The sequence below is a fragment of the Geodermatophilus sp. SYSU D01036 genome, from assembly GCF_054050435.1.
The window spans coordinates 1-56,089 of the sequence record NZ_JBJGZJ010000026.1; the positions used below are offsets into that span (position 1 = coordinate 1).

48 protein-coding genes and 1 pseudogene are annotated in these 56,089 nt (G+C 75.9%); 29 read left to right on the plus strand and 20 right to left on the minus strand.

Going from position 1 to position 56,089, the window contains the following annotated elements; genetic code table 11:
- Window positions 1–175: 175 nt before the first annotated feature.
- A complete protein-coding gene (locus ACI8AR_RS19860) occupies window positions 176–2,230 on the plus strand; it encodes a prolyl oligopeptidase family serine peptidase (protein ID WP_457052531.1) in 2,055 nt (684 codons plus the stop codon).
- A 1,851-nt stretch (window positions 2,231–4,081) separates the two neighbouring features.
- Here the strand turns inward: ACI8AR_RS19860 and ACI8AR_RS19865 are convergent.
- A complete protein-coding gene (locus ACI8AR_RS19865; RefSeq protein WP_457052532.1) occupies window positions 4,082–5,788 on the minus strand; it encodes an Hsp70 family protein in 1,707 nt (568 codons plus the stop codon).
- Window positions 5,789–5,884: 96 nt separating this feature from the next.
- Between ACI8AR_RS19865 and ACI8AR_RS19870 the strand changes: the two genes are divergently transcribed.
- Window positions 5,885–6,874, plus strand: a complete 990-nt coding sequence (locus ACI8AR_RS19870) for a TerD family protein (protein ID WP_457052533.1) — start codon at window positions 5,885–5,887, stop codon at window positions 6,872–6,874.
- 57 nt (window positions 6,875–6,931) lie between these two features.
- Here ACI8AR_RS19870 and ACI8AR_RS19875 read toward each other — a convergent pair whose 3' ends face one another.
- The gene (locus ACI8AR_RS19875) at window positions 6,932–7,174 is read right to left on the minus strand and encodes a hypothetical protein (RefSeq protein WP_456935036.1); all 243 of its coding nucleotides are present in this window, start codon (window positions 7,172–7,174) and stop codon (window positions 6,932–6,934) included.
- A gap of 317 nt (window positions 7,175–7,491) precedes the next feature.
- Here ACI8AR_RS19875 and ACI8AR_RS19880 point away from each other — a divergent pair, with 317 nt between their 5' ends.
- Window positions 7,492–8,115, plus strand: a complete 624-nt coding sequence (locus ACI8AR_RS19880) for a hypothetical protein (protein ID WP_457052534.1) — start codon at window positions 7,492–7,494, stop codon at window positions 8,113–8,115.
- Between the two features lie 19 nt (window positions 8,116–8,134).
- Here the strand turns inward: ACI8AR_RS19880 and ACI8AR_RS19885 are convergent, their stop codons facing one another.
- Window positions 8,135–8,794 (minus strand): MBL fold metallo-hydrolase, encoded by a 660-nt coding sequence (locus ACI8AR_RS19885; RefSeq protein WP_457052535.1) that lies wholly within the window; start codon window positions 8,792–8,794, stop codon window positions 8,135–8,137.
- 48 nt (window positions 8,795–8,842) lie between these two features.
- Between ACI8AR_RS19885 and ACI8AR_RS19890 the strand changes: the two genes are divergently transcribed.
- The 3 genes from ACI8AR_RS19890 to ACI8AR_RS19900 all read left to right on the plus strand — a co-directional run bounded on the left by ACI8AR_RS19890 (window position 8,843) and on the right by ACI8AR_RS19900 (window position 14,114).
- Window positions 8,843–10,264 carry an amidase gene (locus ACI8AR_RS19890; RefSeq protein ID WP_457052536.1) on the plus strand — a complete coding sequence of 474 codons (1,422 nt, stop codon included), beginning with the start codon at window positions 8,843–8,845 and terminating at the stop codon, window positions 10,262–10,264.
- Between the two features lie 135 nt (window positions 10,265–10,399).
- Window positions 10,400–13,297, plus strand: coding sequence for an excinuclease ABC subunit UvrA (gene uvrA / locus ACI8AR_RS19895; protein WP_457052537.1), 2,898 nt, complete (start codon window positions 10,400–10,402; stop codon window positions 13,295–13,297).
- 10 nt (window positions 13,298–13,307) lie between these two features.
- Window positions 13,308–14,114 (plus strand): MBL fold metallo-hydrolase, encoded by an 807-nt coding sequence (locus tag ACI8AR_RS19900; protein WP_457052538.1) that lies wholly within the window; start codon window positions 13,308–13,310, stop codon window positions 14,112–14,114.
- Window positions 14,115–14,132: 18 nt separating this feature from the next.
- Here ACI8AR_RS19900 and ACI8AR_RS19905 read toward each other — a convergent pair whose 3' ends face one another.
- The 3 genes from ACI8AR_RS19905 to ACI8AR_RS19915 form a co-directional block, all read right to left on the minus strand.
- A complete protein-coding gene (locus ACI8AR_RS19905) occupies window positions 14,133–14,702 on the minus strand; it encodes a copper resistance CopC family protein (protein ID WP_457052539.1) in 570 nt (189 codons plus the stop codon).
- An 18-nt stretch (window positions 14,703–14,720) separates the two neighbouring features.
- Window positions 14,721–15,608: an alpha/beta fold hydrolase gene (locus tag ACI8AR_RS19910; protein WP_457052540.1), complete on the minus strand. Its 888-nt coding sequence runs from the start codon at window positions 15,606–15,608 to the stop codon at window positions 14,721–14,723.
- 129 nt (window positions 15,609–15,737) lie between these two features.
- Window positions 15,738–16,889: a hypothetical protein gene (locus ACI8AR_RS19915; protein ID WP_457052541.1), complete on the minus strand. Its 1,152-nt coding sequence runs from the start codon at window positions 16,887–16,889 to the stop codon at window positions 15,738–15,740.
- 208 nt (window positions 16,890–17,097) lie between these two features.
- Between ACI8AR_RS19915 and ACI8AR_RS19920 the strand changes: the two genes are divergently transcribed.
- From ACI8AR_RS19920 to ACI8AR_RS19960, 9 genes are all read left to right on the plus strand, one after another.
- A complete protein-coding gene (locus tag ACI8AR_RS19920; RefSeq protein WP_457052542.1) occupies window positions 17,098–17,271 on the plus strand; it encodes a hypothetical protein in 174 nt (57 codons plus the stop codon).
- Window positions 17,272–17,373: 102 nt separating this feature from the next.
- Window positions 17,374–17,808, plus strand: coding sequence for a helix-turn-helix domain-containing protein (locus ACI8AR_RS19925; protein WP_387993011.1), 435 nt, complete (start codon window positions 17,374–17,376; stop codon window positions 17,806–17,808).
- 10 nt (window positions 17,809–17,818) lie between these two features.
- Window positions 17,819–18,241, plus strand: a complete 423-nt coding sequence (locus ACI8AR_RS19930; protein WP_387993008.1) for a VOC family protein — start codon at window positions 17,819–17,821, stop codon at window positions 18,239–18,241.
- A 150-nt stretch (window positions 18,242–18,391) separates the two neighbouring features.
- Entirely contained in the window at window positions 18,392–19,420 is a 1,029-nt protein-coding gene (locus ACI8AR_RS19935) for a Bug family tripartite tricarboxylate transporter substrate binding protein (RefSeq protein ID WP_457052543.1), read from the plus strand.
- Window positions 19,421–19,443: 23 nt separating this feature from the next.
- Window positions 19,444–20,004 (plus strand): tripartite tricarboxylate transporter TctB family protein, encoded by a 561-nt coding sequence (locus ACI8AR_RS19940; RefSeq protein WP_457052544.1) that lies wholly within the window; start codon window positions 19,444–19,446, stop codon window positions 20,002–20,004.
- A complete protein-coding gene (locus ACI8AR_RS19945) occupies window positions 20,004–21,572 on the plus strand; it encodes a tripartite tricarboxylate transporter permease (RefSeq protein WP_457052545.1) in 1,569 nt (522 codons plus the stop codon). Before ACI8AR_RS19940 ends, ACI8AR_RS19945 begins: the two co-directional genes overlap by 1 nt.
- Window positions 21,569–21,985, plus strand: coding sequence for a universal stress protein (locus ACI8AR_RS19950; RefSeq protein WP_457052546.1), 417 nt, complete (start codon window positions 21,569–21,571; stop codon window positions 21,983–21,985). The genes ACI8AR_RS19945 and ACI8AR_RS19950 overlap by 4 nt, the downstream gene beginning before the upstream one ends.
- A gap of 86 nt (window positions 21,986–22,071) precedes the next feature.
- The gene (locus ACI8AR_RS19955; RefSeq protein WP_457052547.1) at window positions 22,072–22,350 is read left to right on the plus strand and encodes a hypothetical protein; all 279 of its coding nucleotides are present in this window, start codon (window positions 22,072–22,074) and stop codon (window positions 22,348–22,350) included.
- Between the two features lie 70 nt (window positions 22,351–22,420).
- Entirely contained in the window at window positions 22,421–23,356 is a 936-nt protein-coding gene (locus tag ACI8AR_RS19960; protein ID WP_457052548.1) for an alpha/beta fold hydrolase, read from the plus strand.
- A gap of 3 nt (window positions 23,357–23,359) precedes the next feature.
- Here the strand turns inward: ACI8AR_RS19960 and ACI8AR_RS19965 are convergent, their stop codons facing one another.
- The 4 genes and pseudogenes from ACI8AR_RS19965 to ACI8AR_RS19980 all read right to left on the minus strand — a co-directional run bounded on the left by ACI8AR_RS19965 (window position 23,360) and on the right by ACI8AR_RS19980 (window position 25,527).
- Entirely contained in the window at window positions 23,360–23,593 is a 234-nt protein-coding gene (locus ACI8AR_RS19965; RefSeq protein WP_457052549.1) for an alpha/beta fold hydrolase, read from the minus strand.
- Between the two features lie 172 nt (window positions 23,594–23,765).
- Window positions 23,766–24,029: pseudogene (locus ACI8AR_RS19970) on the minus strand (alpha/beta fold hydrolase); the annotation flags it as partial.
- A 3-nt stretch (window positions 24,030–24,032) separates the two neighbouring features.
- Window positions 24,033–24,155: a hypothetical protein gene (locus ACI8AR_RS19975; protein ID WP_457052550.1), complete on the minus strand. Its 123-nt coding sequence runs from the start codon at window positions 24,153–24,155 to the stop codon at window positions 24,033–24,035.
- A gap of 31 nt (window positions 24,156–24,186) precedes the next feature.
- Entirely contained in the window at window positions 24,187–25,527 is a 1,341-nt protein-coding gene (locus tag ACI8AR_RS19980; protein WP_457052551.1) for a hypothetical protein, read from the minus strand.
- 165 nt (window positions 25,528–25,692) lie between these two features.
- Between ACI8AR_RS19980 and uvrC the strand changes: the two genes are divergently transcribed.
- The 11 genes from uvrC (at window position 25,693) to ACI8AR_RS20035 (ending at window position 38,467) form a co-directional block, all read left to right on the plus strand.
- The gene (gene uvrC / locus ACI8AR_RS19985) at window positions 25,693–27,789 is read left to right on the plus strand and encodes an excinuclease ABC subunit UvrC (RefSeq protein WP_457052552.1); all 2,097 of its coding nucleotides are present in this window, start codon (window positions 25,693–25,695) and stop codon (window positions 27,787–27,789) included.
- A 29-nt stretch (window positions 27,790–27,818) separates the two neighbouring features.
- On the plus strand, window positions 27,819–28,751 hold the full coding sequence (rapZ, locus tag ACI8AR_RS19990; protein WP_457052553.1) for an RNase adapter RapZ: 933 nt from the start codon (window positions 27,819–27,821) through the stop codon (window positions 28,749–28,751).
- The gene (locus ACI8AR_RS19995; protein ID WP_457052554.1) at window positions 28,751–29,716 is read left to right on the plus strand and encodes a gluconeogenesis factor YvcK family protein; all 966 of its coding nucleotides are present in this window, start codon (window positions 28,751–28,753) and stop codon (window positions 29,714–29,716) included. Before rapZ ends, ACI8AR_RS19995 begins: the two co-directional genes overlap by 1 nt.
- 112 nt (window positions 29,717–29,828) lie before the next feature.
- The gene (gene whiA, locus ACI8AR_RS20000) at window positions 29,829–30,803 is read left to right on the plus strand and encodes a DNA-binding protein WhiA (protein ID WP_204263308.1); all 975 of its coding nucleotides are present in this window, start codon (window positions 29,829–29,831) and stop codon (window positions 30,801–30,803) included.
- Window positions 30,804–31,029: 226 nt separating this feature from the next.
- Window positions 31,030–32,703 (plus strand): diguanylate cyclase, encoded by a 1,674-nt coding sequence (locus ACI8AR_RS20005; RefSeq protein WP_457052555.1) that lies wholly within the window; start codon window positions 31,030–31,032, stop codon window positions 32,701–32,703.
- A gap of 113 nt (window positions 32,704–32,816) precedes the next feature.
- Complete coding sequence (gene gap / locus ACI8AR_RS20010; RefSeq protein ID WP_457052556.1) at window positions 32,817–33,824, plus strand: type I glyceraldehyde-3-phosphate dehydrogenase; 1,008 nt, start codon at window positions 32,817–32,819, stop codon at window positions 33,822–33,824.
- Window positions 33,824–35,017, plus strand: coding sequence for a phosphoglycerate kinase (locus tag ACI8AR_RS20015; RefSeq protein WP_457052557.1), 1,194 nt, complete (start codon window positions 33,824–33,826; stop codon window positions 35,015–35,017). Before gap ends, ACI8AR_RS20015 begins: the two co-directional genes overlap by 1 nt.
- 12 nt (window positions 35,018–35,029) lie before the next feature.
- Window positions 35,030–35,839, plus strand: a complete 810-nt coding sequence (gene tpiA, locus ACI8AR_RS20020; RefSeq protein WP_457052558.1) for a triose-phosphate isomerase — start codon at window positions 35,030–35,032, stop codon at window positions 35,837–35,839.
- Between the two features lie 25 nt (window positions 35,840–35,864).
- On the plus strand, window positions 35,865–37,673 hold the full coding sequence (locus ACI8AR_RS20025; RefSeq protein ID WP_457052559.1) for an ABC transporter substrate-binding protein: 1,809 nt from the start codon (window positions 35,865–35,867) through the stop codon (window positions 37,671–37,673).
- A gap of 35 nt (window positions 37,674–37,708) precedes the next feature.
- Window positions 37,709–37,942, plus strand: coding sequence for a preprotein translocase subunit SecG (secG, locus tag ACI8AR_RS20030; RefSeq protein ID WP_387992967.1), 234 nt, complete (start codon window positions 37,709–37,711; stop codon window positions 37,940–37,942).
- Between the two features lie 183 nt (window positions 37,943–38,125).
- A complete protein-coding gene (locus tag ACI8AR_RS20035; protein WP_387993047.1) occupies window positions 38,126–38,467 on the plus strand; it encodes an RNA polymerase-binding protein RbpA in 342 nt (113 codons plus the stop codon).
- On the opposite strand, the gene ACI8AR_RS20040 is transcribed toward ACI8AR_RS20035, so the two are convergent.
- Genes ACI8AR_RS20040 through tkt form a run of 9 tightly spaced genes read right to left on the minus strand, consistent with a single transcriptional unit; the run spans window position 38,464 to window position 51,466 of the window.
- Complete coding sequence (locus ACI8AR_RS20040; protein WP_457052560.1) at window positions 38,464–38,886, minus strand: HIT family protein; 423 nt, start codon at window positions 38,884–38,886, stop codon at window positions 38,464–38,466. The two genes, ACI8AR_RS20035 and ACI8AR_RS20040, sit on opposite strands and share 4 nt — an antisense overlap.
- Window positions 38,887–38,926: 40 nt before the next feature.
- Window positions 38,927–39,778, minus strand: a complete 852-nt coding sequence (locus ACI8AR_RS20045) for a PIG-L deacetylase family protein (protein WP_457052561.1) — start codon at window positions 39,776–39,778, stop codon at window positions 38,927–38,929.
- A complete protein-coding gene (locus ACI8AR_RS20050) occupies window positions 39,775–42,867 on the minus strand; it encodes a BTAD domain-containing putative transcriptional regulator (protein WP_457052562.1) in 3,093 nt (1,030 codons plus the stop codon). The genes ACI8AR_RS20045 and ACI8AR_RS20050 overlap by 4 nt, the downstream gene beginning before the upstream one ends.
- A gap of 9 nt (window positions 42,868–42,876) precedes the next feature.
- Window positions 42,877–43,797: a 6-phosphogluconolactonase gene (gene pgl / locus ACI8AR_RS20055; RefSeq protein ID WP_457052563.1), complete on the minus strand. Its 921-nt coding sequence runs from the start codon at window positions 43,795–43,797 to the stop codon at window positions 42,877–42,879.
- Window positions 43,794–44,939, minus strand: a complete 1,146-nt coding sequence (locus ACI8AR_RS20060) for a glucose-6-phosphate dehydrogenase assembly protein OpcA (protein ID WP_457052564.1) — start codon at window positions 44,937–44,939, stop codon at window positions 43,794–43,796. The genes pgl and ACI8AR_RS20060 overlap by 4 nt, the downstream gene beginning before the upstream one ends.
- A 25-nt stretch (window positions 44,940–44,964) precedes the next feature.
- On the minus strand, window positions 44,965–46,482 hold the full coding sequence (zwf, locus tag ACI8AR_RS20065) for a glucose-6-phosphate dehydrogenase (protein ID WP_457052565.1): 1,518 nt from the start codon (window positions 46,480–46,482) through the stop codon (window positions 44,965–44,967).
- 23 nt (window positions 46,483–46,505) lie between these two features.
- A complete protein-coding gene (locus ACI8AR_RS20070; protein ID WP_457052566.1) occupies window positions 46,506–48,116 on the minus strand; it encodes a glucose-6-phosphate isomerase in 1,611 nt (536 codons plus the stop codon).
- Window positions 48,113–49,210, minus strand: coding sequence for a transaldolase (tal, locus tag ACI8AR_RS20075; protein ID WP_457052567.1), 1,098 nt, complete (start codon window positions 49,208–49,210; stop codon window positions 48,113–48,115). The genes ACI8AR_RS20070 and tal overlap by 4 nt, the downstream gene beginning before the upstream one ends.
- A 30-nt stretch (window positions 49,211–49,240) precedes the next feature.
- Complete coding sequence (gene tkt / locus ACI8AR_RS20080) at window positions 49,241–51,466, minus strand: transketolase (protein ID WP_457052568.1); 2,226 nt, start codon at window positions 51,464–51,466, stop codon at window positions 49,241–49,243.
- A gap of 328 nt (window positions 51,467–51,794) precedes the next feature.
- On the opposite strand from tkt, the gene ACI8AR_RS20085 reads away from it, so the two are divergent.
- On the plus strand, window positions 51,795–52,709 hold the full coding sequence (locus ACI8AR_RS20085) for a heme o synthase (protein ID WP_457052569.1): 915 nt from the start codon (window positions 51,795–51,797) through the stop codon (window positions 52,707–52,709).
- A 460-nt stretch (window positions 52,710–53,169) separates the two neighbouring features.
- Complete coding sequence (locus tag ACI8AR_RS20090; RefSeq protein WP_457052570.1) at window positions 53,170–54,168, plus strand: hypothetical protein; 999 nt, start codon at window positions 53,170–53,172, stop codon at window positions 54,166–54,168.
- A 48-nt stretch (window positions 54,169–54,216) separates the two neighbouring features.
- Here ACI8AR_RS20090 and ACI8AR_RS20095 read toward each other — a convergent pair whose 3' ends face one another.
- Window positions 54,217–55,161, minus strand: a complete 945-nt coding sequence (locus ACI8AR_RS20095) for a COX15/CtaA family protein (RefSeq protein WP_456935002.1) — start codon at window positions 55,159–55,161, stop codon at window positions 54,217–54,219.
- A gap of 210 nt (window positions 55,162–55,371) precedes the next feature.
- On the opposite strand from ACI8AR_RS20095, the gene ACI8AR_RS20100 reads away from it, so the two are divergent.
- Window positions 55,372–56,089: Clp protease N-terminal domain-containing protein (locus tag ACI8AR_RS20100; RefSeq protein ID WP_457052571.1), on the plus strand; the 718-nt coding region annotated here is incomplete at its 3' end.

Sequence of the window (56,089 nt, forward strand, 5' to 3'; positions counted from 1 at the left end):
CCCCCCCCCCCCCCCCCCCCCCCCCCCCCCCCCCCCCCCCCCCCCCCCCCCCCCCCCCCCCCCCCCCCCCCCCGCCCCCCCCCCCCCCCCCCCCCCCCCACCCCCCCCCCCCCCCCCCCCCCCCCCCCCCCCCCCCCCCCCCCGGGGGTGACGACTGCACTACGCTCGGTGGGCCATGCGGCCCGCCGACCTCGCCCTGCTGCGGACGCCGGGGACGCCGGCGGTCTCGCCGGACGGGCGCATGGCCGTGGTCGCGGTCAGCCGGCCCGACCTGGACGCCGACGCCTACCGCGCCCAGCTGTGGGCCGTCCCCACCGACGGCTCGGCCCCGGCCCGCCCGCTGACCTCCGGCGCCCGCGACTCCGCCCCGGCGTTCTCCCCGGACGGCCGCTGGCTGGCCTACCTGTCGGCCGCGCCCGGCGGGCACCCGCAGCTGCACCTGCTGCCCACCGCGGGCGGCGCGCCGCGCCGGCTCACCGACGCGCCGCTGGGCGCCGGCGCCCCGGTGTGGTCACCGGACTCCCGCCGGCTGGCCTGGGTGGCCCGCGTGCCCGAGGAGGGCCGCTACGGCACCGCAGAGGACGTGCCGCCGGAGGCCGAGCCGCCACGGCTGGTCACCCGGCTGCGGCACCGCGTCGACGACGTTGGCTACACCGCCGACCGCCCCAGCTGCGTGTTCGTCCTCGACCTGCCTCCGGACCCGCTCGACGACACCGGCGACCCGCCGGAGGCCCGGCAGCTCACCGACGGCCGCGGCGAGGACACCGACGTCGCCTGGTCGCCCGACGGCGGCACGCTGGCGTTCGTCTCCGCCCGGCACGCCCGCGCCGACCGCGACTGCGTCCGCGACGTGTGGCTGGTCCCGGTGACCGGCGGGGAGCCGCGCCGGGTGACCCGCGGCCGCGGCGAGTGCCGGCTGCCGGCGTTCGACCCGGCCGGGACGTGGATCCACGTGACCGCCCGCCCCGACCTCGGCCCCGACGGGCTCGACGTCGCCGGGCGCGGGCTGACGCTGTGCCGGGTGCCGGCCGCCGGCGGCCCGCTGGAGGCCGTGCTCGACCCGCGGGACACCCACCGCGGCGACGAGACGCCGGCGACGGTGCTCTGCGGCGGCGCGGCGCTGGTCGGCGTCGAGCGGCGGGGCTCGGTGGCGCTGCTGCGGGTGCCCCTCGACGGCGGCGCGCCCGAGGCGCTGGTCGAGGGGCCGTTCACCGTGCGCGGGGTCGCGGCCGGGGGCGGGGTCGTCGTCGCCACCGTCGCGCACGACCGGTCGGCGGGGGAGCTGATCGCGATCACCCCCGGCCGGCGGCGGCTGCTCACCGGCTTCGGCGCCGCGCTCGGCGCCACCGGCCGGCTGCACCGCGCCGCCGAGCGCACCGTGGTCGCCCCCGACGGCGCGGAGGTGCACGGCTGGGTCACCGTGCCCGACGGCCCCGGCCCGCACCCGGTGCTGCTGCTGGTGCACGGCGGGCCGTTCGCCCAGTACGGCTGGTCGCTGCTGGACGAGACGCAGGTGTACGTGTCGGCGGGCTACGCGGTGGTGCAGTGCAACCCGCGCGGCTCGTCCGGCTACGGGGAGGAGCACGCCCGCGCCGTCGTCGGGGCGTGGGGCGACCGGGACGCCGCCGACGTGCTGGCCTTCCTCGACGCCGCGCTGGCCGACCCGGCGCTGGACGCGGAGCGGGTCGGGGTCCACGGCGGCTCCTACGGCGGGTTCCTCACCGCGCTGCTGCTCACCCGCACCGACCGGTTCGCCGCCGCCGTCGTGGAGCGGGCGGTGACCGACCCGGCGTCGTTCGCCGGCTCCAGCGACATCGGCTGGTGGTACGCCGACGCGTACATGGGCACCGAGCCGGTGAGCCCGCTGGCGCAGGCGGCGTCGATCCGCACGCCGACCCTCGTCGTCCACTCCGAGCAGGACGAGCGCTGCCCGGTCGAGCAGGGCCGGCGGCTGTTCGTCGCGCTGCAGCGGCAGGGCGTGCCGAGCGCGCTGCTGCTGTTCCCCGGCGAGGGCCACGAGCTGTCCCGCTCCGGCCGGCCCCGGCACCGGCTGGCCCGGTTCGAGCACCTGCTCGCCTGGTGGGACCGCTGGCTGCCGGTGGGCGTTCAGGCCGGCCGCAGCCGCGCCCCCTCGGCGGACACCACCAGCCGGCCGTCCACCCGGGTGGCCGGGAACACCGCGACGTGGCCGGGCGCCGCCGGGACCGGCAGCCCGCCGTCGATCTCATAGCGCGCGTTGGTGACCTTGCGGCGGGTGCCGGCGGGGTCGTCGGGGCCCACCGGAGGCGCGTCCGGCCGCAGCACGACGACCACCTCGGTGCAGCCCGGGGGCCAGTCCCAGCGCAGCCGGTCGCCACGCAGCGTGACGCCGGTGAGCGGCGGCAGGGAGACGGCGGCCGGCCGCGGCCTGGCGTCCCCGCCGTGCGCCTCGGGCGCCGCGACGCCGAGGCGGGAGGCGACGACGACGTAGCCGGCGACCTCGCCGTACCCGCCGTCCTCGAGCGCCGTGACCGTGGTCGACCCGACCACCTGCCGGGTGCCGTCCGGGCGCACCCGCAGCACCCGGTACTCGACCGGGCCCGCCGACGCCGACGCCGTCCAGCGCACCGCGCGGGCGCCGCCGGGCGCCGGGGCGACGACGACGTCCGTGGCCGGCGCGACGGCCAGCGCGGTGAGCTCGGCCCGGGCGGCGGGGTGGTCGGTGACGGTGTCGAGGGCGGCCAGCAGCGCGTCCTCGCGGTCCCGGCCGGTGCTGGGCGGGGCGAGGACCGCGTCGGCCAGCGCCAGCGCCTCCCGTGACCGCCGGAGCAGCTCGGCGGCGTCCTCCCCGTCCGGGCCGGGGACGTCGGCGGCCGTGGCGACCAGCTGCTCGAGCGCGGCGGCGGCCGCCGCGTGGCGCCGGGCGGCGACGGCGGGGCCCACGCCGCGCCAGGCCGCCTCCGCCCGCGCGACCGCCTCCGCCGCCTCGTCCTGCACCGCGCGGACCGGCGGCTGCATGCCGCCGGCCGCGGCCAGCGCGGCGGCGGCGTGCCGGCGCGCGGCGACCGGCCGCCCGGCCCGCAGCGCCGCCCGGGCGGCGGACACCTCCGCCTGCCAGTCGCCCCGGCCGGGCACGGGCGGCGCCGGCGGGATCAGCTCGACCGCGGTGCCGGCCGCGGCGGCCAGCTCGGTGACGACGGCGGCGGCGCGCCGCGGGTCGAGCCCGGCGGCCCTCGCCTGCTGCACGAGGACGTGCGCGTCGGCGGGGGTGAGCCGGTCCTCGACGAGCACCGCGGCGGCCACCCGCGGGCGCAGCGCCTCGCGGACGTCGGCGGCCAGCGCGTCGAGGTAGCGGTCCGGGTCGCCGTCGACCAGCAGCGCGCCCACGGCGGCCAGCAGGTCGTCGACGAGCGCGCGGCGCCGGTCGGGGCGGCGCTGCCGGTTGAGGACGAGCAGCGCGTCGCGGCGGCGGCGCACGGTCTCCCGGTCCGCCGTCGGGGGCAGCTCCAGGAACGCGTGCAGGCCCGGCACCGGGACGCCCTCGATCCGGCCGAGCTCCTCCAGCCCGTCGCGGACCTGCCGCAGGACGGCCTCGTCGGCCGTCGGGGCGGCGCCCGGCTGCCGGTGGCGGCGCAGCCGGGCCTCGAACTCGGCGTCGCCGACACCCGCGGCGGCGGCCAGGGCGCGCAGTCCGTCGACCTTGTCCGCCGGCACGCCGCCGAAGCGCTCGGCCAGCCGCTCCAGGGCGGCGTCGAGCTCGGCGAACCGGGCCGCCTCCCGCCGCTCCCGCTCGGCGCAGGTCTGCCCGGCCAGCCACTGCCGCCCGCCGGGGGTGCGCAGCTGCGCGGCGAGGGCGTCGTGGGACCGCAGCAGCGCGGTCACCAGCCCGCGGTACTTGGGGTGGTCGCGCTGCTTCTGCCAGAACGCCCAGACCTCGTCGACCCGGCGGGCGACCTCGTCGTCGGTCAGCGACGCCGCGGCCTCCAGCGGGAGGTCGTAGACCTCGAAGGGGTCGGTGGAGTCGGGGCCGCCGCGGCGCTCGACCGCGGCGAGGACCCGCTTGCGGTAGCCGTTGCCGTCGAACGGCGGCAGCGTCATCGGCTCAGTCCTGCCGTCGGCGGACCCGGCCGACCTGCGCGCGCTCACGGGCGACGTCGGCCTGGCTCAGCGCCGCGCCGGTCTCCACCCGCACGGTCAGCGGGCGGTCGGCCAGCCCCTCGTGCAGCGCGGTCAGCTCGAGGATGCCGTCGAAGCCCATCCGCAGCACGACCTGGATCTCGGTGCCGGCGGGGTACCCGGGCGGGATGTCCTCGATGGAGGCCTCGGCGAGCAGCTTGGCGTCCTCGGGCCGGGCGGACTCGGCGCCGCCGCCCTGCTCGACCACCCGGATGGTGACCACCCGCTGGTCGTCGTGCACGGTGCCGAACGAGCGGCGGACGGCGACCGGCAGCCGGTCGTCGCGGTGCACCAGGAAGACCGCCGACGGCTCGCCGAACCGGTCCAGCGCCAGGACGCCGAAGCCGCGGGAGACGGTGTTGAGGACCTGGACCTCCACCGTGCGCCGCACCTGCGCCGCGGACAGGCCCACGGCGTCGCCGAGGCGGGCGCAGGCGGCGTCGACGTCGGCGGGGGCGGCGTAGTCCAGCGGCGTGCCGTCGCGCAGCTGCCCGCGGGTGACCAGGTCCGCGGTGAGCAACCGCTCCAGCTGCTTCTTGCGGCCGTAGACCGCGGCGCCCCTGGCGACGGCGAGGTCGGGGTCGTGCACCTCGGCCGGGACGCCGAGCTCGGCGGTCAGCCGCCGGGCGACGGCGGGCATCCGGGTCGAGCCGCCGACCAGCAGCACCCGGTCGATCCGGTCCACGCCGCGGGCGCGGGCCGCCGCGACCGCCGCGCGGGTCAGCTCCACCGTGCGGTCGAGCAGGCCCGCGGTGAGCCGCTCGAACTCGGCGCGGGTCACCGGCACGTCCACCCGGCGGCCGTCGTGCTCGACCGGCACGACGACGGACTCCCGGACGCTGAGCTCGCGCTTGGCCCGCTCGGCGGCGAGCACCAGCGCCTGGCCGCCGGCGCCGTCGTCGAGCGGGTCCTCGGCGTCGGGGTGGGCGGCGAGGAAGGCGTGCGAGAGGTGGACGGCGAGCTTCTCGTCCCAGTCGGCGCCGCCGAGCTCGTGGTCGCCGTCGGTGGCGACGACGGCCAGCCGCCGGTCGGCCAGCTCCACGACCGCGACGTCGACGGTGCCGCCGCCGAGGTCGTAGACCAGCGCGACCTCCTCGAGGTGCCCGGCCGGTCCGCCGCCGTCGAGGCGGGCGAAGCCGTAGGCCAGCGCGGCCGCCGTCGGCTCGTTGATGACGTCGAGGACGGTGAGGCCCGCGTACTCGCCGGCCAGCCGGGTGGCCCGCCGCTCCTCGTCGCCGAAGTAGGCGGGCACCGTGATGACGACGTCCTGCACCGGGCCCTGCGTGGAGAAGCTCGTCTCGCTGACCAGCGCCTTGAGCACCAGGCTGCTGACCGCGGGCGCCGACCAGGACCGGCCGTGGCTGACGAACCGCCACGTGCTGTCGCCCATGCGCCGCTTGACCAGCGTGCAGACGTCGTCGGGGCGGGCGCGGGCCAGGACGCGGGCGCGCTCGCCGGTGACGTAGTCGTCGGGGCCGACGAACAGGACGACGCTGGGCAGCGTCGGGGCGCCGTCGAGGAGGGGGACGACCCGCGCGGCGCCGTCGTCGTCGACCTGCGCCAGGCAGCTGTACGTGGTTCCCAGGTCGATCCCGTACACGGCAGGGGAGGGCCAGGGGGCACCGCGCGGCATGGGCCGGAGGGTAGCGGCGCCGCATAGGGTCAAGGGGACGTGTCCGCCGCTCAGAGCGCAGGTCGCCCCGGTCGGGCGACCTGCGGGGAGGCCCCCTTGGTCGACTACACGAAGCGCCCGAAGTCCCCGCCGCCGCAGCCGGAGACCCCTCCGGCCCCGCCGCAGCCACCGCCGGGGCAGCCCTACGGCCAGCGGCCGCACCAGGGGCAGCCGCCCTACCCGCCGCCGGGCCAGTACCCGCCGCCCGGGCAGCCGCCGTACCCGCCGCCGGGTCAGCCGTACGGGCAGCCGCCGTACCAGGGGCAGCCCCCGTACCCGCCGCAGGGCCAGCCGCCCTACCCGCCGCCGGGGCAGCCCCCCTACGGGCAGCCGCCGCAGCAGGACCCGTACGGCCAGCAGCAGTACGGCCAGCAGCCGCCGGCCCCGCCGCAGCAGGGCGGGGTGAACCTGGACAAGGTGTCGCTGACGAAGTCGGCACCGTCGGTCTCGCTGACGAAGACGGCCGGCACCACCGGCGTCCTGCGGGTCAACCTCAACTGGAACTCCCGTCCCGGGGGCGGTGGCGGGGGCGGCGGCTTCCTCAAGCGGCTGGCCGCGGCCGCCGGCGGCGGGGCGATCGACCTCGACCTCGGCTGCCTCTACGAGTACGCCGACGGCTCCAAGGGCGTCATCCAGGCGCTGGGCAACGCGTTCCGCGGGCAGCACACGCTGGGCAACGGCGGGTCGATCGTGTGGCTGGACGGCGACGACCGGTCGGGCGCCAACAGCGGCGGCGAGAACCTGATGATCGACCTGCAGCACACGCAGCTGATCCGCCGGATCCTCGTGTTCGCGCTCATCTACGAGGGCGTGCCGAACTGGGGCCAGGCCGACGCCGTCGTCACGATGTTCCCGGCGAACGGGCCGCAGATCGAGGTGCGCCTGGACGAGCACGACCCGCGCGCCCGCATCTGCGCCATCGCGATGATCGAGAACCAGGGCGGGCAGCTCGTCGTCAACCGCGAGGTGCGCTACGTGCACGGCGGCCAGGACGTGCTCGACCGCACCTACGGCTGGGGCATGGACTGGACCCCCGGCCGCAAGTGAGCCGGTAGGCCCGCGCGCCCGGGGTCCCGCGATCCCGGGCGCGCCGGCCGACGGCGCTCAGGCGGTGCGCGTCCGCGGAGGCGCACCGTCGTCCGCGGCCTTCCGCGGGGCGGGCGCCGTCCGGCGGGAGGGGGTCTCGGGCATCGGGCCGCCGGCGGTGAGCCGGTAGGCCTCCGCCAGCCGGCGCAGGAGCGCGGCCTTCTCGGCGGGCCGCATCGCGGACCGCATGTTCTTCTCGGCCTGGTCCCTGATCGCGGTGAACAGGGCTTCCTGCGCTTCTTGCTTCGCCTGAGAGTGCATCGGAGCCTCCTCGTGACCCGCCGCCGGCCGTCCTGGCCGACACGCCGGCTCCCCGACCTCCGGGAGCTGCCGACGGTCGCCGGCGCAAGGACAGATGGTCGCACCGGGCGACCCTCGGGGGCACCTGTGACCAGCCCCGCTACACAGGGTGAGGACGACCTCGCAGGAGGACGACAGCCGCGCGGCGACCGGTCGTCGAGGTGGCGCCCGGTGCTCCGGGACGTGGACGCCCGCCGCGGGGCTGGAGACCGTGCAGGCGCGAGTGACCGGCACCGTCCACCCGGTCGGCGCCGGACGTCGGGGAGGGGGATCCGATCATGCGCGTCATCCGCATCCTGCTGGCCGCGTTGGTGGCCGTCGTCGTCACCGCCCCGGCGGCGTCCGCGGCACCGGACCGTCAGCTGGGGACCCTGCTCGGGGAGCTCTGGGAGACGGCCCTCGAGACGCCCGTGCCCGAGAACCCGCTGGCCACAGGGGACCCCTGGTGCATCGACCTCGGCGGCCACGTGGTCGCACCGTTCACTCTCAATCCCGACGTCCCGCCGACGTGCACCGTGCCGACCGGCACCTGGATCTTCGTCCCGGCCATGACCATCGAGTGCAGCACCGTCGAACCACCCCCGTTCTCCGGCAGCAACGAGGCCGAGCTGCGGGACTGCGCGCGTGCGGTGGCCGTGGAGGGCAGCACGCTCACCGTCACCGTCGACGGGAGGCCCCTCCCACTGACTTTGGTGGAGACGCCGCTGCTGACGATCGACCTGCCGGAGGACAACGTCCTCGGGGTGCCACCTCGGCAGGCGCTCTCCGTCGGTGCCGGCTTCGTCGCTCTCGTGCACCCCCTGCCGCCGGGGACGCACCAGATCGTGATCACGGGTACGGGCACCTTCCTCGGCGACTTCACCAGCGTGACGACGATCGTGGTGGAGCCGGGCCTGCGCTGAGCACCGGCCCGGCCCCCGGTCACCAGCCGCGGGCGCGCCACTCCGGCAGAGAGGGGCGCTCGGCGCCCAGCGTCGTGTCCTTCCCGTGGCCGGGGTAGACCCACGTGTCGTCCGGGAGGACGGCGAACAGCCGCTGCTCGACGTCGTCGATCAGGCTGGCGAACCGCTCCGGGTCCTGCTGCGTGTTCCCGACGCCGCCGGGGAAGAGGCTGTCGCCGGTGAAGACGTGCGTGCCGGCGCCCTCCGGCCCCCGCCAGACCAGCGCGACGCTGCCCGGCGTGTGCCCGCGCAGGTGCACCACCTCCAGCACCTGCTCGCCGACGGCGACGGTGTCGCCGTGCGCCACCGTCCGGTCGACGGGGACGGGCAGGTCGCCGGCGTCGGCGGCGTGCGCCACCGTCTGCGCGCCCGTGGCGGCGACGACGTCGGGCAGCGCGCGGTGGTGGTCCCAGTGCCCGTGCGTGGTGACGACGGTGCGCAGGTCGGCGTCGCCGATGAGGGCGCGCAGCGTGTCGGGTTCGGCGGCCGCGTCGACGAGCAGTGCCTGCCCGGTCGCGGTGTCCCGCAGCAGGTAGGCGTTGTTCGCCATCTCGCTGACGGCGACCTTGCTGATCGTGAGCCCGGGCAGCTCCCGCACGTCGGCCGGGCCGCCCACCTCGACGTCGCCGGTGTAGGTCATCGGGCCTCCGTTCGAGAACTGTCGGCGACCGCGGTTACGGTCGCCCGCATGGACGCTAGCGGAGCTCCGGGCGGCGCCCGGCTCGTCGGCCTGCCCGCCTCCGTCCTCGCCGCGCGCGTGCGCGCGGGCGAGGTGTCCGCGGTCGAGGTGGTGCGCGCGCACCTGGCCCACCTCGCCGACGTCGAGCCCCGGATCGGCGCGTTCCGCGTGGTCCGCGCCGAGGCGGCGCTGGCCGAGGCGGCGGCGGTCGACGCCGACCCGCGGCGGGCCACGCTGCCGCTGGCCGGCGTCCCGGTGGCGGTGAAGGACAACGTCGGCGTCGCCGGGGAGACCGTGACCGACGGCTGCTCCGCGGCCTCCCTCGCCGACGCCGACCACGAGGTCGTCGCCCGGCTGCGCGCCGCGGGCGCCGTCGTCGTCGGGATCACCCGGGTCCCCGAGCTGTGCCTCTACGCCGCGACCGACGGGCCGGGCACGGTCACGCGGAACCCCTGGGACACCGCGCTGTCCCCGGCCGGGAGCTCCGGCGGCAGCGCCGCCGCGGTCGCCGCGGGCGCGGTCCCGCTGGCGCACGGCAACGACGGGATGGGCTCGCTGCGGCTGCCGGCCGCCGCGTGCGGCCTGGTCACCCTCAAGCCCGGGCGCGGCGTGCTGCCCGGCGGCATCGGCGCCGACGACTGGTCGGGCATGGCGGTCAACGGCGTGCTGGCGACCACCGTCGAGGACGTCGCGCTGGGCACCGCCGTCCTGGCGGGGGAGGACTCCGGCCCGGACCGGTCGGCGCCCGACCCGGGCCGGCCGCTGCGGATCGCCGTCGGCCGTCGCTCCCCGCTGCCGTGGGCCCGGCCGGACGCCGCGGCCCTGGGTGCGGTCGAGCGGACGGCGCGGCTGCTGCGCGGTGCCGGGCACGTCGTCGTCGAGCGCGCCCCGGTGGTCCCGTGGGGAGCCGTCTTCGGGACCACCGCCCGCTGGCTGGCCGGCGCGGAGGACGACGCCGCGGCGCTCGGGCTGGACCGGGCGGCGCTGCAGCCGCGCAGCCGCACCCACGCCCGGCTCGGCCGGCTGGCCCGCCGGGCCGGCCTCGTCCGGCCGGCGACCGCCGAGCGGTTCCGGGAGCGGACGGCGGCGTTCTTCGCCGGGAACGACCTCGACGTGCTGCTGACCCCGATCACCAACGGCCCGCCGCTGCCGGCGCGGCCGTGGCACGAGCGCGGGTTCCTGGCGAACTTCGACGCCAACAACCGGTGGGCCCCGTGGGCCTGGCCGTGGAACCTGGCGGGGGTCCCGGCGGTGGTGCTGCCCGTCGGGACGCGCGAGGAGGGAGTGCCGCTGGCGGTCCAGCTGGTCGGCCCCCCGGGCAGCGAGACGCGACTACTCTGGCTGGCCGGAGAGCTGGAGCGACGCGCGCCCTGGCGCCGTCACGCCCCGGTGTTCGACCCCGCCGGGGCGCCGTCCCCGGCTCCCGTCTGAGCACCCCACCGGCGGCAACGTCGCCGTCGTCACGGATTGCGCGCGGGCAGTGACGGCGTTGTCCGTATCGACATCTCGACACACCCTCCGCGGCCCGGCGAGACCGGCCGGCCCGGCTGACCGACAGGGATCACTTTGGACCGTCTCGTCGTCCGCGGCGCCCGTGAGCACAACCTCAAGGACGTCCACATCGACCTGCCCCGCGACGCCCTGATCGTCTTCACCGGGCTGTCCGGGTCGGGCAAGTCGAGCCTGGCCTTCGACACGATCTTCGCCGAGGGCCAGCGGCGCTACGTCGAGTCGCTGTCGGCCTACGCCCGCCAGTTCCTCGGCCAGATGGACAAGCCCGACGTCGACTTCATCGAGGGCCTGTCGCCCGCGGTGTCGATCGACCAGAAGTCGACCAACCGCAACCCGCGGTCGACCGTCGGCACCATCACCGAGGTCTACGACTACCTGCGGCTGCTCTACGCCCGCGCCGGCCAGCCGCACTGCCCCAACTGCGGCAAGCCGATCGCCCGGCAGACGCCCCAGCAGATCGTCGACCAGGTGCTCGCCATGGAGGAGGGCACCCGCTTCCAGGTGCTCGCCCCGGTCGTGCGCGCGCGCAAGGGCGAGTACGTCGACCTGTTCAGCTCGCTGCAGACGCAGGGCTTCTCCCGCGTCCGGGTCGACGGCGTGGTGCACCCGCTGACCGAGCCGCCGAAGCTCAAGAAGCAGGAGAAGCACACCATCGAGGTGATCGTCGACCGGCTGACGGTGAAGGAGAGCGCCAAGCGCCGCCTCACCGACTCGGTCGAGACCGCGCTCGGCCTCGCCGGCGGCCTCGTCGTCCTCGACTTCGTCGACCTGCCCGAGGACGACCCGGAGCGCGAGCGGACCTTCTCCGAGCACCTGGCCTGCGTCGACGACGGCCTGTCGTTCGAGGCGCTCGAGCCGCGCTCGTTCTCGTTCAACTCGCCGTTCGGCGCCTGCCCGGAGTGCACCGGCATCGGGACGCGCAAGGAGGTCGACCCCGACCTCGTCGTCCCCGACCCGGAGAAGAGCCTGGCGCAGGGCGCGATCGCCCCGTGGGCCGGCTCGATGAGCAACGAGTACTTCCAGCGGCTGCTGTCCGGGCTGGCCGACCAGCTCGGCTTCTCGATGGACACCCCGTGGGAGGAGCTCCCGGCCAAGGTGCAGAAGGCCGTCCTGCACGGCTCCCCGGACCAGGTGCACGTCCGCTACAGGAACCGCTACGGCCGCGAGCGCAGCTACTACGCCGCGTTCGAGGGCGTGCTGCCGTTCCTCGAGCGCCGGCACGAGGACACCGACAGCGACTACATGCGGGACAAGTACGAGGGCTACATGCGCGACGTGCCCTGTCCCGTCTGCCACGGCACCCGGCTCAAGCCGGAGATCCTCGCGGTCAAGCTCAACGGCCGCTCGATCGCCGAGGTGACCGGCCTGTCGATCGGCGAGGCCGCCGACTGGCTGGGTGCCCTGGAGCTGGGCGAGCGGGAGCGGGCGATCGCCGACCGCGTGCTCAAGGAGATCCAGGCGCGGTTGTCGTTCCTCGTCGACGTCGGCCTGGACTACCTGTCCCTCGACCGGCCGGCGGCGACGCTGGCCGGTGGCGAGGCGCAGCGGATCCGGCTGGCCACGCAGATCGGCTCCGGCCTGGTGGGCGTCCTGTACGTGCTCGACGAGCCGTCGATCGGGCTGCACCAGCGGGACAACACCCGGCTGATCGAGACGCTGGTCCGGCTGCGCGACATGGGCAACACGCTCATCGTCGTCGAGCACGACGAGGACACGATCAAGACCGCCGACTGGGTGGTCGACATCGGCCCGGGCGCCGGCGAGCACGGCGGCGAGGTGATCGTCAGCGGCACCGTCGAGGAGCTGCTCGCCAGCGAGAAGTCGCTGACCGGGCAGTACCTGTCGGGCCGCAAGGAGATCACCGTGCCGAAGGTGCGGCGGCAGCCGCAGCCCGGTCGCGAGCTGGTGGTCAAGGGCGCCCGGGAGCACAACCTCAAGGGCGTCGACGTCACGTTCCCGCTGGGCATGCTCGTGGGCGTCACCGGGGTGTCCGGCTCGGGCAAGTCCAGCCTGGTCAACGACATCCTCTACACGGTCCTGGCCAACGAGCTGAACCGGGCGCGGATGGTGCCGGGCCGGCACCGGACGGTCACCGGGCTCGAGCACCTGGACAAGGTGGTGCACGTCGACCAGTCGCCGATCGGGCGGACCCCGCGGTCCAACCCGGCCACGTACACCGGCGTGTGGGACCAGGTCCGCAAGCTGTTCGCGCAGACGTCGGAGGCGAAGATCCGCGGCTACCAGCCGGGGCGGTTCTCCTTCAACGTCAAGGGCGGGCGCTGCGAGGCGTGCTCCGGCGACGGCACCCTCAAGATCGAGATGAACTTCCTGCCGGACGTCTACGTCCCGTGCGAGGTGTGCAAGGGCGCCCGGTTCAACCGGGAGACGCTCGAGGTGCACTACAAGGGCAAGACGGTCGCCGAGGTCCTCGACATGCCGATCGAGGAGGCCGCGGACTTCTTCGCCGCGATCCCGTCGATCTCGCGGTACCTGCGCACGCTGACCGACGTCGGCCTGGGCTACGTGCGGCTCGGCCAGCCGGCGACGACGCTGTCCGGCGGCGAGGCGCAGCGGGTCAAGCTGGCCAGCGAGCTGCAGAAGCGGTCCAACGGCCGCAGCGTGTACGTCCTCGACGAGCCGACCACCGGCCTGCACTTCGAGGACATCCGCAAGCTGCTGCAGGTGCTGCAGGGCCTGGTCGAGAAGGGCAACTCGGTCATCGTCATCGAGCACAACCTCGACGTGATCAAGAGCGCCGACTGGCTGATCGACATGGGGCCCGAGGGCGGGTTCCGCGGCGGCACGGTCGTGGCCGAGGGGCCGCCGGAGTTCGTCGCGTCGGTGCCCGAGTCGCACACCGGCCGGTACCTGGTGCCGCTGCTGGACGCCGCCGCGATCGAGGCTGCGGCCGCCGGTCCGAAGAAGCGGGCCACGCGCAAGCGCGCGAGCTGAGCAGGACCGGGTGCGCGTCGGGGACGTGCGGGTCGACGCCGTCGCGGACGGGACGTTCGTCGCCCGCCGGAGCTACTTCGGCGGGCACGTCCCGCCCGGCGCGCACCCGGAGCTGTTCGACCGGGACGACGCGGCCTGGCTGCCGATCGGCTGCTTCGTCGTCCGCGCCGGCGGCCGGGTCGTCCTGGTCGACGCCGGGATGGGGCCGGAGGCACAGACGCTGCCGGACTGGATGCTGCTCGCCGGCGGGCAGCTGCCGACCGGCCTGCGGGCGCTCGGCGTGCACCCGGACGACGTGACCGACGTCGTGTGCACGCACCTGCACGCCGACCACGTCGGCTGGCTGTTCGGGCTCGACGGCGAGCCGGTGTTCCCCGGCGCGACGATCTGGTTCGGCGCCGCCGACGGCGCCCACTTCGTGGACGGGCCGGGGGAGATGGCCGCGCACGTCCGCACCGGCTTCCGCCGCTGGGCCGGGACGGCGCGGCTGCGTCCGCTGGCGGAGGACGCCACCGTGACGCCCGGGGTCGACGCCGTGCTGACGCCGGGGCACACGCCGGGGCACCTGGCCGTGTCGGTGACCTCCGGCGACGAGCGCCTGGTGCTGCTCGGCGACGCCATCACCTGCCCCGTGCAGCTGGCCGAACCGGGCTGGCGGTCGATGGGCGACGTCGACGCCGCCCTCGCCGACTGCACCCGCCGGCGGCTGTGGCGGGAGCTGGGAGAGCAGGGGACGTCCGGCGTGGGCGCCCACTTCCCGCAGCTGGCGCGTGGCCGGGTGACCCGCTCGGGCCGGCGGTGGGAGCAGGCCGACTGACGCCGGTCCCACCGCGCCTCAGCGGCGTCCGCGCCGTGCGAGGAGCCCGGCGGCCAGGACGGTCGTGAGTCCGGCGGCCACGAGGACGGCCAGTGCCCGGGCCGGCGCGCCGCCGTCGTCGGGGGTGGACGCCGTGCCGGTGCCGGTGGGTCCCCCGGCGGTGGGCACCGGGGTGCTCCCGGTCGGCCGCAGCGGGGACGGCGACGGCGCGGGTGCGTGGTAGAAGACGAAGGCGCCGCGCTGCCGGTGGCCGTCGCCGGAGACCGCCGACCAGGTGACGGCGTGCCGGCCGGCTGCGGTGAGGGCGACGGGTGCGGCCATCACGGCGCCGTCGAGCACCACCGGGCCGGCGCCGACGGACGCGCCGTCCGGCCCGGTGACCGTGACCTCGCCGCCCGCTGGCCGGGCCGCGAAGGTCAGGGCGACCGCCTGCGGGGTCGTCATCACGGTGCTGTCGGCCACCGGTTCGGTGGCGAGCAGCAGCGGGTGCGCCGAGGCGGTGCCGGGTGCGGCCAGCGCGAGGCCGAGGACCAGCAGCGCCGTGAGGAGCAGGTGCGGCGGTGTCGTGGGTCCGCGGACGGTCGGCACGAGGGCCTCGGGGCGTCGCTACGTCCAGCGTCGGATGAAGTCGATCGTGGCGCGGTCGACCTCGGCGGGGTGCGAGGCGCTCAGGAAGTGCCGGCCGCCGTCGACGACGCGCAGCTCGGCACCAGCGCTGTTCGTGAAGAGTGCGATCTCCTGCTCGGCGTTCGCGACGGAGTAGACCGGGTCCTCGGTGCCGTGCATCCACAGGACCGGGCACCGCACGTCGTCCAGGCGGCCGTGCAGGCCGTCGCGGTCGCGCAGGTTGATGCTGGAGAGCCGGAGACGGCGGCGGCCGTCGTCTCCGCTGTAGTGCCGCTGGTGCGTCTCGTGCCAGAACGAACGCTCGGCCGGTGACACGTCCTCGCCGAGCCCCTCGGCGAGGACGGCGTCGACCAGCTCCACCGGGATGACCCAGTCGTCGCCGACCTCCTCGGCGAGCGCGTCGATGGCCGGGGTGCAGAAGGCGACGCCGTCCCAGCAGCCCAGGTCGCGGCTGCGCGGGCTCTCGTGGTCCATCGAGGTGCCCAGGGGGACGATGCCCTTCACGACGCGTGGTGCCAGCACGGCCATCCGGGCCGCCACCCACCCGCCCTGTGACGTGCCCAGGACGAAGGCCTCGGGGATGCCGAGCGCGTCGAGGACCTGCAGGTCGGCGACGGCCGAGTCCCAGTAGGTGAACTGCTCGTACGAGGCGCGGGTGCGGCCGTGGCCGTAGGGCTCGAGCGCGAGCAGGTTGGCGGTGGCGGCGAGTTCCTCGTCGGCGAACTGGGGCCGGTAGAGGTCGGCGGACGTGCTGAAGGAGTTGACCAGGACCAGCGTCGGGAGCGAGGGGTCGTAGGGCCGGCCGAACCGGTAGCCGACGGTCGAGGTGCCGAGGTGGGGCACCGTGATCGTCTCCGTGTCCGCCATGGTCGCTCCCGTCGCTCGGGCCGGCGCACGGCAGGTCGGCCATGCTGGGCGTGCGCCGTCATCGTGTCCGCGGGGTCCGGGACCGGTCAACGCCCCGGGTCGCGTCCGCGCTTCGCCCCGGGTCCCGCCTCAGCAGGGCGGTGGGGTGGTCGTCGCGGTGAGGCCGGTGGGGGTGGTGACGGTGAAGGTGCCGTCGGGGGCCAGGCGGTGGTGCCAGCCGGTCAGCTCCTCGACCAGTACCCGGCGCACCGTGCCGGTCCACCACTGCACGAAGTCCGGATCGGGCGCCATCGTCCGGGGTGCCCTCGACCGGGATGTCGACGTCCGCGGTGCCGGCTGCAGCGGTGTCACCGGGCGCCGTGCCGGCGGGATCGCTGTCGACGGTGCTGACCGGCGGGTGCCGGTGAGCGCGGTGAGCAGGGCGCGGACCACCTCCGCGGGCACCACCTGCCCGTCGATCTCGCACGGCTGGTCCTCACCCAGCAGCGCACCCACCGGCGCCACGACGTCCAGGCGCACCCGCACCGGCGGCAGCCCGTCCTCGCCGGGGCGCAGGACCAGGTCCAGCAGGCAGTCGGCCGTCCTCTGCCCCCGCGTGCGGCCGTCGTCGGACAGCGCGTCGGCATACGCGCCGAGCGCCTTCACCAGCACCGCCGCCTCCGGGGGGTCAGCAGCGCGCACACCACGCTCATCCCGTCGGTGCGGTCCGGGCCGGGCGGACACGCACCGCTCGCGGACGGCCTCCGCCAGCCGGTCGGCGGCGGCGCGGACGCTCCGCTGGAGCACCTCCCGCCGTGCCTTCTCGCTCAGCTGCGCCGGCTGGTCACCCGTCCCGCCGCCCAGGTCAGCAGGTCCCGCTCCAGTGCGGAGCGCGCGCGTCGTCGGCGATCGGGCGACCACTGCACCCGGGCACCTGTGGCCGCTGCTGGCCTCCAGCGCGGCCAGTGTCAGCGGCAGCCGGTGCACCAGCGTGAGCGATCGCTCGAACAGTGCCTCGGCGGCCTGGCTGCTGATCGACAGGGCAACTGCAAGCTCCTGCGTCGCCCACTCACTGACCGGCCGCAGCACGTCCGGCCGCGCCGCCCGCCGCTCGGCCGACATCGCGCCCGGCGTGCCCTGCGGACGGTCCGCCGAGGACGGCCGGGTCGCCGTGAACGCCGCCACCGCCCGCGCCCGCAGGGCGGTCTGCCGGACGATCTCCCGGTCCGCGGCCTGCACCGCACCCAGCGGCCCGGACGACAGCCCGCCCGCCGACACCAGAGGCGCCGGAGCGGTCAGCACGTCGCCACGTGTTCGATCACACGCTCGACGAACGGGGGACGCAAGCCGCTGAGCTGCGGGAACGGCACCACGGTAACGAGACGGCATCGTCCGAGGCGCGCCCGGATGTGATCCGGAGCACGCTGGGGACGTGATTACTGACCGAACAGTCAGTGCGGCCGGCGCGAGCCTCCTGTGCGGCCGGCCGCGGTCCTGCTGGCCCCCGCGGATGAGCCCGGACGGGGAGACGGGGCTCAGCCACGCCGTCGAGGTGCACCGCAGCGCGGAGGAACTGACGGGGGAGAACGAGGTCGCGCTCTGCGGCGCGATCGTGCAGGTGCTGGACGCCCCCTGGCACGCGGCGGACGACCCGTGCCCACGGTGCCGCCGGCTCGCGGGGTGAACGGGTGGCCCGAGCCTCCCGGCGCCCGTTGACCGCCCTCCGCGGAGTGACGTCCCGCCGTCGTGGGTCAGGATCCCGTCGAGACCCTGGGATGCTGCCCGGGTGAGCCGGGCCAGTGAGGACTCCAACCGGCGCATGCTGCGGGCGCGGGACGAGATGGACCGCTCCTACGGGGAACCGCTGGACGTCCCGGCGCTCGCCCGCATCGCGCACGTCTCCGAGGCGCACTTCATCCGCACCTTCAAGGAGACCTTCGGCGAGACGCCGCACCGGTACCTGCAGCGCCGGCGGGTGGAGCGGGCGATGTTCCTGCTGCGCAGCACCGACCGCACGGTCACCGACATCTGCATGGCCGTCGGCTTCTCCAGCCTCGGCACGTTCAGCCGGGTGTTCGCCGAGGTCGTGGGGGAGCCGCCGAGCGTCTACCGGCGCCGCGGGCCGCTGGCACCGGTGCCCTCCTGCTTCGGCATGCGCTGGCTGCGGCCCAGCGAGAAGACAGCAGTTCCGGAGAAGCCCGCCGCCGACGCCCGCCCCTAGCGTCGTCGGCATGTTGACCTCCATCTCGATCACCTCCCTCTACGTCCTCGACCAGGACCAGGCGCTGGACTTCTACGTCGGCAAGCTGGGCTTCGAGGTCCAGACCGACCAGCAGTTCGGGCCGATGCGCTTCCTCACCGTCGTCCTGCCCAGCGACCCCGGCCACGCGGTGCTGCTGGAGCGGCCCGCCCCGCCGTCGGTGAGCCCGGAGATCGCCGACACGGTGCGCGACCTGGTCACCAAGGGCGCCGGCGGCGGCCACCTGTTCCTCACCACCGACGACGCGCACAAGACCCACGCCGCGCTCAAGGAGAAGGGCGTCGACCTGCCCGAGGAGCCGGTGGTGCAGCCGTACGGCATCGACTTCGGCTTCCGCGACCCGTTCGGCAACTCCGTCCGCATCGCCCAGATGACCCCGCCGCCCTCGGCGTGACCCCGCCGGCCGGGCCCGCCGGGACAGCGTCGAGGTCCCCGGGCCCGGCCGTCACGGAGCCGGCGGGGGTCGGCCGCGGAACCCGCACGTCCGGGTCCGCCGGCTCGACCGCGCGTTGGCCCGCGCCTCCGGTCGGGTCTAGCGTCCGGTGTGACCGACGTCACCACCGAGGGGAGGCCGTCGGTGCCACTGAGCCGGAGGTCGTTCCTCGCGGGGACGGTGGCCGGCCCGGCGCTGGCGGCCGTGGCGGGGGTGGTCACCGGGTGCGCCGGCACGGTCGTCCAGCCCGGGGACCTCTCCCGGCTGCGGCTCATGGCGCCGGCCAGCCCGGGCGGCGGCTGGGACACCACCGCGCGCGTCTTCCAGCGGGTCGTCCAGACCAGCGGCCTGGCCCGCAACGTGCAGGTCTTCAACGTCGAGGGCGCCGGCGGCACCATCGGCCTCGGCCAGCTCGCCCGGGAGACCGACGACGCGCTGCTGATGATGATGGGCCTGGTCATGGTCGGCGCCGTCGACACCAACGACTCCGCCACGCGGCTCTCCGACGTCACCCCCATCGCCCGGCTCATCGGCGAGACCGAGCTGATCGTCGCCCCGGCCGAGGCGCCGTACACCGACATCGCCGGCTTCGTGGAGGCGTGGGCCGCCGACCCCGCCGGTACCCCCATCGCCGGCGGCTCGGCCGGCGGCACCGACCAGATCCTCGCCGGGCTGCTCGCCGAGGCCGCCGGCATCGACCCCGCGCAGGTCAACTACATCCCCTACTCCGGCGGCGGGGAGTCGCTCGCCGCGCTGCTCGGCAACCAGGTCGCCGCCGGCATCTCCGGTCCCACCGACTACGGCGAGCAGGTCCGCACCGGCGACCTGATCGGCCTCGCGGTGTCCACGGCCGAGCGGTCCGAGCAGGTGCCCGACGTCCCGACCCTCGTCGAGTCCGGCTTCGACGTCGAGGTCTCCAACTGGCGCGGCCTCATGGCCCGGCCGGGGATGTCGCGGGAGGCGCGCGAGGACCTCACGCAGCTCGTCGTCGACGTCCACGACACCCCCGAGTGGGCCGAGGCGGTCGAGACCAACGGCTGGGACGACCTGCTGCTCGCCGGCGACGAGTACGGCGAATTCCTGGCCGACGAGGAGGAGCGGGTGCGCGCGATCCTCGAGCAGATCGGGCTCGTGCAGTGAGCGGCGCGTCGCCGGACCCGGACGTGTCCACCGCCGACGCGACCGGCACGCACGACGCCGCGGAGTCGCGGCACCCCGCCCCGCCACCGACGGGCGTCAGCCGCGGCGAGCTGGCGATGGTGGTGCTGCTCGGCGCGCTCGGCCTCTACCTCGTCCTCGACGCCGCGAACATCGCCGTCCCCGGCTCGGCGAACACCATCGGCCCGCGGTTCTTCCCCTACCTGGTCGGCGGGGTGGTGCTGGCCACCGCGCTGGCGCTGGGCTTCCGCGTGCTCAAGGGGGACCGCGGGCCCTCCGACGAGAGCGAGGACGTCGACCCCGACGCCCCGACGTCGTGGTCCGCGGTCGGGATCATCGCCGTCGCGTTCCTCGGCCACGCGCTGCTCATCAACGTCATCGGCTGGCCGCTGGCGGTCACGCTGATGTTCGCGCTCGTCGCCTGGGCCCTCGGCGCCCGCGGCATCGTGCGGCCGCTGCTGGCCGGCGGGGTGCTGTCGGTCGTCGTCTGGATCGTGTTCGTCAAGGGCCTCGGCGTCGCGCTGCCCGGCGGCACCCTCCTCGAGCTGGCGACGGGCTGGTTCTGATGGGCGCGCTGGCGGACCTGGCGAGCGGCTTCGCCGACGCGCTCACCCCGGTCAACCTGCTGTTCGCGCTGCTCGGCGTGCTGCTCGGCACCGCCGTCGGCGTGCTCCCGGGCATCGGCCCGGCGATGACGGTCGCGCTGCTGCTGCCGGTCACCTACGCGCTGGAGCCGACGACGGCGTTCATCATGTTCGCCGGCATCTACTACGGCGGCATGTACGGCGGGTCGACGACGTCGATCCTGCTCAACACCCCCGGCGAGTCCAGCTCGATCATGACCGCGCTCGAGGGCAACCGGATGGCCAAGGCCGGCCGCGGCGCCGCGGCGCTGGCCACCGCGGCGATCGGGTCGTTCGTCGCCGGCACGATCGCCACGCTGCTGCTGGCGCTGGTCGCGCCGACCGTCGTCGACCTGGCCATCGGCATCACCCCGGCCGACTACTTCGCCCTCGCCGTCCTGGCCTTCGTCGCGGTGGCCACCGTGCTCGGCGCCTCGCCGCTGCGCGGGCTGGCCTCCCTCGGCGTCGGCCTCTACCTCGGGCTGGTCGGCACCGACGTGCTCACCGGGCAGGAGCGGTTCACCCTCGGCGTCCCGCAGCTGGCCGACGGCATCGACGTCGTCGTGGTGGCGGTCGCGCTGTTCGCCGTCGGGGAGGCGTTGTACGTCGCCTCCCGGCTGCGCCGCGGGCCGGTGCAGGTGATGGCCGCCTCCGGGCCCTGGCTCACCCGCCGCGACCTGCGCCGCTCGGTCGGCCCGTGGCTGCGCGGGACGGCGCTGGGCTTCCCGCTCGGCGCGCTGCCGGCCGGCGGCGCGGAGATCCCGACGTTCCTGTCCTACGCCGCCGAGCGGAAGCTGACCAAGCACCCGGAGGAGTTCGGCCGCGGCGCGATCGAGGGCGTCGCCGGGCCGGAGGCGGCCAACAACGCCGCGGCCGCCGGCGTGCTCGTCCCGCTGCTCACCCTCGGCCTGCCCACCTCGGCCACCGCGGCGATCATCCTGGCCGCCTTCCAGGGCTACGGCATCCAGCCCGGACCGACGCTGCTGTCCACCGAGTCCTCGCTGGTCTGGACGCTGATCGCCGCGCTGCTCGTCGGCAACGTCATGCTGCTGGTGCTCAACCTGCCGCTGGCCCGGGTGTGGGTGCAACTGCTGCGCGTCCCGCGGCCCTACCTCTACGCCGGGATCCTGCTGTTCGCCTCGCTGGGCTGCTACGCGGTCAACGCCGACCCGCTGGACCTGGTCCTGCTGCTGGTCCTCGGCCTGCTGGGCTTCGCGATGCGCCGCTACGGCTGGCCGGTCGCGCCCGCGGTCATCGGGCTGATCCTCGGCCCGGTCGCCGAGACCAACCTCCGGCGCGCGCTGGCGATCAGCAGCGGCGACCTGGGCGTGCTGGTCGAGAGCTGGTTCAGCCGGGTCGTGCTGTTCCTGGCGCTGCTCGCGCTCGTGCTGCCGGTGGTGCTGCGGGCGGTGCGCGGCCGCCGGTCCACGCCGGAGGAGCTGCAGGCGGGGGAGGGGCTGCGGCACCACGAACCCGTGGGCGCCGGCCCGGACCGGGAGGAGGAGCGGTGAGCCGGCAACCGGTGGTCGTCGTCGGGCACGTGCCCACCCCGCGCGGGCAGGCCGCGCTCGAGCACGCGCTGGCCGAGGCGCACCGCCGCGGCGCCCGGCTGGTCGTGGTCAACAGCAGCCGCGGCGACGCGCTGGTCGACGAGGAGTACCTGCAGGGCGCCCCGCTGCGCCGGCTGCAGGACGAGCTCACCGTCTCCGGCCTGCCCGTCGAGCTGCGCCAGCCGATCGGGCGCGACGTCGCCGAGGAGCTCGCCGACGCCGTCTCCGAGACCGGCGCCGACCTGCTGGTCATCGGCCTGCGCCGGCGCAGCGCCGTCGGCAAGCTGCTCATGGGCAGCGCGGCGCAGCGGATCCTGCTCACCGTGGACTGCCCGATCCTCACCGTGAAGGGGCCGCCTGCGGCGACGGCTTGAACGCCGGGCGTCACTGCGCTTATCGTCTGTGTGACGGACGTCACGCCGTCGGACGGCGTGACGGGTCCCCGACCGAGGAGTCGCCCATGAGCGCGCTCACGCCCGACTGCGATCCCGACCTGGCGCACTGCGGTCAGCCCCGGCCCAGTGACGGGATCCGCTCCACGCTGGTGCTCGTCGCGCTCGTGACCGTCGCGGCCCTCGCCGTCACCGGCGAGGCCGTCCCGGGTGCGGTCGCGGTCGTCGCCGGCGGTGTCGGGCTGGTCGCGGCGCTCCTGCTGGGCACCCGCGCCGTCCGCCTGGGCCGGCGCGTCGTCGCGGCGGTGCACCTGCCCGCGCTGCACCGCTCCCGCCCGGCCGGCTGACCCCCCGCGCGGCCCGCCGCGCGGACCGGCAGGCTGACCTCCGACGACGACGTCCGAGGAGGCCAGTCCCATGACCCTGCCCGCCGACCCCACCTTCGTCCCCGCCGCCGACGGCACGCGGCTGGCCGAGCGCCGCTGGACCCCCGACGGCGCGGTGCGCGCGGTCGTGCAGGTCGTGCACGGGCTCTCCGAGCACGCCGGCCGCTACGCCCGCCTGGCCGCCGCGCTCACCGCCCGCGGGTTCGCCGTCGCCGCGCAGGACCAGCGCGGCCACGGCCGGACCGCGGAGTCCACCGGCCCCGGCCGGTTCGGCGACCCTGCCGCCGGACACGCTGCGGGCAGCGACGCCGTCCTCGACGACGTCCGCGAGCTGGGCCGCCGGCTGGCCGCCGACCACCCCGGCGTCCCCTACGTCCTGCTCGGCCACTCGCTCGGCTCGGCGGTGGCGCTGGCCTCGGCCGAGCGGGACGGCGACGGGCTGGCCGGGCTGGTGCTGTCCGGCCCGGTCGGCGTGGCGCCCCACCTCGCCGCGACGGCGCAGCAGCTCGAGGCCGCGGTGGCCGAAGGGGCGGGCGACCAGCCGATGGAGGCCCTCGCCGCCTTCAACGCGCCGTTCGAGCCCGCCCGCACGCCCTACGACTGGCTGACCCGCGACCCCGCCGAGGTCGACGCCTACCTCGCCGACCCGCTGTGCGGCGACGACGTCCCGCCCACCCACCGCTACGGCGCCGGCATGTTCGCCCTCGTCGCCCGCGCCGCGACCCCCGGGGCCGTCGCCGGGCTGCCGGACGGCCTGCCGGTGCTGCTCCTGTGCGGGCAGCGGGACCCCGTCGGCGGCGAGGACGCCGCCCAGGTGACCGCCCTCGCCGGCCTGCTGCGCGACCGCGGCCTGCCCGTGGAGCAGCACGTCTACCCCGACGCCCGCCACGAGGTGTTCAACGAGACCAACCGGGACGAGGTGACCGCCGACCTGCTCGCCTGGCTGGACGCCCGGATCGGCGGCTGACCCCTACCCGTCGCCGCCACCGGCCGAGCGGCCCCGCTCAGGACGGTGGTCGGCCGACGGTCCGGAGTCGTTCGTCCTCGGGCACCGCCCGGGAGCCCGGCGGGCGGCGGAGCGTGCCTCGACGTCCTGCCAGAAGGCGTCGACCCGGGCGTTCCACCGGTCCGGCACCTCCTGGAAGGGCTGGTGGGACTCCTCCTCCAGGACCTCGAAGACGGCGCCGGGGATCGCCTCGGCCACCGCCCGGCCCAGGTGTGGTCGGGCAGTGGGGTCCCTGCCTCCCGCCAGCACCAGCGTCGGCGCGGCGATGCGCGGCAGCCGCTCGGTGCCGTCGTTGTGGGCCCGCGGGGTGTGGATCCACAGGAAGAAGGACTCCAGGAACGACCGCTCGTCCGGGGCGGTGTCGACCAGCCACTCGACGAAGCGCCCCCCACGCGGCGAAGGACGGGTCGAGCGCGGCCCAGGTGCTCTGCAGCACCAGGCTGCGGACCACGTCGGGGTGCCGCAGCGCCAGCTCCTGGCCGATCAGGCTGCCACCCGAGAAACCCGCGACGTGCGCCGACCGGACACCGAGGGCGTGCAGGACACCGGCCGCGTCGTCGGCCATCGCCGCCACGGTCGCGCCCGCCTCCGGCATCGCCGTCCGGCCGGTGCCGCGGTTGTCGACGGCGGTCAGGTGTCAGCGGTCGGCCAGCCCGTCGAGCCGGAACCGCCAGGACTCGACGGTGTCGCCCAGGCCGCCGATCAGCAGGACGTCGGGACCGCGGCCGACCTGCTCGGTCCAGACGTCGAGCCTCCCCACGCGGACGTGCCTGCCCGTCGCCGCGCCCCTCTCAGGGGTGCCACCGCTGCAGGTGCTCGGCGTGCGTCCGCAGGTAGGAGCCGGGCCGGAAGAAGCGGTCGTAGAACTCCAGGTCGAGGTGGTGCGCCTGCACGTAGTTGAGGACGAACACCGTCGGCACGGTGCCGGGGAACTTGCCGAAGGTGTCCAGGACGTACTGGGCCTGCAGCGCCACGCACGCCTTGAACTCCGCGTCGTGGACCTGCGCGCTGCCCCGGAACCCGGGGCTGTCGGTCCACGGGCCCGGCGTGCGGGGGTGGAACGGGCCGCCCTCGCCGAACTTGCGCTCGGCGAACGCCTCGACCGCCGCGGCCATGTCCGCGTGGTGCGGCGGGCAGAACGCCTCGAAGACGCCCGGCAGCCCGGTCGGGTTGGGCACCGCCCAGCGCTCGTCCGAGTCGTAGCGGAAGCCCAGCCCGGGGACGTCGGGGTCCCCTGAGGCCCCGAGCACCGAGAACCGGTCGATCCCGTCGAACATCCACCCGCCCAGCCCCATCGCCTGCAGCACGAGCACCCCGGCGTAGCAGCTGGTGGCCAGCTCGGCGGTGGCCTCGGTCAGCGCGTACTGCTCGGTGAAGGTCAGCGGGAAGGGCGCGTCGACGTCCACCAGGTGGCGGAACCGCTCCAGCCCGGGGATCTCGCGCCCGTTGACGTCGTCGAAGACCGCGTACCCGTTCTGCGTGAAGAAGCAGAGGATCGCCAGCAGGTGCTGGGCGATGTCGGCGACCGGGACGACCAGGAGCGAGCCCGGCACGTTGACGCACCAGGTGTTGTGCCCCTCCAGGTGGGGCTCCTCGCGCGGCAGGTGCAGCCGCCGGTCGGAGAGCTGCCGCACCCGCCCCCGGTGCCGCTCCACCAGCAGCTCGGCGGTGACCTCCTCGGTGGCCGGGTCGACCAGCGCGCCGGCGTCGCGGGTCGGGAAGAAGTACACGCCGGAGTCGTCGGTGAAGAACAGCTCGGCCGTGTGGAAGCCGGCCGCCGACGGGAAGGTGCGTCCGGCCGCGCCACCGGCGTAGTTCGCCGGGTGGGGCGCGTAGCGGGCGTTGCGGGTGATCGAGTGGTGCCAGCCCGTGGTCCCGCCCATGGCGGCGAGCACCAGCATCCGCTCGAGCTCGGTCAGCGGCAGCGGCTCGTGCCGGGACCGGTAGGCGAGCGGGCCGTCCGGGATCTCGTCGCCCAGCGCGAACCGCCGGGAGCGCCGCCCGAACAGGGCCTCGACGAGGGGGAAGCTCGCGAGGTCGGCCAGCGGGTCGGTGAGGGCCGGCGGCACCGACCGGGGCTCCGGGACCGCCGCCGTGCCGGTCCGGGTCGTCGGGTCCTGCGTCGAGCTCATGGGCGCACCCCCCGAGGGGCGGACGACTGACCGCCCGAGGCTGACCCGGTCCCCGGGAGCGGGACAGAGGCGGAGGTCCCCCGGGATCCCACCGGTGTCGTTCCCATCGCCACGTCCACGCCCCGCGGACGGCGGATCGTCGGCCGCGCCACCTACTGTGGGTGCGTGCCCGACCCGTCCACGTACCGCCCGGCGGTCGGCTCCATCCCCGAGTCGCCGGGGGTCTACAAGTTCCGCGACCCCACGGGCCGCGTCGTCTACGTCGGCAAGGCCAAGAGCCTGCGCCAGCGGCTGAACAGCTACTTCGCCGACGTCGCGGGCCTGCACCCGCGCACCCGGCAGATGGTCACGACCGCGGCGAGCGTCGAGTGGACCGTCGTCGGCACCGAGGTCGAGGCCCTCCAGCTCGAGTACAACTGGATCAAGGAGTTCGACCCGCGGTTCAACGTCCGATACCGCGACGACAAGAGCTACCCGTCGCTGGCCGTGACGCTCAACGAGGAGTACCCGCGGCTGCAGGTGATGCGCGGACCGAAGAAGAAGGGCGTCCGCTACTTCGGCCCCTACGCGCACGCCTGGGCCATCCGCGAGACCCTCGACACGCTCACCCGCGTCTTCCCGGCCCGCACCTGCTCCAACGGCGTCTTCAAGCGCGCCGGGCAGATCGGCCGGCCCTGCCTGCTCGGCTACATCGGCAAGTGCGCCGCGCCCTGCGTGGGCCGGGTCAGCGCCGAGGAGCACCGGGCGATCGTCGACGACTTCTGCGACTTCATGGCCGGCCGCACCGACCTCATGGTCAAGCGCCTCGAGCGCGAGATGGCCGAGGCCGCCGAGGCGATGGAGTACGAGAAGGCCGCCCGGCTGCGCGACGACCTCGGCGCGCTGCGGCGGGCGATGGAGAAGCAGGCCGTCGTCCTCGGCGACGGCACCGACGCCGACGTCGTCGCGTTCGCGCAGGACGAGCTCGAGGCCGCCGTCCAGGTCTTCCACGTCCGCGGCGGCCGGGTGCGCGGCCAGCGCGGCTGGATCATCGACAAGGTCGAGGAGGTCACCACCGGCGAGCTGGTGGAGCAGTTCCTCCTGCAGGTCTACGGCGGCGTCGACGAGCAGACCGGGTCGTTCGAGGCGGGCGAGTCGGTGCCCAAGGAGGTGCTCGTCCCCGAGCTGCCCGACGACGCCGACGTCTACGAGGAGCTGCTCAGCGAGCTGCGCGGGTCGAGGGTGTCGCTGCGCGTGCCGCAGCGCGGCGACAAGCGCAGCCTGCTGGAGACCGTCGAGCGCAACGCCAAGGAGGCCTTCGCCCGGCACCGGGTCAAGCGCTCCAGCGACCTCACCGCCCGCTCCCTGGCGCTGGCGGAGCTGCAGGAGGCGCTCGAGCTGCCCGAGGCGCCGCTGCGCATCGAGTGCATCGACATCAGCCACGTGCAGCAGACGAACGTCGTCGCCTCGATGGTGGTGTTCGAGGACGGGCTCGCGAAGAAGTCCGACTACCGGCGCTTCGCCGTGCACGAGGGCACCGACGACACCGCGGCGATGGCCGAGGTGGTCCGCCGCCGCTTCGCCCGGCACCTCAAGGAGGAGGCCGACCGGCGCGACGAGCAGGGCGTCGCCGCGGAGGAGGGCCGGCCGCGCCGGTTCGCCTACCCGCCGAACCTGCTGGTCGTCGACGGTGGGGCCCCGCAGGTGGCCGCGGCGGCGCGGTCGCTGGACGAGCTGGGCATCGTCGACGTCGCCGTCTGCGGGCTGGCCAAGCGGATGGAGGAGGTGTGGCTGCCCGGGGAGAGCGACCCGGTGATCCTGCCGCGCACCTCCGAGGCGCTGTACCTGCTGCAGCGGGTGCGGGACGAGGCCCACCGGTTCGCCATCACCTACCACCGGCAGAAGCGTTCGGTCAGCATGCTGGTCTCCCTGTTGGACGACGTCCCCGGTCTCGGGGAGACGCGGCGGAAGGCGCTGATGAAGCAGTTCGGGTCCCTCAAGCGGTTGCGCGCGGCCACGGTGGAGGAGCTCACGGCCGTCCCCGGCATCGGCCGCCGGACGGCGGAGGCGGTCATGGCCGCCGTCGCCGAGCCCGCCGCCGACCGTCCCGCGGAGGAGGACGCGGCCACGGAGACCGGCACGGAGACCGGCACCGAGACCGTCGCGGAGACCGTCGCGGAGACCGTCGTGGAGAGCACCACGGCACCCAGCGGGCCGGCGGAGCGGGGCACCCCCCGCACCGGGGCCGGGGAGACCGCCGAGGTCGGCCGGGTCGCCTCGTGAGCGCCGGGCAGGACGCGGGGACGGCTCCGGTGCCGTCCCCGGAGGGCCAGCACGGGCCGCACGCCGACGTCCCCGCCGGGCTGGACCCGGCGAGCACCGAGACCCCGCCGGTCGAGGTCGTCGTCGTCACCGGGCTGTCCGGCGCGGGCAAGAACACCGCCGGGCGGGTGCTCGAGGACCTCGGCTGGTACGTCGTGGAGAACCTGCCGCCGGCGCTGCTGCTGCCGATGGTGGAGCTCGGCGCCCGCGGCGACGTGCGCCGCTTCGCCGCCGTCGTCGACGTCCGCAGCCGGGCCTTCTCCAGCGACCTGCAGGAGGCCATCCGGGTGCTCGCCGAGGCCGGCCACCGCCCCCGGGTGGTGTTCGTGCACGCCCGCGACGAGGTGCTGGTGCGCCGCTACGAGTCCAACCGGCGGGAGCACCCGCTGCAGGGCTCCGGGCGCCCCCTCGACGGCATCACCGCCGAGCGGACGCTGCTGACCGGCATCGCCGGCGAGGCCGACCTGTGGGTGGACACCAGCGACCTCAACGTGCACCAGCTGCGCGCCACGCTGGAGAACGCCTTCGCCCGCGAGGGCCGCACGCCGCCGCTGACGGCGACCGTGCTGAGCTTCGGCTTCAAGTACGGGCTGCCGCTGGACGCCGACCTCGTCGTCGACGCCCGGTTCCTGCCCAACCCGCACTGGCTGCCCGAGCTGCGCCCGCACACCGGGCAGGACGCCGACGTCCGCGACTACGTGCTCGGCCAGGCCGACGCCGGGCCGTTCCTCGACCGGTACACCGAGGTCCTGCGGCTGCTCATCCCCGGCTACCGCCGGGAGGGCAAGCGCTACCTGACGCTGGCGGTCGGCTGCACCGGCGGCAAACACCGCAGCGTCGCCATCGCCGAGGAGTTCGCCCGCCGGCTGCGCGCCGAGGGCACCGACGCGGTCGCGCGCCACCGCGACCTGGGCCGCGAGTAGTGGGCACCCCACCCCGGGGCGCCGCGCTGCGGGTCGTCGCCCTCGGCGGCGGCCACGGGCTGGCGGCGGCGCTCGGCGCCTGGCGGCGGATCACGTCCGACCTCACCGCCGTCGTCACGGTGGCCGACGACGGCGGCTCGTCCGGCCGCATCCGCCGGGAGATGCCGGTCCTGCCGCCCGGTGACCTGCGGATGGCGCTGGCCGCGCTGGCGGGTGAGGACCACGGCCGGCAGGAGATGGCCCGGCTGCTGCAGCACCGCCTCGGCGGCACCGGCGTGCTGGCCGGGCACCCCGTCGGCAACCTGCTGCTCACCGGGCTGGTCGAGCTGCACGGCGGCGACACCGTCCGCGCCCTCGACGCGGTCTGCGAGCTGGTCGGCGCGTGCGGCCGGGTGCTGCCGATGGCCGACGTGCCGCTGGACCTCGTCGCCCGGGTGGAGACGGTCGACCCCGACGACCCGGCGCGCACCCGCACCATCCGCGGGCAGGTCGCCATCGCGTCCACCCCGGGGCGGGTGCGCGACATCCTCGTCTCGCCGCCGGACCCGCCGGTGCACCCCGACGTCCTCGAGGCGATCGCCACGGCCGACGTCGTGTCGCTGGGCCCCGGCTCCTGGTACACGTCGGTGCTGCCGCACCTGCTGGTGCCGCGGCTGCGCGCCGCGCTGGCCGCCACCCGCGCGCGGGTGGTCGTCGTCCTCAACCTGGAGCCGCAGCCGGGGGAGACCGACGGCTTCTCGCCGGAGGAGCACCTCCGCGTGCTGCAGGCGCACCTGGGCGGTGTGGCGCTGCACACCGTGGTCGCGGATGCGGAATCGGTTGTTGACCGCTGTGGTCTCCTGTCAGCGGTGCGCGAGTGTGGCGCCGAGCTGGTCCTGGCTCCGGTCGCCGCGCCCGACGGATCACCGCGCCACGACCCCGCGCGGCTGGCGGCCGCGCTGAGCTCGGTGGTCGGGGCGCGGTGAGCGGGAACGGTCCCAGCCGGAGCACCGGGAGCGGGGGAGCCCGGACGGTACGAGGGGGAGAGGTGACGCCGAGGATGGCGCCGCAGCAGAGCAGGGAGTGGTCGTCGTGGCGATGACGGCCATGGTCAAGGACGAGCTGTCGCGGGTGGAGTGCACGCGCACCTCCGAGCGCAAGGCCGAGGTGACGGCGCTGCTGCGCTTCTCCGGCGGCCTGCACATCGTGGGCGGCCGGGTGGTCATCGAGGCCGAGCTGGACACCGGCTCGGTCGCGCGCCGGCTGCGCCGGGACATCAGCGAGGTCTACGGCTACACGAGCGGGGTCAGCGTGCTCGCCGGCGGCAACATCCGCCGCGGCGTGCGCTACCTCGTCCGGATCGCCAAGCACGGCGAGGGCCTGGCCCGCCAGACCGGGCTGGTCGACCAGCGCGGGCGCCCGGTGCGCGGCCTGCCGCCGTCGGTGGTCTCCGGCAGCATCAACGACGCCGAGGCCGCCTGGCGGGGCGCCTTCCTCGCGCACGGCTCGCTCACCGAGCCCGGCCGCTCCTCCTCGCTCGAGGTGACGTGCCCCGGGCCGGAGGCGGCCATGGCCCTGGTCGGCGCGGCCCGCCGGCTGGGCATCGCCGCCAAGGCCCGAGAGGTCCGCGGCGCCGACCGGGTCGTCGTCCGCGACGGCGACGCGATCAGCGCGCTGCTCACCCGCATGGGCGCCCACGACGCGGTCCTGGCCTGGGAGGAGCGGCGGATGCGCCGCGAGGTCCGGGCCACCGCCAACCGGCTGGCCAACTTCGACGACGCCAACCTGCGCCGCTCGGCCCGCGCCGCGGTCGCGGCCAGCGCGCGCGTCGAGCGGGCGCTGGAGATCCTCGCGGACGACGCTCCCGAGCACCTGCTCGTCGCCGGCCGGCTGCGCCTGGAGCACGGCCAGGCGTCGCTGGAGGAGCTCGGCCAGCGCGCCGACCCGCCGATGACCAAGGACGCCGTCGCCGGCCGCATACGGCGTCTCCTGGCGATGGCCGACAAGCGGGCCAAGGACCTCGGCATCCCCGACACGGAGTCGGTGGTCACCGAGGACATGCTGGCCCAGTAGAAGGACCACCCTTCCCCCCACGCCTCGCACGCTCGGCGCGGGACCCTGAAGGGCGGCCGTTCCAGCACGTCACCTGGGGCGCCCTCCGCGCACGCGGGGGGCGCCCCGTCGTCGTCACCCCCGGGGGTGAGTGCCCGGCCGGGCCGCTGTACCCCGCGCCCGGTGCCGCCGATGGCGCGGGGAGAGGCGGCCGTCCGGGCCCGCCCCGGTGCGGAGCGGAGGCGGCATGACCGCGGGGAGCTGGGCCGTCGTCTTCGGCTGTGCCGCGCTGGTCGCCGTCGGCACCGCCGTCCTGGCGTGGCAGCGGCGGCGGCGGACCCCCGCGGCCACCGCGCTCGCGGTCACGATGGCCGGCGTCGCCACCTGGTCGGCCGCCGACGGGGTGGTCTACCTGGCCGGCAGCGAGCCGGTGCAGCGCGTCTACGTCCCGCTGCTCATGGCCGCCGTCGGGCTGGTGGTCGTGGGCACCTGGGTGCTGGCCCGCACCGTCGCCGACCCCTCGTGGCGGCTCTCGCCGCGCGCCGCGGCGCTGCTGGCGGTCGAGCCCGTCCTGCTGGTCCTGACCGGGGCGCTGCCGGCCACCCGCGACCTGGTGATGACCGACATGGTCACCGGCACCGCCGGTGCCGAGTCCCGGGTGACGTTCGGGCCGCTGTTCCTGGCCCACACCGCCTACTCCTACGCGCTGATCGGTGTGGCCTACGCCGTCCTCGCCCGCCGCTGGCTGCGCGTCGCCGGCGTCTTCCGCCGCCAGATCGGCATCCTGCTCGGCTCGGCGTGCCTGTCCACGGTCGGCAACGTGGTCGCCGTCGGCTCCCAGCTCGACGGGCACGGCACCGACGTCACCCCCCTGTTCTTCCTGCTCACCGGGCTGCTCGACTGCTGGGCCATCTTCCGCGGCGGCCTGCTGCGGCTGGTGCCGGTCGCCCGCGAGCAGGTCGTGGAGACCGTCCCCGACGCCGTGCTGGTCGTCGACCCCGACGGGGTCCTCATCGACTGCAACCCCGCCGCCACCCGGATGCTGCGGGAGCTGCGCCCCGAGCTCGACGGCGACCTGGTCGGCCGGCCCCTCCACGACGTCGCCGGCCCCCGCGCGGTCGGCGTGCTGCTCAGCACCGAGCGCCGCGACGGCCACCGCGTCGCCGAGGTCCGGCCCGGCGTGTGGCTCGACGTGCGCGACTCCGCCGTCGCCGACCCCCGCGGCCGCGCGCTGGGCCGCATCCTCGTCGTCCGCGACGTGAGCGAGCAGCAGCGGCGGCAGCTCGCCGTCGAACGGCTCAACCGGCAGCTGGCCGAGCAGGTCGAGGTCATCGAGCGGCTGCGCGCGGTCCTCGCCGAGGAGGCCGTCCGCGACCCGCTCACCGGCCTGCACAACCGCCGGCACCTCGACCGCGCCCTGGAGGCCGACCTGGCCCGCCGGCCGCGCACCGGGCAGCTGTCGCTGCTCGTCGTCGACGTCGACCACTTCAAGGCCGTCAACGACCGCTTCGGCCACGCCTCCGGCGACCGGGTGCTCCTCGGCGTCGCCGGGACGCTCGCCGCCGCCGTCCGCGAGGGCGACACCGCCGCGCGGCTGGGCGGCGAGGAGTTCGTCGTGGTCCTGCCCGGGGCCGGGCGGGAGCAGGCGGTGGCCCGCGCCGAGCAGGTCCGCCGCGAGGTCGCCGCCACCCGCCACCTGCTCGACGGCGAGGACGTCGGCGTCACCGTGAGCGTCGGCGTCGCCGTGTGCCCGGCCGACGGCACCTCGGCGGTCGCGCTGCTCGAGGCCGCCGACCGCGCCCTGTACACCGCCAAGGCGACCGGCCGCGACCGCGTGGTCGCCGCCGAGCCGGCCGCCGGCCCGGTGCTGCCCGTGCCGGCCCCGCCCGGTGACCTCCCGGAGCTCGTGGCCGGGGCCTGACCTCACCCGGACGGGCCCCGCCCCGGTGCCGATAGGGTCGTCGCCGATCGAGGCCGCGCGCCGTGCGGCCGACCGGGGCGACGGGCGTCGCCGGGGACACATGGAGGTCAGTCGTGACCGTACGCGTGGGCATCAACGGGTTCGGCCGGATCGGGCGCAACTTCTGGCGCGCCGCCGCGGCCAGCGGCAAGGACATCGAGATCGTGGCGGTCAACGACCTGACCAGCCCCGAGGTCCTGGCCCACCTGCTCAAGTACGACAGCATCCTGGGGGTGCTGGGCGAGGACGTCGCCGCCTCCGACGGCGGCATCGACATCGCCGGCAAGACCATGCAGGTCCTGTCCGAGCGCGACCCGGCCGCGCTGCCGTGGGGCGACCTCGGCGTCGACGTCGTCGTCGAGTCCACCGGCTTCTTCACCAAGGCCGACGACGCGCGCAAGCACGTGGACAAGGGCGGCGCGAAGAAGGTCGTCATCTCGGCGCCGGCCACCGGCGACGACCTGACCATCGTCATGGGCGTCAACCACGACAAGTACGACGGCACCCAGACGATCATCAGCAACGCGTCCTGCACCACGAACTGCCTGGCCCCGCTGGCCAAGGTGCTCAACGACGCCTTCGGCATCGAGCGCGGCCTGATGACGACGATCCACGCCTACACCGCCGACCAGAACCTGCAGGACGGCCCGCACAAGGACCTGCGCCGCGCCCGCGCCGCCGCGCTCAACATGGTCCCCACCTCGACCGGCGCCGCCAAGGCGATCGGCCTGGTGCTGCCGGAGCTGCAGGGCAAGCTCGACGGCTACGCCGTCCGCGTCCCGGTGCCCACCGGCTCGGCCACCGACCTCACCGTCCAGCTGACCCGCGAGGCCTCGGCCGACGACATCGACGCCGCCTACCGCGAGGCCGCCGAGTCCGGGCCGCTGGCCGGGATCCTCAAGTACACGTCGGCGCCGATCGTCTCCTCCGACATCGTCACCGACCCGGCCTCGTGCATCTACGACGCCAAGCTGACCAAGGTCTTCGGCCCGATGGCCAAGGTCCTCGGCTGGTACGACAACGAGTGGGGCTACTCCAACCGGCTGGTCGACTCCGTCGAGCTCGTCGGCAACTCGCTCTGATGCGGTCCCTCGACGACCTGCTCGCCGAGGGGGTGTCGGGCCGGCGCGTGCTGCTGCGCGCCGACCTGAACGTCCCCCTCGACAAGCAGACCCGGGCCATCACCGACGACGGCCGGATCCGGGCGAGCCTGCCGACGATCGCGGCGCTGCGCGACGCCGGCGCCCGCGTCGTCGTCGCGGCGCACCTGGGCCGGCCCAAGGGCGCGCCCGACCCGCAGTACTCGCTGGCCCCGGTCGCCGCGCGGCTCGGTGAGCTGCTCGGCGCCGAGGTCCCGCTGGCCGCCGACGTCGCCGGCGACGACGCGCGCGCCAGGGCCGACGCGCTCGGCGACGGCGACGTCCTGCTGCTGGAAAACGTCCGCTTCGAGGCCGCCGAGACCAGCAAGGACGACGCCGAGCGTGGCGGGCTGGCCGACCGGCTCGCCGCGCTGGCCGACGTCTACGTCGACGACGCGTTCGGCGCCGTGCACCGCAAGCACGCGTCGGTGTACGACGTCGCGCAGCGGCTGCCGCACGTGGCCGGCCGGCTGGTGGCCACCGAGCTCGACGTGCTGCAGCGGCTGACCACCGACCCCGACCGGCCCTACGTCGTGGTGCTCGGCGGCTCGAAGGTCAGCGACAAGCTCGCCGTCATCGAGGCGCTGCTGCCCAAGGTGGACCGGCTGCTCGTCGGCGGCGGGATGTGCTTCACCTTCCTCGCCGCGCAGGGCCACGGCGTCGGGAAGTCCCTGCTCGAGGCCGACCAGGTCGACACCTGCCGCCGGCTGCTGGCCGAGGCGGGGGAGCGGATCGTGCTGCCGCTCGACGTCGTCGTCGCGCCGGAGTTCAGCGCCGACGTGGACACCGCCGTCGTCGCGGCCGAGCAGATCCCGGACGGGCAGATGGGCCTCGACGTCGGCCCGCGCACCGTCGAGGCGTTCGGCCGCGAGCTGGCCGGCGCCCGCACGGTGTTCTGGAACGGCCCGATGGGCGTGTTCGAGCTGGCGCCCTTCCAGGCCGGCACCCGCGGCGTGGCCGAGGCGGTGGCCGCCGTCGACGGGCTGTCGGTGGTCGGCGGCGGCGACTCCGCGGCCGCGGTCCGCCAGCTCGGCCTCGACGAGGCCGCCTACGGGCACGTCAGCACCGGCGGCGGCGCGTCGCTGGAGTACCTCGAGGGCCGGGAGCTGCCGGGCCTCGCGGTGCTCGCGGACTGAGAGGGGCCGGGGATGGCACGCACGCAGCCGCGCGCCCCGCGCGAGGGCCGCCGCCCGCTGATCGCGGGCAACTGGAAGATGCACATGACGCACCTGGAGGCCATCGGCCTGGTGCAGAAGCTGGTCTTCAGCCTCGAGGAGCGCGAGCTCGACGACGCCGAGGTCGTCGTGCTCCCGCCGTTCACCGCGCTGCGCAGCGTGCAGACGCTGGTCACCGGCGACAAACTGCCGGTCGGCTACGGCGCGCAGGACCTGTCGGCGCACGACTCCGGCGCCTACACCGGCGAGGTCAGCGGCGCGATGCTCGCCGCGCTGGCCTGCGGCTTCGTGGTCGTCGGCCACTCCGAGCGGCGCGCGCTGCACGGCGAGGACGACGCCACGGTGGCCGCCAAGGTGCAGGCCGCGCTGCGGCACGGCCTCACGCCGATCCTGTGCGTGGGCGAGGGCCTCGACGTCCGCCGCGCCGGGCAGCACGTCCCGCACTGCACCGACCAGCTCGACGCCGCGCTCGAGGGGCTCTTCGCCGACCAGGTGCGCGCGGTCGTGCTGGCCTACGAGCCGGTGTGGGCGATCGGCACCGGCGAGGTGGCCACCCCCGAGGACGCCCAGGAGGTGTGCGGCGCACTCCGGTCCCGCCTCGACGGGCGTTTCGGCCCGGAGACGGCCGCGGCGGTCCGTATCCTCTACGGCGGGTCGGTGAAGGCCGCGAACACGGCCGGGATCCTGGCCGGGCCGGACGTCGACGGTGCACTGGTCGGGGGCGCGAGCCTGGACGCCGACGAGTTCGCGCAGATCTGTCGGATCGCCGCAGGCGGCAGCTAGCCCGCGGCCGCACGGGAGCGGGTGGGTGGACAGCACGCTGCAGGGACCCGCCCGCTCCCGGGGCCGCCGCCTGCCCGAGTGGCTGCGCGGCACGCCCGGGCGCGTCCTCGGGCTCGCCCTCGTCGTCCTGCTCGTCGTCGCGGTGGCCGTCAGCTGCAGCGGCGGCAGGGACGGCGACAGCGGCGTCCCGGTGCTCGGCGACGGGCCCGACGCCGGCGTCGACGGCGTCCGCGCGCCCTCGGACGCGACCGGCGGCACGCTGCGCGTGGTCACCAGCGAGGTCGACAGCCTCGACCCGCAGCGCTCCTACCAGCCCGGCGTGTGGAACCTCATGCGGCTCTACACCCGCACGCTGGTCACCTACGCCAGCGAGCCCGGCCGCACCGGCGAGCTGGTCCCCGACCTCGCCACCGACCTCGGCACCACCCCCGACGGCGGCCTGAGCTGGACGTTCACCCTCAAGCAGGGCACCCGGTTCGAGAACGGCCGGGCGATCACCTCCCGCGACGTCAAGTACGGCATCGAGCGGTCCTTCGCCTCCGACGTCGTCGTCGGCGGGCCCACCTACGTCGTGGACCTGCTCGACGACCCCGAGAACCCCTACGCCGGGCCGTACCAGGACGAGACCCCGGGCAAGCTGGGGCTGGCCGCGATCGAGACGCCCGACGACGCCACGATCACCTTCCGGCTGCGCTCGGCCCAGCCCGACTTCCCCTACGTGCTGGCGCTGCCCTCCAGCAGCCCGGTGCCGATCGAGAACGACACCGGCGCCGGCTACGGCAGCGACCCGGTCTCCTCCGGCCCCTACGCGGTCACCACCGTCGACGCCGCGACCGGCATCGTCCTCGACCGCAACCCGCAGTGGGACCCGGCCACCGACGAGGTCCGGACGGCGCTGCCCGACCGCGTCGTCGTCCGCACCGGGCTGTCCACCCTGGAGCGCGACCAGGAGCTGCTCGCGGGCTCGGCCGACGTCGACGTCTCCGGCGCCGGCCTGCACGCGGCCACCGCCGCCCGGCTGGCCGAGGGCGCCGGGGGCGAGGTGCTGCTGACCGACCGGGTCGACGACCTGACCACCGGCGCGGTGCGGCTGCTCGCGCTGCCCACCGACGTCGCGCCGATGAACGACCCGAACTGCCGGGCCGCGGTGGCCGCCGCGATCGACCGCGGCGCCGTCCAGGAGGTCGTCGGCGGCGCGGACAACGCCGTCCGCACCTCGCAGCTGTGGCCGCGGTCCCTGGGCGGCGGGCCGGAGGACCCCGACGCGGGCCCGGACCCCGACGCCGCCCGGGAGGCGCTGGCCGCCTGCGGGCAGCCCGACGGGTTCCGCACGGTGCTCGCCGTGCCCGACGCCCAGGCCAGCGTCGCGGTGGCCGAGCAGGTCGTCGCGCAGCTCGCCGAGGTCGGGATCGAGGCGGAGCTGCGCCCGCTGCCGGCGACCAGCTTCTACGCCACCGACGTGGGCAGCCCGGACAACGTGGCGCGCAACGGCTTCGGCATCGTCCTGGCCACCTGGACCGCCGACTTCCCGACGCCGGGCTCGTTCCTCGTGCCGCTGGTCGACGGCCGCGCGGTGAGCCTGGTCGGCAACACGAACTACGCCCGGCTCACCGACCCGGCGATCTCCGGGCTGGTCGACGCCGCCCGCGCCGCCGCCGACCCGGAGGCCGCGCGTGGCGCCTGGCGGGAGGTCGCGGCGGCGGCCGGCGGGACCGGCGCCTACGTGCCGCTGGTGGAGACGCGGGTGCAGCTCCTGGCCGGGCAGCGGCTGCGCAACGGGCTGGTCATGGAGCCCTACGCGGGGCACGACCTGGCCACCGCGGGCGTGCGCTGACCGGGGTGCCTGCGGGCACCGGTTACGCTGGGGCCATGGTCGAGCTCGTCCTCAACGTGCTGCTGGTCCTCACCAGCGTGCTGCTCGTGGTGCTGATCCTGCTGCACCGGGGCAAGGGCGGTGGCCTGTCCTCGATGTTCGGCGGCGCGGTCTCCTCCCAGCTGTCCGGCTCCTCGGTCGTCGAGAAGAACCTCAACCGGCTCACCGTGTTCACCGGCCTGATCTGGACGGTGTGCATCGTGGCGCTGGGCATCCTGCTCAAGGTCTGAGGACCCCCCTTCCCCCACGCCTCGCCCGCTCGGCGCGGGTCCCTGGAGGGTGGCCGTTCCAGCACGTCACCGTGCTGGGGGCGAAATCGTGACCGAGGAGACACCTCCAGGCCCTAGACTGCCCGCGCGGCGTGGTGACGCGCCGTGACGATCCAGCAGGCAGGTCGGAACGAGGGGGCGCTCGTGGCTGGTGGCAACGCGATCCGGGGGACCCGGGTCGGCGCGGGTCCGATGGGTGAGGCCGAGCGCGGAGAGGCGGCCCCGCGGCACCGCGTCGGCTACTGGTGCAGCTCGGGACACGAGACGCGGGTGGCCTTCGCCACCGACGCGGAGGTCCCCGAGACCTGGGACTGCCCGCGCTGCGGTCTCCCCGCCGGCCAGGACCCGCAGGCGCCCCCGCCGGCGCCGCGGACCGAGCCGTACAAGACGCACCTCGCCTACGTGCGCGAGCGGCGCAGCGACGCCGACGGCGACGCCCTCCTCGAGGAGGCCCTCGCCAAGCTCCGGGCCCGCCGCGGCGCCTAGAGCCCCCGTCTGATCGCCCCGGCGGCGGCCTCGTGGGCCTCCGCTGAGGCGTCCGGCGTGCCGGGCGCCAGCAGCCCGCGGCCGCCGACCAGCGGCCCGCCCTCGCGGTGCGGCGCCAGGTTGACGTGGAAGTGCGGGACGCGGTCGCCGAAGACGTAGGCGTACACCCGGTCCGCGCCCGTCGCGTCCCGCACCGCGCGCGTGCTGCGCGCCAGCACGGGACCGAACGTCGTCGCCTCGTCGCCGTCGAGGTCGGTCACCGACGGGACGTGCCGCCGGGTCTCCAGGTGGCAGAACCCCGGCAGCGCCCCGCGGAGCACGACCGACAGCCGCCACAGGTCGTCCTCCCACACCCGCGTGCGGGAGAAGAACGCGTCGGCCTCCTCGACGTCGCACAGCAGGCACGGTTCGGGGGTCACGGCCGCAGCATCGCGCCGCGGCCCCCGTCGCGCCAGGCGGTCACCGCCAGCCCGGGCAGGGCACCCACGCGGCGCTGCGGTGGTCCCACCAGCGGTCCCGCCGCACGGGCCGGTAGGCCACCCGGGCCAGGTGGTCCGCGCCGAGGAAGGCCCGCCGCAGGCCGGCGCTGAGCCCGTCGAACGGCGAGGCCTGCGAGCGGTGCTCGGCGATGGCCGCCTCCCGCCGGTCGAGCACGGCCGTGACGTCCAGGACGTCGGTGACCTCCGCGTCGGGCCGGCCGAGGACCGCCGGGTCGATCGCGTGGTAGGCGGTGTCCGGCCGCAGCGTGCGCATCTCCTCGAGCCAGCGCCGCATCAGCGCGTTGGGCAGGCAGTGCTCGACGAGCAGCGGACCCGGCGCGTCCCGCAGCGCCGCGGCCACCGCCGCGCGGACGTGCAGGTGGTCGCGGTGGCCGTCGCTCCCGTCGAGGACCAGCACCACGTGCGGCCGGACGTCGGCCACCAGCCGGCCGACGACGCCGGCCACGTCGGCGAGGGGCGCCGCGCACAGCGAGCCGCGCGGCGCCGGGCCGTCGAAGCCGGAGTCCCGCCAGCCGAGGAGCTCCACGCGGGCGACGCCGAGCTGCTCCGCGGCGCGGTACAGCTCCGCCTCGCGCACGGCGCCGAGGTCGGCCGCGTCGGGCAGCCCCGGCCCGGGCTCGCCGGCCTCGCCGCGGGTGGCGCAGGCGACGGTCACCCGGGCGCCGAGGGCGGCGGCGCGGGCCACGGTGGAGCCGCAGCCGAAGGACTCGTCGTCGGGGTGCGCGACGACGACCAGCCAGCGGTCGCCGGGACGCACGTCGACGACGGGGTCGCGGACGGGAGGGGCGGGGAGGACGGTCGCAGCGGTCATGGACCGGACACTGACGGCCGCGTCTGGACGGGCTCTTGCGGTCCTCTGGTGCCGGCGCCGTCCAGGGCGGCGGCCCGCAGCCGGGTGAGCTGGCGCACGCGGAACCGCTCGCCGCGCTCGGCGACGGCGAGGCCGGCGTCGCACATCGCGACCGCCGCGGCCGGCTCCCCGGCGGCCAGGGCGGTCTCGGCCAGCAGCCCGAGGAACACCGAGCGGCCGGCGGCCAGCCCCTGGTCGGCCAGCACGGCGTGCGCCGCGCGCATCTCCGCGAGGCCCGCCCGCGGGTCGTCGCGGGCGTGCAGCCAGCCCTCCGCGAAGCGGACCACCGCCGACGGGTAGCGGTAGCGCTCCCACGCCGGCTCGTGCAGGGGCAGCGCCACCAGCCGGCGCACCCGTGCGGCGTCGCCGTCCAGCAGCGCGAGGACCAGCGCCCAGCGGCGGGCGAACCCGGCCGCCCCGAGCCCGGCCCGCTCCGCGGCCGCGAGCGCGGCGTCGGAGGAGGCGAGGGACTCCTCCCGCCGGTCCAGCAGCCACTGGCACAGCGCGCGGACGACGGCGATGCGGGTGGGCGGGGAGAAGGCCAGCGACCGCCGCAGGTCCACCCCGCCGCCGGCCACCAGCGCCTCCGCGCGGCCGGCCGCGGCCAGCCCGTCCGCGGGGCGGTCCTGCATCCAGCGCACGACGGCGGTGATGTCCTCGGTCAGGTACGCGGCGGTCGGGTCGCCGAGCGCGGCGGCCAGCTCCGCCATGCGGGCCACGGTGGTGTCGGCGTCGTCGAGCCGGCCCACCTGGCACTGGAACAGCGTGGCCACCCACAGCAGCTCGACGTCGTCGGGGGAGGCCGGGTCGGGCACCTCCCAGGCGGCCACCAGCCGCCCGTACTCGCGGATGCTCGGGCTGTCGTACCCGGCCGACCAGGCGTCGGCGTAGGCGGTGCGGCTGAGCGCGCGCAGCTCGCGCCGGCGCCGGTCGGGGCCGGCGGGGAGGGCGGCCGCGGCGCCCAGCAGGTGACCGCCGAGCTCGCGCAGCTGGTCGAGGGCCGACACCCGCACCGCGTGGTCGGTGGCCCGCTCCAGCCAGGGGACCGCCGCGGCCCCGCCGTCCAGGGCCCGGGCGGCGAGCAGGTGCGCGGCGATCCGCGACGCCTGCTCCGGGTCGTCGCCGGCGCGGGCGGCCAGCCGCTCGCCGAGCGCGCGGTGCAGCCGCGCGGTGCGGGCGCTGGACAGCCCGCCGCGCAGCACCTCGCCGAGCAGCGCGTGCGCCACGGCGAAGGTGCCCCCGCCGGCGTCGACGGCGAGCCGGGCGTCGACGGCGGTCTCGAGCGCCTCCAGCGCGTCGTCGACGGGGACGCCGGTGACCGCGGCGAGGTCCTCGGCCGACGCCGGGCCGCCCGCGACCGCCGCCGCTGCCAGCAGCTCCGGCACCGGCGCCGGCCGGCGCAGCACCCGCTGGCGGAGGACGTCGTGCACCGCCGCGGGCACCCCGCCGACGGGCCGGCCGCGCCCGGACGGGACGGCGGCGTCCGCGGCCGCCGACGCCCGGGCCAGCTCGAGGGCGAAGAACGGGTTGCCGTCGGCGCGGGTGACGACGTCCCGCACCTCCGCGTCGCCGAGCGCGGACCCGGCGACGTCGCGGACGAGGTCGGTGACCGCGCCGTCGGCCAGCGGCTCGAGGTCCAGCCGCGTCAGGCGCGGGGACCGGCCGAGGGCAGCCAGGGTGTCGAGCAGGGCCCGCGGGCCGGCCTCGCCGCTGCGCAGGGCCAGCGCGAGCACGACCGGCGTGCCCGGCACCTCCTCGGCCAGGCCGGCGACCAGCCGCAGCGTGGCCGGGTCGGCGGCGTGCAGGTCGTCGAGGGCGAGGACGGCCGGACGGTCCCCGGCGGTCAGCAGGGCGCGGAGGGCGTCGGTGAGGTGGACGAGCACCATGGCCGGGTCGACGCCGCCGTCGGCGGAGGCGGTGCCGCCCAGGCCCGGGAGCACGTCCCGCAGCGGGCCGAGCACCCGCGCGAGCTCCGCCTGCGCGGCGGGCCCGAGGCCGGGCAGGGCCGAGCGCAGGACGGCGAGCACGGGCCAGTACGGGGGCGCGGCGAGCCCGTCGCGGCAGGTGCCGGTGTGGCCGGCGCCCCCGGCCGAGGACGCGGCGCCGACGAGCCACCGCAGCAGCGCGGTCTTGCCCATCCCGGCGTCGCCGGTGAGCAGGACCACCGACCCCGCGCCGGCCGCGGCGTCGGCGAGCACCCGGGTGAGCAGCGCGCACTCGCCCTCCCGGCCGCGCAGCGGCGCCGCCGCTGCCCCGGGTGCCGGTGCCGGTGCGGGCGGGGGAGCGGGCTGCAGCCCCGGGTCGTGGTCGAGGATCTGCGCCTCCAGCCGGCGCAGCCCGGGCCCGGGGTCGAGGCCGAGCTCGTCGCGCAGCAGCCGCCGGCCCTCGGCGAGCACGGCCAGCGCCTCGGCGGACCGGCCCGAGCGGTACAGCGCCCGCGCGAGGGACTCGCGCGCCTGCTCGCGCAGCGGGTGGGCGGCGACGTGGGCCTGCAGCTCGGCGACGGCGCGGCCGGGGTCGCCGAGCGCGAGCAGGGCGCCGGCCCGCAGCTCGACCGCCTCCTGCCGGAGCGTCTCCCAGCGGTCGGCCGCGGCGCGGGCGAAGGGCTCGTCGGCGAACTCCGCCAGCGCCGGTCCGCGCCAGAGCGCCAGCGCCTCGTCGAGCAGCGCGACCGCCCGCCCGGCGCCGGACGGCGGCAGCCCGCGCGCCTCGGCGAGGAGGCGCTCGAAGCGGGCGGCGTCGACCTCGACCGCCTCCTGCGCCAGCCGGTAGCCCGGCGGGGCGGTGAGGAGCACCGAGCCGCTGGACCGCGGCGCCCGGCCGGGCTCGAGCGCGCGGCGCAGGTGCGCGATGGAGCTGTGCAGGGACGCGATGGCCCGCGGCGGCGGGTCGCCGCTCCACACCAGGTCCACGAGCCGGTCGGCGGGGACCAGCCGGCCGGCCTCCAGGACGAGCACCGAGAGCACGGCGCGCTGCAGGCGGGCGCCGATCGGGACGGGGACGTCGTCCCGGCGGACCTCCAGCGGGCCCAGGACCCCGATCCGCAGCACGCCGGCCCCTCAGCCGGCGGCGCCCGCGCGCCCCGCCTCCGGGCCCGCCGTCCCCTCGTCCTCGGCGCCCGTGTCGGCAGAGCCCGCGTCGGCAGAGCCCGCGTCGTCGGCGCCCGGCAGGCGGCTCGCGGCGGCCGCGTCGAGCAGCCAGCGGGTCGCGCGGCGGCCGCGGGCCCCGGCGGCCGGAACCTCGGTGCGGTCGGCGCCGCCCAGCGCGCGCGCCACGGCCCCGGCCTTGCCCTCCCCGGACACCAGCAGCCAGACCTCCTCGGCCGCGGTGATCGCGGCGAAGCCGAGGCTGACCCGCGTCGGCGGCGGCTTCGGGCAGTCCCGCACCGGCACCACGGTCCGCTCGTCGGAGACCGCCGGGGAGTCCGGGAAGATCGACGCCACGTGGCCCTCGGCGCCCATCCCGAGCAGCAGGACGTCGAGCCGGGGGAGCGGGCCCCCGGTCCCGGCGTCGCGGGCGGCGTCGGCCAGCGTCCCGGCGTACCAGTCCGCGGCCTCCTCCGGGGTGTCGAAGCCGGCGTCGGACGCCGGGATCGCGTGCACCCGCTCCGGCGGCGCCCCGACCCGGTCCAGCAGCGCCGCGCGGGCGCCCTTCTCGTTGCGCTCGTCGTCGTCGGCGGGGACGAACCGCTCGTCGCCCCACCAGACGTCGACCGCGGTCCAGTCGACCGCCTGACCGGGCGCCGGCTCCTCGGCCAGCTCCGCGGCGTGCCGCAGCACCGCCGTCCCGATCCCGCCGCCGGTGAGCACCACCGACGCCGTCCCGTGCACCGCCTGGGCGGCGGCCAGCCGCGCGACCAGCGCGGACGCCACCGCCCGCGCCAGCAGCTCCGCGTCGGGCTCGACGACGATCGCGGGGGTGGGGCCCTCGATCCGCTCCGCGAGCGCCTGCGCGATCCGGTCCCCGGGGGGCAGCGTCACCGGACGGCCTCGGGCGCCGTCGGGTCCGGGGTGTCGTGCTCGCCGTGCTCGGCCACCTCGTCGGCGCCCTCGGAGTCCGGCGGCACCGTCGGCGCCTCGCCGTGCGGGCTGTCCACGCCGACGTCGTCCTTCGCGAACGGCGCGCCGGCCTGCTCGGCCGGGTCCACCCACACGTGCGCGCGCACCGGTGCCCGGCCGGCCAGGCCGGTCACCCCGGTGGTGGCCTCCAGCGCCTCGGCGTAGGGCTCGTCGGGGTCCAGCCGGCGCAGCTCCTCGCCGAGCAGGTCGCCGAGCGTGCGGTCGGGCAACGCCATCGTGGCGTCGGGCCGGTACGGCTGGCTGATCACCGCGCCGCCGCGGCGGTCGGCGTGCACCCGCACCTCCTCGTCCTGGTCCAGGGACAGCAGCACCGAGTCGATGCCGCTGGGCCCGGGGTGCCGGGTGGCCTGCACGACCTCGACCGCGCTGCCGGTGCGGGACGCGAGCCAGCCGCGCAGCAGCTGTGCGGTGGCCGCCCCGGGGTCGCCCTCGACGCGGGCGCCGAGCACCTTGACCGCGTCACCGCGGCGGCCGGACACCGAGTCCAGCGCGGAGGTGAGCGTCGCCCGCCAGCCGGTGGCGCGGGTCCAGGCCAGGTCGGTGTCGCCGGGGGAGTAGTCGTGCGCCCGGGTGCGCAGCGAGGCCAGCTGGTCCGACGCCGACGCGCTGTCGGTGATCCGCCGGTCGGCGATGACCGCCAGCGCGTCGGTGCTCAGCTGCCGCGGCGGCTCGGTGTGCCACCAGGTGACCACCGGCGCGTCGGCGGCCAGCAGCGGCAGCACGACCGACTCGGCGTGCAGCGCCAGGCGCCCGTACATGCGCATGACGACCGCCTCGCCGGGGCCCAGCCGCCCGCCGATGGACACCTCGGCGTCCAGCCGCGGCACCGGGGCCTCGATCTGCCGGCGGACGACGAGGAGGATGCGGCAGGGGTGCTGCTCGGCGGCCGTCGTCGCGGCCTCCTCGGCCTCGGCCACCCGGCCCTCGTCGGCGACGACCACCAGGGTCAGCGCCACCCCCGACAGCACCGCGCCGCCGGTCCGCCGCTGGGCGGCGAGCTCCTTGACCACGGCCGAGCCGGTGGTGTCCCAGAGCGTCGTCATCGCGTCTCCTCTCCGCGGGGGCGCCTCACGGACGCCGCCACCGGCGGCCCTCGGCGGCCAGCATCTCGTCGGCGGCGCGCGGCCCCCACTCGCCGGCCCGGTAGGCGTGCGGCGTGCTGCCGGCCCAGAACTCCTCGAGCGGGTCGATGACCGCCCAGGAGGCCTCGACCTCCGCGTTGCGCGGGAACAGCGTGGCGTCGCCGAGCAGCACGTCGAGCAGCAGCCGCTCGTAGGCCTCGGGGCTGGCCTCGGTGAACTGCTCGCCGTAGAGGAAGTCCATGGACACGTCCCGGACCTCCATGACGCTGCCGGGCACCTTCGACCCGAACTTGAGGGTGACCCCCTCGTCGGGCTGCACGCGCACCACCAGCTGGTTGTTGCCCAGCTCCTCGGTGTCGGTGTCGGCGAAGGGCAGGTGCGGCGCCCGGTTGAACACCAGCGCGATCTCGGTGACCCGCCGCGGCAGCCGCTTGCCGGTGCGCAGGTAGAACGGCACGCCGGCCCAGCGGCGGGTCTCCACCCCGAGCCGGACCGCGGCGTAGGTCTCGGTCGTCGAGTGCGCGTCGACGCCGTCCTCCTGCCGGTAGCCCTTGGCCCGCTGGCCGGCCAGCCAGCCCTGCTCGTACTGGCCGCGGACGGCGAAGGTGTGCAGGTCCTCGGGCAGCGAGATGGCGCGCAGCACCTTGAGCTTCTCGGTGCGGATCTCGTCGGCCGAGAACTCGACCGGCTCCTCCATCGCGGTGAGCGCGAGCAGCTGCAGCAGGTGGTTCTGCAGCACGTCGCGGGCCGCGCCGGTCTTCTCGTAGAACCCCGCCCGGCCGCCGATGCCGACGTCCTCGGCCATGGTGATCTGCACCGAGTCCACGTGGTGGCCGTTCCAGACCGGCTCGAACAGCTCGTTGGCGAACCGCAGTGCCATGAGGTTCTGGACGGTCTCCTTGCCCAGGTAGTGGTCGATGCGGAAGACGTCCTCGGCGCTGAACACCGAGTCGACCAGCTCGTTGAGCTCCCGGCTGGAGGCCAGGTCGGTGCCGAAGGGCTTCTCGACGACGACCCGCCGCCACCGGTCCGGCGTGCTCTCGGCCATGCCGGTGCGCTGCATCTGCTTGAGCACGACCGGGAACATCGCCGGCGGGATCGACAGGTAGAACGCGGCGTTGCCGCCGATGCCGTGGCTGCTCTCCAGGTCGGCGAGGGCGTGGGCGAGCTCGTCGAAGGCGTTGTCGTCGTCGAAGGAGCCCTGGACGAACCGGACGCTGTTGGCCAGCCGCTCCCACACCTCCTCCCGCCACGGCGTGCGGGCCGCGTTGCGGGCCGCGTCCCGGGCCAGCTCGGCGAAGTCCTGGTCACCCCAGTCCCGCCGGGCGAAGCCCAGCAGCGCGAAGTTGGTCGGCAGCAGCCCGCGGTTGGCCAGGTCGTACACGGCCGGCAGCAGCTTCTTGCGGGCCAGGTCGCCGGTGATGCCGAAGACGACCAGGGCGCAGGGCTCGGGGACCCGCGGCAGCCGCCGGTCCCGCGGGTCGCGCAGCGGGTTGGGGATCACGTGCCCTCCTCGAGGGTGCGGGGTCAGTCGAGGGCAGCGAGGACCTGGCCGATGCCGGCGGCCCGGTCGGTCAGGTGCAGGTGCAGCAGCGGCCGCTGCCGGTCGGCCAGCGCCTGCCGGTCGCCGGCGGCCTGGGCGGCCTGCAGCGTGCCGAAGGAGTACGGCCGGTCGGGCACCGGGAGGTCCTGCGTCACCGCGCCGGTGAGCTGCAGGAACGCGCCGACCTGCGGACCGCCCTTGTGGTACTGGCCGGTCGAGTGCAGGAAGCGCGGACCCCACCCGAAGGTCACCGCGTGCTCCGTGCGGCGGGCCAGCGCGGCGCGCAGCTCCCCGGCCCGGGCGTCGGCCTCGCGGTCGAGGTAGGCCATGACGGCGAGGTAGCCGCGCGGCGGGACGGCACCCAGCAGCGCGTCCAGCGCCAGCCGCAGCCCGTCGGACTGCGCGAGGTCGACGCCGTCGAGCACGCCGCCGGAGGCGTACACCTCCACCGCGCCGATCGTGGCGACCGGCCGCTCCTCGGGCAGGCCGGACTCGAGGATCCGCGAGGTGTTCTGCTTGGACTCGGTGACGTTGGGCTGGTCGAAGGGGTTGATCCCCAGCACCCGCCCGGCCACCGCGGTCGCGTACTCCCAGCCGAGGAACTGCGCGCCCAGCGGGCCGGTGACGCCGACCGAGGGCCGGCCGTCGACCGGGTCGCCGTCGACGACGGCGAGCAGCGCGTCCGGCGCCTGGGCGCCCGGCGCGTCCGCCGACTCCAGGACGACGGGCAGCAGCCCGCGGCCCTCCTTGCCGGTGGACTCGGCGATGAGCTGCTCGGCCCAGTCGCCGAAGCCCTCGATGCGCGGGCCGCTGCCGCCGGTGCCCTCGGCGAGGGCGATCTTGTCCCGGCCGGTGCGGAAGCCCGCGCCCATGGCGACGCCGAGCTCCAGCGCCGGGTTGCCCGGCTCGGCCAGGTGCTCGGCGAGGTCGGTGGCCTCGTCCAGGAGCGCGCCGACGTCGACCCCGGCCAGCGCCGCGGGCACCAGCCCGAACGCCGACAGGGCGCTGTAGCGGCCGCCGACGTTCGGGTCGGCGAGGAACACCGCGCGGGCGCCCATGGCGGCGGCGGTGTCGGCCAGCGGCGAGCCGGGGTCGGTGACGACGACGAACCGCCGGCCGACCTCCTTCTCGTCCAGCCCGGCCTCGGCGAACGCGGCGACGAAGGCCCGCCGGTGGCTGTCGGTCTCGATCGTGCCGCCGGACTTGGAGCTGACCACGACCACGGTGCGGTCGAGGTCGGTCATCGCCGCGAGGACCTGGCCGGGGTCGGTGGTGTCGAGGACCACCAGCGGCGCGCCCGCGGTGCGGCAGATGACCTCCGGCGCCAGCGAGGAGCCGCCCATGCCGCACAGGACGACGCGGTCGATCCCCTCGCCGGCGAGCTCGGCCCGCAGCTCGGCCAGCCGGGACACCAGCTCGCGCGAGGACGCGGGCAGGTCCAGCCAGCCGAGCCGGATCGAGGCCTCGCTCTCGGCCTCGGGGCCCCAGAGGGTGGCGTCCTTGGCCACCAGCCGCGCGGCGACGTCGTCGTCGGCGAGCTGGGTGCGGACGACCTCCGGGACGTCGAGGCCGGAGCAGCGGAACTCCAGGGTCATGCCTTGTCCTCGAGCTGGCCGCGCACGGACTCGGTGAGCTCGTCCCAGGAGTCGATGAACTTCTGCACGCCCTCCTCCTCGAGGACGCGGAACACGTCGTCGAGGTCCACGCCGGCGTCGGCGATGGCCTGCATCGTCGCCGCGGCGTCGTCGTAGGTCTTCTGCACCGGGGTGCCCGGCTCGCCGTGGTCGGCGTAGGCCCGCAGCGTCTTCTCCGGCATCGTGTTCACGGTGCCGGGGGCGATGAGCTCGCTGACGTAGAGGGTGTCGGGGTACTCCGGGTTCTTCACCCCGGTCGAGGCCCACAGCGGCCGCTGCGGCTTCGCGCCCTTGGCCTCCAGGGCCTTCCAGCGGTCGGAGGAGAACACCTCCTCGTAGGCCTGGTAGGCCAGCTGCGCGTTGGCCAGGGCGGCCTTGCCCTTCAGCTGGTCGGCGCCGGCCTTCTCCAGCCGCTTGTCGATCTCGCTGTCCACGCGGGACACGAAGAACGAGGCGACGGAGGCGATGCCCTCCAGCGACCCCCCGGCCTCGGCTCGCTGCTCCAGCCCGGACAGGTAGGCGTCCATGACGGCGCGGTACCGCTCGAGGCTGAAGATCAGGGTGACGTTGACGCTGATGCCGCGGGCGATCGAGGTCGTGATCGCCGGCAGGCCCTCCACGGTGGCCGGGATCTTGATGTAGAGGTTCGGCCGGTCCACCAGCCACCACAGGTGCGCGGCCTCGGCGGCCGTGGCGTCGGTGTCGTGCGCCAGGCCCGGCGCGACCTCCAGCGACACCCGGCCGTCGCCGGGCTGCCGCTCGGCCACGGGGGCCAGCAGGTCGCAGGCGTCGCGCACGTCGGAGGCGGTGATGGTGCGCAGCGCCTCCTCGACGCTCACCTCCCGCACCGCGAGGGCGTGCAGCTGGTCGTCGTAGGAGTCCGACCCGCTGATCGCCGCGGCGAAGATCGTCGGGTTGGTGGTGACGCCGACGACGGAGTACTCGTCGACCAGCGACTGCAGGTTGCCGCTGCGGATGCGGTCCCGCGACAGGTCGTCGAGCCAGACGGCGACGCCCGCCTGCGACAGCTCCGCGAGCTTCTCGTTCTGTGCCATGGTCAGGTCCCTTCCGGTGGGTCCGACGGCTCAGCGGTCGCCGGTGGGGTGGGGGAGGCCCCCGGTGGCTGCAACCGGGCCGGCCGGGACGGCGTTCCCCGCGGCGGCCGCCTCGATCGACTCGCGGGCGGCGACGACGACGGCCTCGTCGGTCAGCCCGAACTCCTCGTAGAGCACCGAGTAGGCGGCGCTCGCGCCGTAGTGGGTGAGCCCCACGATCCGGCCCGCGTCGCCGACGAACTCGCGCCAGCCCATGGGCACGCCGGCCTCGACGCTGACCCGCGCGCGGACCGAGGGCGGCAGCACCTCGTCCTTGTAGGCCTGGTCCTGGTCGGCGAACCACTCGACGCAGGGCACCGACACCACGCGGGTCGGGACGCCGTCGGCCTCCAGCCGCTCGCGGGCGGCGACGGCGATCTGCACCTCCGAGCCGGTGCCCAGCAGGATCACCTCGGGCTGCCCGTCGGAGGCGTCGGCCAGCACGTAGGCGCCGCGCGCGACGCCCTCCGCGGAGCCGAACTCCGACCGGTCGAACACCGGCAGGTTCTGCCGGGACAGCAGCAGGCCGGCCGGGCGGTCGTTGTGCTCGAGGATCGTGCGCCAGGCGACGGTGACCTCGTTGGCGTCGGCCGGGCGGACGACGTCGAGGCCGGGGATGGCCCGCAGCGCGGCGAAGTGCTCGATCGGCTGGTGGGTGGGGCCGTCCTCGCCCAGGCCGATCGAGTCGTGCGTCCACACGTAGGTCACCGGCAGCTGCATCAGCGCGGCCAGCCGGACCGCCCCGCGCATGTAGTCGGAGAACGTGAGGAACGTGCCGCCGTAGACGCGGGTGCCGCCGTGCAGCGCGATGCCGTTCATGACCGCGCCCATGCCGTGCTCGCGGACGCCGAAGTGCAGCGTGCGGCCGTAGGGGCCACCGCTCCACATCTTCGTCTGGCGGTCGGCCGGCAGGAAGGACGGTTCGCCCTCGACGGCGGTGTTGTTGCTCTCCGCGAGGTCGGCCGACCCGCCCCACAGCTCGGGCAGCGCCGGGTAGAGGGCGGCGAGGACCTTGCCCGACGCCTTGCGGGTGGCCACGCCCTTGGGGTCGGCGTCGAAGGTCGGCAGGCCGTCGGCGAAGCCCTCGGGCAGCCGGCGCTCGCGCATCCGCTCCAGCAGGGCGGCGCGCTCGGGGTTCTCCCGCGCCCAGGCGTCGAACCGCTCCTGCCACTGGGCGTGGGCCTTCTCGCCGGCGTCGACCACCGAGCGGGCGTGCGCGAGCACCTCGTCGTCGACCTCGAAGGTCTTCCCCGGGTCGAAGCCCAGGAGCTCCTTGGTGGCGCGGACCTCGTCGTCGCCCAGCGCCGAGCCGTGCGCGGCGCCGGTGTTCTGCTTGTTCGGCGCGGGCCAGGCGATGATCGTCCGCAGCACGACGATCGACGGGCGGCGCGTCTCGGCCTTGGCGGCGGCGAAGGCGGCGTCCACGGCGGCCAGGTCCTCGCCGTCGTCGACGTGCTGCACGTGCCAGCCGTAGGCCTCGTAGCGCTTGCCGACGTCCTCGGTGAAGGCGACGTTCGTGTCGTCCTCGATGGAGATCCGGTTGTCGTCGTAGACGAGGACCAGGTTGCCCAGCTGCTGGGTGCCGGCCAGTGACGACGCCTCGCCGCTGACGCCCTCCTCCAGATCGCCGTCGGAGGCGAAGCACCAGACGGTGTGGTCGAACAGGCTCTCGCCCTCGGGGGCGTCGGGGTCGAGCAGGCCGCGCTCGCGGCGGGCGGCCATCGCCATGCCGACGGCGTTGCCGACGCCCTGCCCGAGCGGGCCGGTCGTCGTCTCCACGCCGGGGGTGTGGTTGACCTCGGGGTGGCCCGGGGTCTTCGAGCCCCAGGTGCGCAGCGCCTGCAGGTCCTCGAGCTCCAGCCCGTAGCCGGACAGGTAGAGCTGGACGTACAGCGTCAGGCTCGAGTGGCCCATCGACAGGACGAAGCGGTCACGGGCCACCCAGTTCGGGTCCGTGGGGTCGTGCCGCAGCCACTTGTGGAACAGCAGGTAGGCCGTGGGCGCCATGCTCATCGCGGTGCCGGGGTGGCCGTTGCCGACCTTCTGGACGGCGTCCATCGCCAGCACGCGGGCGGTGTCGATGGCGCGGCGGTCGAGGTCGCCGAAGTCCTCGGGCAGCGTGGGGTGCGGCTGCCGCGGCGATCCGGTGGGGGAGTCGGTCGCGGCCTCGGCGGGGGCCTCGGACTCCGTGCTCTTCGTGTCGTCAGCCTGGGTCATGTCGGGCGGAACTCCTCGAGGTCGGCCGTGCGTGGGGCCGTCCGGGGAGCGGTGGTCCGGTGCTCCCGGGCGGACGACGTCGGGTGCGGGGCAGCGGATCGGCCGTGTCCCTGGTCTCCCTCGACCCGTGACCCACCGTCGTCGGCGACGGCCCTACCCGCAGTTCCCGCGGCGTCAACGTGATCAACCCTAGTCATCCGCACCGGTGGGCGGGGTGGCCGAGGGCTACAGTGGGCCCGTTCCATCCCCGGTTCGAAGGGACCATCGTGCTGTCTTCGTGCCCGGTGGCTCCCTGCCGTCCGTGCGTGCGCGCGGCAGAGGTCGCCCGGTGACGGCGCTCACCCAGCGGCCCGCCGTCCCGGCCCGCCGGCTGTCGGGCGTGGTCGGGGCCTACGTCGCGCTGACCAAGCCGAAGCTCGTCGAGCTGCTGCTCGTGACGACGCTGCCGGCCATGATGATGGCGGCCGACGGGTGGCCGTCCTGGCGGCTGGTGGCCGCCACGATGGTCGGCGGGATGTTCGCCGCCGGCGCGGCCAACGTGGTCAACTGCTGGTACGACCGCGACATCGACCGGCTGATGTCCCGCACGCGCAACCGGCCGATCCCCTCCGGGGTGGTGTCCCCGCGGGCGGCCCTGGTCTTCGGTGGGGCCCTCGCCGCGGCGTCGCTGGCGATCCTGTGGTTCGAGACCACGCCGCTGGCCACCGCGCTGGCCGCGGTCGCGATCCTGGCCTACTCCGTCGTCTACACGATGGTGCTCAAGCGCCGGACCCGGCACAACACGGTCTTCGGGGCGTTCCCGGGGGCGGCGCCGGTGCTCATCGGGTGGGCGGCGGTGACCGGCTCGCTCGACTGGCCGGCGCTCGCCTTCTTCGCCGTCGTCTTCTGCTGGCAGATGCCCCACTTCTGGGCGCTGGCCAGCCGCTACCGCGACGACTACGCCCGCGCGAACGTCCCCATGCTCACCGTCGTCGCGGGCCCGGAGAGCGTCGGCCGGCAGTCGGCCGCGTGGGCGTGGGCGACGCTGGGCGCCACCCTGCTCATGGGGTCGATCACCCCGGTGCTGAACTGGGCCTTCGCCATCGGCGGGGGGCTGCTCGGCGCCTGGTACGTCGCCGAGACCCACCAGTGGCTGGACCGCATCCGCACCGGCGTGCCCGACCGGCCGATGAAGCTGTTCTCGGTGTCGATCACGCACATGACGCTGCTGTCGATCGCCATCGCCGTCGACGTCCTCGTCTGACCCGCCCCGCTCCGCCGCGAGCCCGGACCCGCCTGGGGTCCGGGCTCGCGGCGTTGGGGGCGCGCCCCGCGCGCCGGGTGTCGACCTGCTGCTGTCTCAGCGCGGCCGAGGCAGCCGCAGGTCGACGACGGGCGCAGCCGGAGGGCGGTGGGCCGGCGAGGTCCCGCGCCGCGCAGGCGGACGGTGTCACGACGGGGCGGCTCACCGCGTGCCGGTGTTGCTCGCCGGTGGCCCCGTCCTCACCCAGATCCTGGGTGACGGACGACGTCACCGACCGTGTCCACCCGGCTGTCCCCAGCACTTGCCACACACAGTCCGCACGGATCCGTTCCGGAACCCTTGCCCGTCCCGGGTGGCGCGAGTAGACCGGCCGGGCACGTCCGCACGGGTCGAGGCCCGCGCAGCGAGGAGCGCACCACGCGGTCCCGCGTCCCCGGCCCGATGGGGGAGGAGGCTCCTGATGAGCACACGGCGATGGGCGACGCTCTTGTTCTCCGCCGCGCTGGTCCTCGCGGCACCCACGGCCGCGACGGCCGTACCTCCCGCGGGCCATCCGGGAGAGGCGGAGGTGCTGGTGTCCGGCCTCGAAGGTGCCACCGGCAGCACGGTCGGCCCGGACGGGGCGCTGTACGTGACGGAAGGCGCGGCCGGACGGATCACCCGCATCGACCTGCGCTCAGGCGCGACCACGACGTTCGCTGACTGCCTGCCGCGGCGGATCCTGCCCAACGGCGGGGCGATGGACGTCGCGTTCATCGGCAGGACGGCGTACGCCCTGGTGACCCTGGTCGACCAGGCCGTCCGCGGGACGGCCGTCAGCGGGGTCTACCGGATCGACGGTCCGCGCACCTGCACCGTGGTCGCCGACGTCGGCGCCTGGTCCACCGCCCACCCGCCGGACACCACTTTCACGGTGGCGTCAGGGCTGCAGTACGCCTTCGAACCCCTCGGCGACGGGTTCGTCGTCACCGACGGACACCACGACCGGGTGCTGTACGTGACTGTCGGTGGGGCCATCGGCCAGCTCGTCCAGCTGCCCAACGACGTCCCGACGGGCCTGGCGATCGTGGGGCACACGCTCTACCTCGCCGAGGCCGGACCCGTGCCGCACCTGCCCGAGACCGGCCGGATCGTCGCGTTCGCGTTGCCGTCGCCCACCCCGCCCGGTGACGTGGTCGCCAGCGGTGGCCCGCTCCTCGTCGACGTGGAGCCGGGGCACGGGCACAGGTTGTTCGCCCTCGCCCAAGGCCACTTCACGCCAGGACAGCCGGCCGGTGCCCCGGCGGATCCGGGCACCGGCCTCCTGCTCCGCGTGGACCGCGACGGTGGCTTCGACGTCGTCGTGGACCACCTCGACCGGCCGACGTCGCTGGAGGTCGTCCGGAACACCGCCTACGTGGTCGTGGCCGGTGGCGTCGTGCGCGTCCATGGCCTCTCGGCAGGCGGAAGCCGTCACTGAGACGTACGCGCAGCCGGTGACCCCGGGGTCGCCGGCCCGCGGCGGCCGTCAGCGGGCGGCGGTGGCGGGGACGGCGGGCGCGTCGAGGGGCTGCCCGGTCGCCGGGCCGCGGACCGACCACACCAGCCGCGCGGTGTAGGCGGTCACCAGCACCGCGCCGAGCATGTGCAGCAGCACCAGCACCACCGGCAGGTGCGTGAAGTACTGGACGAACCCGACGACGCCCTGCAGCAGCTGGACGACGAGCACGTCGCGCGCGGCCCGGCGGACGCGGCCGGGGGCGTCGGTGGCGTACAGCGCCACGAGCAGCGCGATCGTCAGGCCCACGAGGAGGAACACCGCGTCGGCGTGCAGCTGGCTCACCGTCTCGGGGTCGAAGCCCATGCGGTCGCCGGTGGGGACGCCGGCGTCGTCGAGGTCGCCGCTGTGCGGGCCGCTGCCGGTGACGACCGTGCCCAGCGCGAGCACCACCGCGGTGACCGCGGCGATCCCGCCGGCCAGCAGCGCGAGCGGACGGCGGACCACCGGCCGGCCGACCCCCGGCTCGCGGGACCGCAGCCACAGCACGGTCGACACGGCGACCAGCAGCGTGGAGACCAGGAAGTGGACGGCGACGGTCCACGGGTTGAGGCCGGTGAGCACGGTGACGCCGCCGATCGCCGCCTGCACCGGGATGCCGAGGAACGTCAGCACCGCCAGCGGCCGCAGGTCCCGGCGCGGGGAGCGCCACACCGCCACCAGCACCGCGATGGCCACCGCGGTGAGCACGAAGGTCAGCAGCCGGTTGCCGAACTCGATGAGGCCGTGCCCGGCCATCTCCGGCGTCGTCACGAAGCTGTCGGCGGTGCACCGCGGCCAGGTGGGGCAGCCCAGGCCCGAGCCGGTCAGCCGGACCACGCCGCCGGTGACCACGATGGCGCCGTTGGCGACCACGTTGGCCAGCGCCAGGCGCGTGATGACGGCGGGGGAGAAGGCGGTGGGCAGGACCGGCACGGCCCGATGCTAGTCGCGCCGGCCACCACCCCCGGTTCGCCCAGGGCGATCACGGACGGGGAAGGACGGGGCACCTCGCCGCGCTGTAGGAGGCGCAGGCGGCCGACGCGCCGACCTGGTGTCGGTGCGCCCTCCCGGGTACGGGAGCCCCACCCGGGAGCCCTCCGAGCGAGCCGCGCCGACGCCCCGACTTCCCCTTGGACGTGAGGTATGACCAGCCCCTTCTTCCCGGGCCCCTACGGGAGCCCGTTCGACGACTTCTTCGCCCGCTACCTGGGCGGCGAGCAGCGCACGCCGCGGCAGCGGGTGAGCCCGATGCAGTTCCTCAGCCAGCAGGCCCGCGAGCTGGTCAACGCCGCGGCCGCGCAGGCCCTGGCCACCGGCAGCGCCGACCTCGACACCGAGCACCTGCTGTGGGCGATGACCGGCGACGAGACCGCCCGCGCCTTCCTGTCCCGCACGGGCACCGACCCCGACCGGCTGCGCGCCGAGCTGGAGGCGCGGATGCCGCAGGGGACGCCGCAGGCCGAGCGGGCGGCCCTGACCCCCGCGGCCAAGCGGGTCCTCCTCGACGCCCACCAGGTCTCCCGCGCCCTGGGCTCCACCTACATCGGTCCCGAGCACCTGCTGTTCGCCCTCGCCGTCGACCCGGACTCGCCGGGCGGGCGGGTGCTGCACGAGCACGGGGTCACCCCCGAGGCGCTGCAGCAGGCGGCCACCGGCGGCGGCACCCCCGGCGGCGGCCGCCCCGGGCAGCCGGCCTCGAGCACCCCGACGCTGGACGAGTTCGGCCGCGACCTCACCGAGTTGGCCCGCAACGGGGAGATCGACCCGGTGATCGGCCGGGAGGCCGAGATCGAGCAGACCGTCGAGGTCCTCTCCCGGCGGCGGAAGAACAACCCGGTGCTCATCGGGGAGGCCGGCGTCG

Excerpts from the sequence above, each read along its gene's own strand:
- ACI8AR_RS19885 (WP_457052535.1), bottom strand. The coding sequence starts at position 8,794 with ATGACCTACACCGGCGACGTCGAGGTGGGCGGCCCGGCCGACGTGCGG.
- ACI8AR_RS20015 (WP_457052557.1), top strand. The coding sequence starts at position 33,824 with ATGCGGTCCCTCGACGACCTGCTCGCCGAGGGGGTGTCGGGCCGGCGC.
- ACI8AR_RS19980 (WP_457052551.1), bottom strand. The coding sequence starts at position 25,527 with ATGAGCTCGACGCAGGACCCGACGACCCGGACCGGCACGGCGGCGGTC.
- tkt (WP_457052568.1), bottom strand. The coding sequence starts at position 51,466 with ATGACCCAGGCTGACGACACGAAGAGCACGGAGTCCGAGGCCCCCGCC.
- ACI8AR_RS19890 (WP_457052536.1), top strand. The coding sequence starts at position 8,843 with ATGGACGCTAGCGGAGCTCCGGGCGGCGCCCGGCTCGTCGGCCTGCCC.
- whiA (WP_204263308.1), top strand. The coding sequence starts at position 29,829 with ATGACGGCCATGGTCAAGGACGAGCTGTCGCGGGTGGAGTGCACGCGC.
- ACI8AR_RS19875 (WP_456935036.1), bottom strand. The coding sequence starts at position 7,174 with ATGCACTCTCAGGCGAAGCAAGAAGCGCAGGAAGCCCTGTTCACCGCG.
- ACI8AR_RS19955 (WP_457052547.1), top strand. The coding sequence starts at position 22,072 with ATGAGCGCGCTCACGCCCGACTGCGATCCCGACCTGGCGCACTGCGGT.
- ACI8AR_RS20060 (WP_457052564.1), bottom strand. The coding sequence starts at position 44,939 with ATGACGACGCTCTGGGACACCACCGGCTCGGCCGTGGTCAAGGAGCTC.
- ACI8AR_RS20070 (WP_457052566.1), bottom strand. The coding sequence starts at position 48,116 with ATGACCCTGGAGTTCCGCTGCTCCGGCCTCGACGTCCCGGAGGTCGTC.
- tpiA (WP_457052558.1), top strand. The coding sequence starts at position 35,030 with ATGGCACGCACGCAGCCGCGCGCCCCGCGCGAGGGCCGCCGCCCGCTG.
- ACI8AR_RS19860 (WP_457052531.1), top strand. The coding sequence starts at position 176 with ATGCGGCCCGCCGACCTCGCCCTGCTGCGGACGCCGGGGACGCCGGCG.
- ACI8AR_RS19920 (WP_457052542.1), top strand. The coding sequence starts at position 17,098 with ATGAGCCCGGACGGGGAGACGGGGCTCAGCCACGCCGTCGAGGTGCAC.
- tal (WP_457052567.1), bottom strand. The coding sequence starts at position 49,210 with ATGGCACAGAACGAGAAGCTCGCGGAGCTGTCGCAGGCGGGCGTCGCC.
- secG (WP_387992967.1), top strand. The coding sequence starts at position 37,709 with ATGGTCGAGCTCGTCCTCAACGTGCTGCTGGTCCTCACCAGCGTGCTG.
- ACI8AR_RS20005 (WP_457052555.1), top strand. The coding sequence starts at position 31,030 with ATGACCGCGGGGAGCTGGGCCGTCGTCTTCGGCTGTGCCGCGCTGGTC.
- ACI8AR_RS19930 (WP_387993008.1), top strand. The coding sequence starts at position 17,819 with ATGTTGACCTCCATCTCGATCACCTCCCTCTACGTCCTCGACCAGGAC.
- ACI8AR_RS19865 (WP_457052532.1), bottom strand. The coding sequence starts at position 5,788 with ATGCCGCGCGGTGCCCCCTGGCCCTCCCCTGCCGTGTACGGGATCGAC.
- ACI8AR_RS19960 (WP_457052548.1), top strand. The coding sequence starts at position 22,421 with ATGACCCTGCCCGCCGACCCCACCTTCGTCCCCGCCGCCGACGGCACG.
- ACI8AR_RS19945 (WP_457052545.1), top strand. The coding sequence starts at position 20,004 with ATGGGCGCGCTGGCGGACCTGGCGAGCGGCTTCGCCGACGCGCTCACC.
- ACI8AR_RS20090 (WP_457052570.1), top strand. The coding sequence starts at position 53,170 with ATGAGCACACGGCGATGGGCGACGCTCTTGTTCTCCGCCGCGCTGGTC.
- ACI8AR_RS20045 (WP_457052561.1), bottom strand. The coding sequence starts at position 39,778 with ATGACCGCTGCGACCGTCCTCCCCGCCCCTCCCGTCCGCGACCCCGTC.
- ACI8AR_RS19880 (WP_457052534.1), top strand. The coding sequence starts at position 7,492 with ATGCGCGTCATCCGCATCCTGCTGGCCGCGTTGGTGGCCGTCGTCGTC.
- ACI8AR_RS19910 (WP_457052540.1), bottom strand. The coding sequence starts at position 15,608 with ATGGCGGACACGGAGACGATCACGGTGCCCCACCTCGGCACCTCGACC.